This window comes from Dialister invisus DSM 15470, assembly GCF_000160055.1.
Classification (GTDB): Bacteria; Bacillota; Negativicutes; order Veillonellales; family Dialisteraceae; genus Dialister; species Dialister invisus.
Map to the genome: position 1 here is coordinate 830001 of NZ_GG698602.1, position 57671 is coordinate 887671.

Consider the following 57671-nt stretch of genomic DNA (forward strand, 5'->3'; position numbering starts at 1 on the left):
TTTTGTCTTGCCTTGCTTACTCAAATTCTTTGCGGTTTCCTTTTTTTCTTGAAACTCGCACATCGGCTTTTTTCTCGCTGTACTGTTCAGTTTTCAAAGAACCATCGCTCTAAGCGACTTCATTACTTTAGCACGGCCATTTCCTTCTGTCAAGCATTCTTTTGAATCCTTTTGAAAAAATGGAACCGGACGCCGCAAGAATATGTCCCTGTCAGCAAAATGAATTATAGCAAGTCTTTTTTCTTTCGTCAAACACTCATTTTTCCAATTTCATTATTTCTTTCTCTGCTGCCCGCATGGATTTTCCTCTGCTTTCATAAAAGCGATAAAAAGGTTCTATTTCTTTATTCATTTCATCAGATTAAGAATACGCTTATAAGGTAAACAAGGCTCCTTATTCCAACGAACATATATTGTGTATTCACTTAGGTTATATTTTTACATAAAAGGACTGTCTTTTTTATGTGTACACGGTGTATTTCCATTTTTTCGCGACTTCTTTTTCCATATCGTTTATAATAGGAGCAAGGAGGTATTTTATGAAAAAGATATTATTTACTCTTGCCGCTGTGATAATTACCGCAGGAACAGCTTATGCCAGCTGGCAGGAAGGCTCCACTTCCAGCCTGGCGGTTTCCGGAGGTGAAGCGGCCATCCAGATTAATCTTTCTGCAGAGCAGCGTCTCGGCATTAATCTGAACGCGGTAAATGACGGAAAGGCGGATGCTGTTTTTTCAACAGCGATCAATGAATCCAATCTGATTCTTTCCGATCTCCCTGTCGCGTTGTATGGAGAAAACGGAAGGAAAGATGCTTCTGTCTCCATAACTCAATTTGTGCAAACGGATAACGGAAAGCGTTTTTATGTCTTCCAGACGGGCGACATTAAAGGGCTCCGCATTGTATCCTACCAAAAGGGGGAATTTACTCTTGCCTTCGACGGTTCTTCCCTTACGGGAGAAGAGGGCGACGGAACACTGGAGATCACAAAGAAGGATCTTCTTCTCCATGTTGATCCGCCGGCAGGCAGCAGCCATTCATCGGCAGGCGGTCCAGTTTATGTCCTTACTTTTAATAAGGCAACCGGTATGTTTACTGCCGCAATGCGTTAATCGGCATTATAAAAGGATATGTCTCCGGGATGTCCCCAAGGCATATCCTTTTCAATTTACTTTTTCGCTTTTGATGTTTTTCCCGTTTTTTCTTCTTTGGCTGTTTTTTGCTTTTCCGCCTGTTCTGCATCTTTCGCCTTTCTCTTCTTCGCTTTTTTCCGTTTCTTTTCCTTCTTCCTTTTCAATAGTTCTTTCTCCTCGGTATTATCGGCTGCATCGCTTCCTTCAGTCATTTCTTCAGCAGCTTCTTCTGCCGCTTCCATTTCCGCCAATTTCCCCGATTCACCGTCAGCAGCTTCCTGCTTTGCAAGAATATCATTATCCGTCTCCACGGACACATCGCTTTCACTCATAGCAGGCAGAGTAACGATGAAGGTGGCCCCTTCTCCTTCTGTGCTGGAAATAGTGAGACTGCCTTTATGTTTCTCTACAATATGCTTGCAGATGGCAAGTCCCAGTCCGCTGCCGCCGGTGAATTTATTTCTGCTCTCCTCTGCCCTGTAAAAGCGTTCAAAAATACGGTTCTGTTTATCTACGGGGATACCGATTCCCGTATCGGAAACGGTCATGACCATTTCTCCGTTTTCCGCCGCCAGTTTCACCGTTACATGGCCGCCTTCATGATTATATTTCACCGCATTATCCAAAAGATTCATCGCCAGCTCGGATAAAAGAGCGGCATTCCCGTAGACATGGACAGGCTTCATGTCCAGCTCGACAACTATATTCTTCTTATCAGCCTGCGGTTTGATGAGTTCGGCGGCATAGCGGACAAGTCCCGCAACTTCTACGGGCTTCCATTTGATCGTGGTTTCTGTTTCTTCCACTTTTGACAAGTGCATGATAGTGTCAATCAAGGACATCATCCGATGGGATTCATCCAAAATTCGTCTGCCGAAAACTTTCAAATCCTCTTCACTTTGGTACATACCGCTGGAGATAATTTCCGCGAACCCGCTGATAGATGTCAAAGGTGTTTTTAATTCATGGGAAACGTTCGCCGAAAATTCCCGGCGCATGCGTTCCGCCATGTAATTTGCCGTCATATCGCTGAGAACAAGGAGCAGCCCTTCTTCCCCATCAGTCAGTTCCGTTTTTGCCGTAGTCATCCGGAATGGATTCCCAAAGAGCGTCATCGTATACTCGCGGGAACGTTCAGAACGATAGGCACGTCCGACAGCGCGAAGAAAATCTTCATCATGATAGAGAAAGGAAATGCGGCGGAAGCGCTTGTCTTTTTCCACATGAAATATTTCTTTTACCCGCTCATTATAATCGACAATCTCTTTCCGGCTGTTCAAAAGAATAATCCCATCAGAAATAGTATCCAAAATGGTACGGGTCGTATTTCTTTCTTCTTCAATATCTTCCAAATAGTTTTCTATTTCATCATGCTGTTCTTCCACCTTGTTGATGAGGGGCATAAGTTCTTCATATTCATCAGGCAGCCTGCCTATCTCTTTTCCCGCCATAATGTCCTGTATGATATTTCCCAGGCCGCGGATGGGACTCAGGATACGATTTGTTTCATGTTCCGCCGCAGCAAGGCATCCCACGGAAAAAACAAGAAGGAAAAGGATGACTTCAGGAATAAAATCAGACGCAACAAAAAAAGAAATTGTTTTTGATTTGGAAAAACGAAGAATGGTATCATCGGCCGTACGGTACGCTACATAACTTTTCGGATGCTCATCAGACGATTTATGAACGACTTCCCCGGATCCCTCCCGGATCGCCTGCCGGACTTCGGGCATCTCGAGATAGTTCCTTCCAAGAGTTTCATCGGTATCGTAAAGGATGCTCCCTTTATCCGTAAGCCATACGATATGGATGTCCTTATTATTTCCATCATAAATAGCATCAAGGTATGCCTTGCTTTCAGGAGCCTTCTCCATAGATACCGCGGCGGCGGCCGTCTGCGCCACACGCGCCAGTTCACGGTCCGCCTGTTCCTGCATGCTTTGATAATGGAGGATAATTGCCAGTAAAAATGCGAGTGCTACTGAAATAACACCCATCATTAAAAGACTTTTATGTATTCTTGCTCTCATAAACTGCACCTGCTTTAAATTATTATTTATGTACCTTTCATGTTGTTATTATACTACCAATTCCGTCTGTTCACGGCAAGAATAGAAATCCCCTGTATAATAAATAGAGGAAAAGAGGTTATTTTATGAAAATACAAATTCCTGACGACTTTGATCCGGAAAAAATCATACGGAGCGGACAATGTTTTCGTGCCTCCGCACAGCCCGACGGTTCCTTCCATTTCATCACAGGGAAAAACACGTTGTCTCTGTCCCCGCTTGGAACGGATACCTGGGAAGCGGACTGCACCCCTTACGTATGGAAGCGGGTGTGGGCTCCTTATTTTGATTTATCTGTTTCTTATAAGTCGCTCAGACGCTCCATCCCCGCAAAAGATCATTTTCTTAGGGCTGCGGCCGGATATGGAAAAGGTATCCGCATCTTGCGGCAGGATCCTTTTGAAATGCTCATCACCTTTATCATCTCCCAAAGGAAATCCATTCCCGCTATACGGAGTTCCGTGGACAAACTTTGTCTTGCCGCAGGAAAGGAAATTACAAAAAACGGGCGGACTTTTTACACATTTCCCTCCCCGTCAGCACTCGGGAAATTATCTGTCAATGAATTGAAAAACTGTTCTCTCGGGTACCGGGCCGCCTATATTCATGCCACAGCCCGCATGATTGCGAGAGAAAAGATCAGCTTCACCGAAATGGAAACATTGTCTGATAAGGAACTCACGGAAAAACTTCTTCTGTTTCCCGGAGCAGGCATCAAAGTGGTAAATTGTATTTCCCTATTCGCTTACCACCGCACGGCAGCCGCACCTGTAGATGTGTGGATCGGGCGGGTCATTCAGAAACATTATGGCGGAGTCAGCCCGTTCCCATCTTATGGCCATGCAGCAGGCATTTTTCAGCAGTATATGTTCTTCTATGCGCAGGCAAAGAAATTAAAATAGAAAAAAAGACGAACATTTCTGTCCGTCATTTACAGCAGGCATCATTTAAAGCGGACACCTGCTTTTTTTAATTGTTTGAAGATGTACTTTATCGTGTGATAGAGCGTCTCCCCGTCTTCAGCGGTAATCCGCTTTTCGTCATAAAGATCTAAATCCCGATAGTAACAGCTGAGTTTCCCGCTTAGGTCTTCTAATGTCTCTCCGTCATCACAGCGGCTAAATTCACCGGAGCCTCCCCGAAAAACCTCTTCCGCCATTTCCCGTTCTTCTTCACGATACTTTTCCAATTCTTTCCGAAGCGCCTCATTTTCTGCTTCCGTTCTGCGCAGCCGTTCCTGCAAACCATCTGCTAAGCCTTCCATCGTCTTAATCATTTCCTTGGCTGCCGCCAGTGCCGTGTCTTTCATGTAATCCTCCTTTACATATCTTCTGCGATGGCATCCCATCGTTCATAAAGTTTTGCCAGCTTTTCTTCCGCGTCCTTATACTCTTCCGTAATGGCGGCATAATTTTCAGGCTCGCTATTCATACGGAAAGTATACATTTTCACGGTCGCTTCCTGCCGTGCAATTTCCATTTCCACCTGCTCCAGCTTTTTTGCTGCCGCTATGGAAATTTCCCTCTTTTCTGCCTTTTTCGGTTCCGCCTTGGATACTGTCATTTTGGCAGGCGTCTTGGCAGTCTTTGCATTTCCCCTGTCCTTTTCAAATTCTTCCAGGTCTTTTTTCTTTTCTTTATAGTAAGTGTAGTTGCCAAGGTACTCAGTAAGCCTGCCATTGTCCAGTTCCAGTGTGCGCGTCACAACTTTATCAAGAAAATACCGGTCATGAGAAACGATCAGACAGGTTCCGCCGAAAGCCTGTATGGCTTCTTCCATGATTTCCCTCGTAGGAATATCCAGATGATTTGTCGGTTCATCAAGGATGAGAAAGTTCGGCCGTTTCAGAAAGAGACATAACAAGGACAGCCTCGCCTTTTCACCGCCGGAAAGAAGAGATATTTTTTTGAAAACATCTTCTCCCCGAAAAAGGAACATGCCCAGTACATTTCTTGCTTCCGCTTCGCCATAATTGAAAAGATCCCGCACCTCATCAATAACGGTTCGATCCGGTGAAAGCCACTCCTGCTCCTGGGAGTAGTAACCCACCTGTACATGGCTGCCCATGTGGATAAGCGTTTTCTCTCCCGCCAGTTCCCCTGTAATCATTTTCAGGAGGGTCGTCTTCCCCGCACCGTTCGGTCCGATAAGTCCTACCGTCTCCCCTTTTTTTATATGCATTTCTATATCTTTAAATAAAGGAGTCCCATTATATCCTGCCGTACCATGAAGGATATCAAGAACCTTATCCGCACAGTCATCAGGCGGTGTGAAATGAAAACGAAGTGTGGCCTGCCGGTTCGGTTTTTCCAGCCGTTCCAAGCGGTTCAGCTGCAACTGCCGTCCCCGTGCCTGTTTTGATTTGATCCCCGCTTTGTATCTTCTTATGTATTCTTCCGTTTCACGGATATGCTCCTGCTGCTTTTCATACGCTTTTTCATAAGCTACCGTTTCCCGTGTCTTCGTATCCATATACCGCGTATAGCCGCCGCGGTAAGAATGAATGCGGTGATTCTCCAGATCGATAATGCCTGTCGCCGCAGCATCAAGAAAGTAACGGTCATGAGAAATCATAAGCACGCCTCCTTTATAGGAGCGAAGATAATCCTCCAGCCATTCCAGCATGCCCATGTCCAAATGGTTTGTCGGTTCGTCAAGAAGAAGGAAATCCGGATGACGCACGAAAGCAGCCGCCAAATTAATCCTGACCTTCTGACCGCCGGAAAAAGAATGAATATCCCGATCCCAGTCCTCTTCCGTAAAACCGAGACCCGTTAAAATTTTTTTCGTGGCAGATTCATAATCATAACCGCCGAGAAATTCAAAACGGGCTTCCGTTTTTCCATATTCCAAAACAAGATCAGCGTCATCTTTATGAAATTCCAATTCGGCTGCCAGCCGTTCCATTCTGTCTTTATAAAAGAGAACGTCTTTCCATGCTTCTTCCATTTCATCACGTATCGTTTCACCGGCATAATCGAAATCCTGGCGAAGGTAGCCGATTACTGCACCATCACTGGCTTTTATCGTTCCCCGGTCAGCCTCTTCCCTTCCCATGATACATTTCAGGAGTGTCGTTTTCCCTGCGCCGTTCGCCCCTACAAGCCCAATATGTTCGCCGCTTTTCAATTCGAAAGAAACATTTTCAAAAACGCTGTTAATGCCAAAATATTTAGTTAAACCATTGACTCTAAGTACTGCCATATTTCCCTTATCTTCCTATAAAAGCGGTTCATCTGTCCAGTATTTCCGCTTTTATGATGATGACTATTTCCGACTCCTCCACGGATCGGCTCTTGCTCTGGAAAAGTTTTCCCAGTAAGGGGATATCTCCCAGAATAGGAACTTTCCTAAAGGTTTTATTTTCTTCCTTATCTATCAGACCCCCGATAGTAAGCATATCGCCCGACCGGAGACGGACCAGCGTATTTGCCTGGCGGGTAATGATACGGTAAGCCCGCATTTCAGGCACAAGGTACGGCGTGGAAACCTCAGCATTCACATTTGCGGTGATTTCCCCGTCCGCACTGATTCGCGGCGTGTAGGTAAGCTTGATGCCTGCGTCGCGGTATTCCGTGGTCGTTGTCCGAACGCCGTTATCCACGTGCTCCACGATAACCGGAATTTTATTTCCTATAAGTATTTCCGCTTCCCGCCCGTTCATGGTGACCACATTCGGCCGGGCAAGGATTCTCGCTTTGCCTGTAGAAACAAGAGCATTCAGGTTAGCCCTGAAAAAAGCGGTGTAGGGATGCCCTGCCACGGATCTGCCGTAGGAAATACCTGCGTAGCCTTCAGGAATCTTCACATTCCATCCGTTATGTTCGATATTCCGCATCCGCGGATTTCCATTTTTATCATACTTTATATTTCCCGCATCATCGGTGACATACCGCTGTTCATTCCAGCTTTCCCTGCGATACTCGCCGCTGCCGGTAAGAGCTTTAAAATCCCAGTCGATCCCAAGTTCTTTGGAATGGGATCGGTTCACGGCAATAACTTCCGCCTCTACTTTTACCTGTTTTTCAGGAACATCCAGAGAGCGGAGAACCGCAGCGGTTTCCATGATTTCCAAAGGTGTTCCGCTCAGAATGACCGCGTTTGCCGTCTGGTTATATGCTACATGGACGCTGTCAGAAAGCTGGCGAAGCCCTTCCGCCACTTCTTTCGCTTCCGCATAAGACAATTTATAGGATTTCGTTGCTCTTCCCCCATTTTTCATAGCGGATTCACCAACGACGATAAGCGTGCTTCCTTCTTCCCGCGCTATGAGCCCCTGGGAAACCAGCATGGCATGGAGCGCTTCTTTCGGCGTGACATGATCTAAATCAGCCGTCACACTTCCTGTAACTGTACCGCCGAAGACAATATTTTTCCCTGTAAGTTCCGCCAGACTCCGGAGGACCTCCTGGATAGGCGCATTCTTTACATGAAGACTGAAATCGGAAGGTTCTTTTTCTTCCGTAACAGCATGTTTCGTTAAATAACTTTTTGCCTTTTCCTCTTTTCGTCCTTCCATGGATTGGCGGAGTGTCGCTTCCATCGTTTCGTGAGCACTCGTTTCCAGTTTCATCTCCGGCATTCTGTTTTCCGCATTGACAAAAAAAGGGAAACAGAAAAACAGAGTGCCTACGAATAAAAAGGCGGTATGTCTCAAGGCAGTTCCAAAAAAAGATTCCCTGCTGCCGATGATAACTGGACTGTTTTTTCTCCGATTGAAACGACTGACCATATATCCACCCGATCCCCTTTCCGAACTGTAACTGATTCTCCATTCACGGCAAGCATGGCCCGCCGGTTCCCTCCATACTCCATGACTCCCTGTAAAACCGGGGCGAGATGGATAGTCCCCGTTGTCCCTTCTGCTGCCGGCATCTGCGGCGCTTCTTCATTCTCCCTCTTTGAATCATAAGACCGCACCGCATAAAACGGATCTTTCAACGGTTTTCCCCGCAAATAAAGAGCCGCGTCATATTTTTTAACGCCGCCCGATATTTTTCCAAATTTCATTTCACTTTCATTTACAGCAGCAGGAGTTGTACCGTTTGCCTCTTCAGGAATAACGGTTGACGCTTTACCGACACCAAGAATGCCCCACACCGTTAAAACGGCCGCCACTGCCCCTGTCACCGGGACTATCCATTTCCTGCGCGCCCCCTCCATAACCTCATGCCTCTTTCATATATTTTTGTAAATACTTGCAGAGAATTTTCTTGTAATCCTCCACCCCCGGCTGGTCGTATGTATTGATATCCGCCATAGCACCTTCATAGGCGGTAGCAAGGAAAAAGAAGTACATCAGCATTCCTATATGGAATTCTGTCAGCTTTTCAATTTCTATCGCGCAGCTCATCCTTTCTTCCTGTGCCAGAGCCTCCTGATTAGACCGGGCAGCGGCATTAAGCAGCATCCCCAAATCCACCATTCCGCCTGCGCGGCCGTCATCACAAAAGAAATCCGCTTTATCGGGAAGATTTCTCACGGAAATAAACTGTACAATTTTATTCTTCTTCCCCTGCTGGTGTTCCTGCGTAAGGGAATGCATATCTGTCGTACCTACACAGGCAACCGGAATGCGGCCGTTGTAAATGATATTCCCATGGGTATCAAATTTTTTCCCCAAAGACTCTCCCAGCAACTGGGCATACCACCAGCCTAACGCACGGAGGCCTGCACCATAAGGCATAATGACCTCTGCTGCCACTCCATACTCTTTCATGGCGATAAACTTGACCGCAGCCAGCATAAGTGCCGGGTTATCCGAAATTTTCCCCCGGCAATGCTCTTCCACAAATCTCGCACCGTCAAGAAAAGCCCTTATATCCAGACCGACCAACTTCCCCCAGACCAAACCGACTTGGGAAAAGACACTGAAACGGCCGCCGATACCTTCAGGCACGGCAAACTGTTCCCATCCTTCCCGTTCGGCCAATTCATGGAGCTTACCGGTATTTCTGTCAGTGACTGTAATAAAAGAAAGCTCGCAAAAATCGGATAATTCCCGTCTCAATACATGGAAAGCCGCCATCGGTTCCACAGTTGTCCCCGACTTGGAAATTATCAGGAGCAGCACTCTCAATTTACGGCCGCAGCGGTCCCGTTCCCTTCGAAGCTGGCGGACGAGATCCATAAGCGCTGCCGGGTCGGCATTCTGTCCCGCAAAGAATACCTGCGGGTACCCGTTTCTTTCCCTGCGGGAACGCATATTCCAGTACGGACCATAAAAAATATCAAAAATCGCCTGATTTCCCAGATAAGATCCTCCTATCCCGATAGAAATCAGAACATCCTGTTCTTTCCCGATTCCGTCCAGCCGTTCCAGCCGCAGCCGCTCTTCTGCTGTCATGAGAACGTTTTCATCTAAAATATAAGGAAGGCGGGAAAAAAGAACCGCTTTGCCTCCCGGGCCTTTTCCCGTTTCTCTTATCCGCTGTACACGCTTTTCCGCATTGGAAATAACTGCTTCATAATTTTGCAGATCTTCCGCATTTACATTCCATTTACTGCCAAAAATATATTGTAAATCGACATCTAAATGTTTGTCTAAAGAAAATTTCATTCCAGCCCCTATAGCGATGACCCCAATCAGAATCTAAAATCTTTCGGCATGATCATAAATGTTGTTTTCTTTTCCACCGTGTCATACCGGATCCATCCATAGAATGAATGCATATCCCGGTAGTAAGTATAATAGCGGTGATCCACATTACCATTTTTCGCATCAATCGTCCAGGAAACGCTTACAGCATCTTTGGGTGTAAGTTCGAGTCTGAATCCTATATCAATCGGTTTCGTCGTACTGAACGTATCATAAAGATACGGCGTATATCCCGTGATCGCACGATTTGTATAATTGATCCATCCGGAAACCGCTCTGTATCCTCCCATAAGCCCCACGGAATAGTATTTATTTTCACGTATCTCATTTTGGTATCCGTAGTAATCTTTGGCAATCCCTGCTCTCCAGTTAAAAGTCAGAAACCTGCCCAGCTTTATGGGATCACCGGAAATATACACGTCGAAGCCTTTATAACTGCCCTTACGGTTACCGCCTGCCCTTTCCTCATCCCAATAACCGATCTCTCCGTTTATACCTGCATAGAAGGGCGATTTAAACAGGTAATACCGATTAGACTTAAACTCAAGGGACGGTCGCTTTTTAATCCATAAACCGCCCTCATCATTGATGGAACTTTCTTCTTCAGCATAATGGAAATTGAACCACCCGAAAGGTGTGCTGTAGCTAAAACCGACATCCGGCTTGTATCCTGATTTCGTGTACCATTCATTGCGGATATAAAAATACAGATCGTCATTATGCGCTACAGGTAATTCAAGCCCATTATGCCATCCCCATCCGTTATCGCTGTCATACTTCGGGCGGGGAAGGAGCGACCACGGGCTGGTCGCATTGTCATTTTTCAAAGAAGCCCTGTACTGGGGAAAAGAAATAAGGGTTGTATTCTTCACCTTTAATTTCACATCATAAGCCGTGTAATGATCTCCCGGATAAATTTCGATGGTATCTGCTTCAATCCGATAGTCAGGTACTTTGGCGACAGCATGCTTCGTCGTGAAGTAGCCTCTATCCGCGACCATTTTATTGTCCTTACGATAATAAGTCCCTTTATCCCCTTTAAAATAGTAAAGGCCTGAATCCCAGCCTGAAAAGTCATAGAACTTTCCTATGGATGCGGCACCGTCATATTCCGCCCACTGTGCCGTCATATCAGTAGTGGGATTTTTCCAGTGTACTTCTCCCGGAATAACATACTGCTGGGTAACCGTATTTCCATAGACATATTCTGTAGTGTACTGATCCATCATCTGGCGCATATCAATACGCCCCTCCGCCATAACATCTCCTGTAGAATGGTTATAACGGATATAGTCCGCAGTAAAAGTTAAAGGATGTTCAGGAGAAATCCCGGTATCTTTTGCCTTCTTCCCTTTTTTTGCTGCCGAAGACGGGGAATCGGATTCTACCGGTTCCTTTGTTTTTGCATTGTTCCGATTTACAAGAACTTCCGCAGGACGAATCGGGCGCACTACGCCCTTATGATCCTCATCGACGACGAACCCTTCTTCATAAGTTATATCGCCTGCCGCCGAAACATATCCTTCCGGACCCGTTCCCAGAAAAAGGGCACACCCTAAAATCAATGCCCTTTTTAATTTCGATTTATTCATTTCTTACAATAACTACTGATGCATTTTCTTCTCCTTCATCAGCAGCCTTTTCCGCTGTCCCGGAAACATCCGCTTTTGTCTCTTCCGCATCAGATTTTACTGTTTTTGTCTTGGTATCTATTTCATCTCCGTCCTCATTGACGAACTTCAATTTATTCCGCATATTTTCCACAGTATTCACAGAAGAACCGGCATCAGAGGCCATTGTACTCCCTGCCTCTCCGGCAACAGCCGACTTGGCCACTCTCTTGCGAAGTACCATGTTCGGTGCGCCGGAAGCGGTAACAAGACCTTTCGTGGTAACATCTTTCTGCGTTTGTATATACAATTCAGATCCTGCAGGAAGTTCCACATCTTTGCCTTTAACAAAAAAACCGCCTACCAGGCCGACCGGCCCCAGCGCCAATGCGCCGATAGTAGAAGCGCCTACGGCAGCAGCTTCCATCTTCAGCTTATCTTTTGCTTCCGGTCCGAGAACGGTCGGAATCGGTTCATCATCCAAAGAAAATACCTGATCAAATGAAATATCCAGTTTACCGCTGCGTCCAAAGCTCTTCGGCCGGGATACTTTCGTCACCACGCCGCTTCCTCTGGAACCGCGGGGCAGCACAAGAATGTCACCAACCTTCACATCTTCCTGCACGGTAAATTCTACAGGGTCACCCACAAGGTTTGTTTTGCTGCTGATATTATCATTTAAAGAAATCTTGAATACCGTCTTTTCAGGAAGAACAACATCCTTCATTTCCGAATGTTGATCTCCATAAATAGCTTTTTCCAATTCCGCGGTACGCTTATCCAATGCGCCTGATTTCACGCTGCCGAAAACGCTTTTTTCCATATCACCGATACGGCCGGCAAGCGGTTCCCGCTTAATTTCATCAGTCAGGTAGTACTCCAGGGCATTCGTCCGGGAAGAGATGGACGGTGCAGCATCATTACCGCTGTTTACCACATCAGCATAAAGATTTCCGACCCGGTCATCAAGACCCACGCCTGTCGAACTGCCTGTGCCATAAATTAAATTATCGGCGGAAGTAATCCGTTCGGTAAGGGAGCCGCTGCGCGTTTCCCCATAAAGGACATCTTCCACCCGTTCCATACGTCCGTTCAGGGTCGTCGGTTCGGCTGCTGCTTCCGGAAATACGAGTAACAAAGAAATACCTGCTGCAAGAATAGATTTTTTCATGCTGAGTCCTCCGATTAAACTCTTACATCAATAACGGCGGAAACACCTACGCCCTGTACACGGCTGAAACTGGTCGGGTTCTTACTATCCATAGGAATTAGACCTTTGATGCGGAAAAGCTTGTTATTCCAGCTGATTTCAAGCTGGCCTACCGCTTCCACCTTTTCCACCTGGTCCGCATCGCCGATAACCTGTGCTGCTCCGATATATCCTCTGTTACCGATACTGACGATAGGAACAACCTTTGTAGCATAGTTCGTACCTGCGCCTTCTTTCATCATAACAGAATTGATGGCACTGTTCAGCGATTCACCATACTTATCCACAAGGAACCCTATACCGCCTACTTTCACAATACCGCCGAGAATACTGCCCAATCCGGATGCAGAAACCCCGGAAAACACACCTGTACCAATCATGGCAGCCGCCATAAGGGCGACTCCAACTCTTTTTATATGCATAATCAATTCCTCCTTCATACAAAATGCATCAAAAACGATGCCTGTATTTTGATTCCATTACCCCTATAATACTTATTTTATTATAAGTTAAAAGAAGTCTCTGCGCAAACAGAAACCTCTTGTCATCCTCTTCTTTCTTTATTTCATCTTATCAGGTAGCGGATAAGCCTTCCGCTTTCCTTGCCGCTTTTGTTCCCGGCTGATGCATGACTTTCGGAGCTTTCAACTTATTATATGCCTGAATCATCATCGCACATTCCACACGCTTCTTTTGAATTTCACAGGTAATCCCGTAAGGCTTATGAATATCCCCGGCATAAGCTTCATTATTTGCATGGCAGCCGCCGGAGCAGAAGAATTTCGCCCAGCAGTCCACACATTCAGGCTTGCTGAACACATGGTTCACACGGAAATCGCGCATCATCTTCATGTTCTTAAGTCCCTCAAAAACATTGCCGATCACATATCCTTCACGACCGACAAACTGGTGGCACGGGTAAATATCTCCATTGGGCACGACCGCCAGATATTCATGCCCCGCTCCACATCCGCGAAGACGCTTCGGCAGGCAGGGGCCTCTCCAAAGATCCATATTGAAATGGAAGAAAAAAAAGGGATTTCCTTCCTCTTCACGCTTGATGAAAAACTTCGCCAATTTATCATATTCATCCTTCACCCGAGGCAGATCCGACTCTTTGATGGAATAATCCGCCGTGTCATCGCCGACAACCGGTTCCATAGAAACCGCGGGAAATCCATGATTGAGCATATCTTCCACATCAGTAGTGAAATCCAGATTCTGCCTGGTGAAAGTACCGCGGACATAGTATTCTTCTCCATTGCGATGCTTGATGCAGTACTGGAGATTTTTCATAATGCGATCATAAGTACCTTCATTATTCACACCGGGACGCATGGAGTCATGCATTTCCTTACGGCCGTCCAGTGACAGGATCAGGCTGATATGGTTATCCGTCAGATACTTCACCTTCTCCTTATCCAGAAGCATTCCGTTCGTCGTAAGAGACATCTTGATTTTTTTATTGTGTTTCTTCTCCTGCTGGCGAACATAGGTCACCGTCTGCTGCACCACATGCCAGTTCATGAGCGGTTCACCGCCGAAAAAGTCCAGCTCGCAATGTTCACGGTGTCCGCTGTGGGCAATCAGAAAATCAACAGCCCGGCGCGCCACATCGAAGCTCATGAGCATACGCCACTGTCCATATCCTCCCTGTCCGGCAAAGCAGTACTTGCAGCGGAGATTGCAGTCGTGGGCGATATTGATACACAGCGCCTTGACAATCGGTTTATCTTCGATCGCCATTTCATAATTCTTGTCCATAGGCGCATAAAGAGACTGAGCCCTGATGAGTTCATCCAAATCATCCATGACTTCATTCAGCTCTTCAGCACCGTATTCTTTTTCGAGAGCGGACAAAGTTTCTTCTCTGCCTTCTCCTTTATAAAACTCCAGAACCCTGTATGTCACATCATCAACGACATGGACAATGCCGCTGTTCACATCCATGACGATATTCATATCATTTTGACGGAAACGATGAATCATGGGCTTTACATTATAATCCATGAATTTTTCTGAGCCCCCAAAAGAAATATTTCCCTACAACAATTGAAAAACTCCCGACCATAAGATCGGGAGCATGGCCGTTCCTTACGCTTCTTCAGCTTCTTCCTGTTCCGTACAGAGCAGGTTGCCGATAGTGCAGCTGGTCTTGCATGCAGACTGACAGGAAGTCTGGCATTCGCTGCAGCCTTCAAATTTGATGGAGTCCTGCAGAGAAGAGCTGTTAATCGTAACGATGTGTTTAGACATAATGTCACCTCCCGAAACAACCTTTACTTTGATTATAATAGCACAGAAAATGCGGAAAGCACAATATATAACTTCGATTTCCCTTAAAAAAGCGACCAAATTCCGTAGATGGCACCTGCAGGCAGGAGCATTGCCGCAAGAACTGCGCCTAAACATCCGTCTTTTCTCCCGTTCACCATGAGCCATTCATCAGCAATTTGTTTCATTTCGCGGAATTCTCTGTCCATTTCCTTAATGAGTTTCCACAGCTCCCGGCAATCGGCTTCGGACATCTCTTTAGAGTCATCCGTCTTTACACCTCTTTCTTCTTTCGACGGCATGTTTTTCTTCGCCGCTTCTTCCGCTTCCTTCATTTCATCAAGAATATGATCCCGCCAGTCTCCCGATTTTTCTTCTTCCTTTTCGGGAACAATTTCCTTCGGCTCTTCCTCCGCAATATCCACTGCTTTCGCTGCCCCTTGATCCACAGCTTTCAGGAGCACTTTTTTCAGCTTGTCCAAATCTTCCGAATATTTATGGACAGCCGCATCCCAAAGAGCGGAATCGATACGCTGTCGAAAATCGTAAAGTGAGCCCCGTGTCGCCTGATCCAAAAGAAACTTCGTCTGGTCCATATCAAAAAAGATATCTCCTACGTCTTCTTTATTTTGAAATTTCTTTTTTCCCATTTTCACGCAGTACATAAACGTACCGATATGCGCCCGCAAAAGGCCGATCGGACTGGCGGATTCATTACTTCTGTCAAAAAAGCCCATGGTCAGCTCCTCATTTGAATTATTTTTTATTATAAAGGATTCCCCGAAATACCGCAAAAGAAAAAGACTCTCCGCTCCGGAAAGTCCCTCAAAAAATGGAGCGGGTGAAGGGAATCGAACCCTCGTAACCAGCTTGGAAGGCTGGCGCTCTACCATTGAGCTACACCCGCATGTGGTCGGAGCAGCAGGATTTGAACCTGCGACCCCTTGGTCCCGAACCAAGTGCGCTACCAAACTGCGCTATGCCCCGGCAACGTAGTTTATTATAGCCATATTTTTCTTTCCTGTCAATGCGCTTCGGAAAGAAATCCGCCAAAGTGCTTCCTCTGATTGCCGCAGTCTTTTTATCCTTTTCATTTATGCTATTCTGCCGGCATAGCATTTTGTTTCATCAGCCTTTCGGAAATATGCTTTCCTTCTTCCGTCATGGCAAGACCTGCAAGGCTGGTTTCACGAAGGGACACAGGCATAAGGCGCCCGATTCTTCCCATAGCGTCAATCACATCATCAGGAGGGATGACGGAACGGATCCCCATCATTGCCATTTCCACCGCCACAAGGGCATGTACCGCATGGAATCCGTTTCTTTTCACGCAGGGAACCTCCACAAGACCCGCCACAGGATCACAGGCAAGCCCCAAAATATTTTTCATCGCCAGCGCCATAGCGTTCCCCATTTCCTCTGTCGTACCATGGAGTAAATCCACTGCCGCAGCCGCAGCCATCGCCGCCGCTGTGCCGCATTCCGCCTGGCAGCCGCCAACTGCCCCCGAAATCGAAGCATTCTCCGCAGTAATCCGTCCGATGGCTCCCGCTGTAAATAACGCGCAGGTCACATCATTGAGAGTAGAATTTTCTTCTTCCGCCACTGCCGCCAAAACAGCCGGTACAATCCCGCAGGATCCTGCTGTCGGACACGCCACGATACGGAACATTTTAGCATTTGCTTCCGCTGTTGCTATAGCATAAGCACAGGCACGGCGGCATACAGGACTCAAAAAACGGCTTTCCCGCATGAAAATGGCATTGGCATCACCACCCACAAGTCCGCTGGCAGATTTTTTCGTATCCGCCAGTCCGCGCTGGATAGACTGACGGAAAACGGGAATGGTCTTTTTCATCTTTTCCCATACTTCATCAAAGTCTTTTCCGCTTTCTTCCGACTCCAGCCGGCATGCAATAACACCGGGAGAGCAATGGTTTTCTTCTGCCAACGCAAAAAGTTCCTTTACGGAATGATATGTTTTCATAATACCCTGCCTTAAATAATATCCAGTGTCATAACACTGTTGATATTTTTATTTCCTTCTTTGATCCTGCAAATAACAGATTCGGGAACCTTTTGGTCGGAATGGATGATCATCACCGCTTCCGTTCCTTTCCCTTTGCGGAATACGCGCATATTGGAAATATTCACATGTTCTTCTGCAAGAATCTTCCCTACATCGGCAACAATACCGGGCACGTCATTATGATTGGTGAGGAGTGTATACTCCTCACCCGTGATTTCCACAGGGAACCCGTCAATTTCCGTAATCATGACACGGCCGCCGCCTAAGGACCGCCCTACCACTGTCGCCATTCTTCCACTTTTCCCCTTCATTTTGATTTCCGCCACATTGGGATGTCCCATATCCAGGGAAGATGCCTGAAAGGAAACGGAAAGCCCCCGTTCCTCCGCGGTAGTAATCGCATCACGGATCGTGCCGCTGTCGGGCGCATAGCCCATAAGACCCGCCACGAGCGCCTTATCCGTACCGTGCCCCTTTCCTGTGGTTGCAAAAGAACCGTACAGCGTAATCTCCGCTGAAACCGGTTCGTCATTTAATATTTCCCGTGCTATTTTTCCAATACGCGCGGCGCCTGCCGTATGTGAGCTGGAAGGACCGATCATGACCGGTCCTATAATATCAAATATCCCCATCTTCCACCTGTCGTTTTAAAATCTTATTATTCTATACGTCATTAAAGCATTTTAATCATCCGTATTCAACAAGGATAACCAAAATGCTTTTCCATGCATATAATTTCTTATATTCTTACATCCAATGGGACAAGTCAAACTCCTCGCCGATGGTTGCCTTGATGCAGGCACGGGCGATGTACATCCCCATAAGGGTCAGCGAAGATCTGCGGAGCAGACTGGTGTCCCATACTTCCTGCATACTTGCCAGGTCGGGAGAAATCTTTTCCAGGATGTATGATAATTCCTTTCTGTCATAATCCACCGGACGGGAATGGAGAACTTTCAGAAGGTAAGTCTTGTCTTCCTCTTTGGTAATCCCCATATCAGCACAAAAATCCGCAAAGAGGGAATCATCCACCACCGCCGGTTTATAGTATGAATTGTACAGACTGGGGACAAGAGCATCTTCAGGCCAGTCGGATTTCACGGAAGAAAGTTCGCTCTTCATGGCGCCGCGGTAAGCAAAAACAAGAGGGTATGAATCATGAAGCACCCTGCCAAAAGAGATTTCTCTGTTTTCCAAAGAGACACAGCGAATATATTCCATCTGCTGATAACCGCTGTATTCATCAGGCAGCTCCTTAAGAAACGGAGTAATATACTTTCTCGTGTACTTACGGAAGGCCTCCATATCCACATTATCCGTATTCCTTGAATAATGAAAAAGAAGAAGGAGCGACAACGCATTGAATTGTGTTTCTTCCATGCGGGGCATCGCTTTCAGCGCATCATAGGCAAGGGTTGTCCTCGTTTCGGAACGGCGGCCCCTGGCCACATCCGCAAATGCATCGGTCACCATGGAAAGAACCGTATCGTTCGGCATCAGCACATACGTACGCTGGGCGTTCTGTAACGCTTCCTGTACCATGATATGTGTCAGACTGTCTGCCATATCTTCAGGATCCATATCCATATTACGGATTAAGTGTCCAGTTACCATCCTTGTATCTTGTTCCACGACAGAAGAAACCGCGCCGTACCGGTTCAGGAAATGCCGGACAAACCGTTCTTCCAGAGATTGGAGTGTCGGTGTGCCTTCCAAAATCTCAGGAGCTTTTTCCGCGGTAAAGGCAGATACCTTCCCGGAAGGCATTTTAGCAGGCGGCAGCGTTTTTTCCAGTTCACCCCGGTCGAAAACACGGGTAGCGCCATCAGCACCCATAGCGGCATCAGCCTTTTTTACAATTTCCTTTACAGGCAAAATCTGTGTAGTCTCACCGGCGGATTTTCCGGCACCAGCTGATTTTTTCCTCAAAGGAAATTCTGCGGTCGTCTCAGGCACTGCCTGCCGGACCGGCACCTTTTTACGGCGGGGACGCACGGGAATTTCCGCGGTCACTTCCGCTTTCACCCCGGCGTGCCGCGATTTACCGCCAACGCCGTACACTATAAACCGGCATACAATAAAAAACAGGATAGCAACTGCAGCTACCACCATATAAGGCACAATAAACATGAGTACTCCTTACACATTATAAAATACGCTTAAATTTTATCATATTTCTATAGGCCGTTCAATGATATGACAAGCACCGCCTGTTATAATAAGAATAAAGGAGACACCATGGACACAACGATTACACTGCCGGCGGGAGGGAAACTGCATGCATCACGTTCCCACCTTTGTCTGGCTTTTGAAAAAACACGTTTTTCCCTTTCCACTGCCATTTACGGCGGCGGTTTTAAAGAAATCAATTATGCAGTCAACCAGAAACTGGAAACCTTTTATCCATCGGAAGATCGATTTCCCGGAGGGTCTGTCCCTGAATTTTTACGTCTTTCCATTTTGGAAAACGGATATGATCCGGCAAAGGCCTGCGCCCTTCTTACAGCGGCAAAGATGGAATGGCGTTCCGTGAAAACATTTTCCCATAAGGAGCTTCTTCTTGACGCAGTTACTACGGGCGGTGCGGAAAAAACGGCGGCCCGCGCAGGTTCTCCGCCGCTCTATACAGAAAAAGACGGTCACTTCTTTCCTGTAGGTACGATCAATATCATGATCAGTCTGAATATTTCCCTTCCTTCCGCCATCATGACGCGGGCCATCATAACGATCACTGAAGGGAAGACGGCAGCCCTGCAGGATCTGGGTATCGCCGATGTGAATAACGGCCTGCCTGCTACTGGAACGGGAACGGACGGCATCACGCTCATCACCGATCCGGATGCCCCGCGTTATACGGACGCAGGCACTTTCTCCGTCCTCGGTTCGCTTCTCGCTTCCGCAGCGTATGAAACAGTCCGCGAATGTCTGGAGCTCTATGACAAGCCATGGAACCGGGATGATTCTCTCGCTACGCCGCCCGCCGTCGATTTGTCCCGCTTAAGGAATAAAGAATGCGGTCATTAGACAAATATTTCCCCTTTTGTTATGATGGGACATATATTTGATGATAAAAGGAGTTGGTTAAGGCTATGCCATATGACGAGCGATCGATCAATGAACTGTATGAATCCGCGGAAATTACCCCCATGGGAATCCAGTTGGAAGTGAACGCGGAAATATTCACCACGATTTACAATCTGCTTTCCAATATGAGAAGTGAAGAAGGAATCCAACAGGAGGATGAAAAACGCCTTCTCCATTTATGGCGGAAAACGGTTCGCGCCATGGCCAAGGTGGAACTCCGCAAAGGTCATGGGATTTCTATGGAAAAACAGATTGAAATGCTCAAAGAGGCATATGCCATCGAAACGAAGTACACGGCAGACCAGCTTTTTTCTTCCGTGAGCTCCTCCAAACTGACAAAAGAAGAGTTGGAAGAAGTCCGACGTTTTTCCGCCGAAGAGATGAATACCCTTTTCAACTCGGTTATCTGGCCTGCCATGATAAAGGGCAAAACAGGGGCGCAGGAGAATCCGACAGCCTTCATTATCGCAGGCCAGCCAGGTTCCGGAAAGACACGGATGTCCTCCGTGATCATCGATGACTACGACGGCGACATTATCCAGTCCATGAGTGACAACTTCCGCGGGTTTCATCCCCGGGCAAAAGAAGTTTTTCAGAAATACGGACGCTATTGTACCTATTTTTCCACAAAGGAAGGGAAATATCTTTCTGACTTAGCCATGCGGAAAGCAGCAGAAGAGAAGTATCACATTCTCCAGGAAGGCTCTCTTGATGACTCCGCCCACACCATGGCGCTCATCAGTTATCTGAAAGAAAAAGGATATACTATCTGCGTACTTCTCCGTGCCTGCCCGAAGAAAGACAGCTGGAAAGCCATCCACCAGCTTTACCTGCAGCAGCGGTTAAAAGCGCCGGGCCTGTCCAGACTCATTTCAAAAGAACAGCATGATAAGGCCTGTCTCTCTTTCCTGTCAGCCACCAATGATTTGATTGACCAAAACCTCATGGACCGGCTCATTATCAAAAGTCCGAAAGGCCTTCTGTATGACAGCGATGATATGCCGACAGAGCGGGTAAGCGACGTCCTGTCCAAACGTATCGGCAAGTAAAATGGGAGCGGGGAAACCTGCTCTTTTTTATGAAAGGAATGTATGAATTCTTCCGCCAAAAATCTATTATTGGAAAAAGCACGCTCCCTCCTGCTGGACGCCGTAGGATGCATGTCCTGCCCTATCGCCCCCCAGCTTTCCGAAAAACTGGAAAAAGCGGGTCCCGTTCCTTTCGCGCCGGCGGAGATAGAAAAGCGGCTGGCGCCTGAAGAAATTCTCGCGGATACGAAGTCCATCGCTGTCATTCTCTTCCCTTACCGGTACCCCGAGGAAAAGAATGCAAATATCGCCCTTTATGCACGAGCCAAAGATTATCACCACGTTGTCCGCGCGTATCTTGCAAAAATTATCGGATATATGGAAGAGCAGTATCCCAATGAAAAATTCCATGCGATTACCGATACATCCCCCATGGCAGACCGCTGGCTCGCTTACCAGGCAGGACTCGGTTTTTTCGGCAGGAACCACTGCCTCATACATCCGAAGTACGGTTCTTACTTTACCATCGGAGCCATACTGACCACTTTGGCACTTCCTCCGGACACCCCGCTTGCAATGAACTGCGGCAGCTGCACCCGCTGTTTCGCGGCATGCCCCGGAAAAGCGCTTTCCCACGAACGGTTCAATCCGTGGCGATGCAAATCGTACCTCACGCAAAAGAAAGAAGTCTTAAATGAAGAAGAAAAAAATATTCTTCGTAAGACGCCGCTTATCTTCGGATGTGATGAGTGCCAGAAATGCTGTCCCTTTAATGAAAATGCAGCATACTCTCCCCTTCCGGAAACGGGTGCAGACCGGATCCCCCGTCTGGAAAGAGAAACACTGGAACAGATTTCAAACCGCCGATTTACAAAAGAATATGGAGAATATGCTTTTTCCTGGCGGGGCAGGCCCGTCTTACTCCGAAATATGGATATCATCGATAAAAAATAAATCACCTTCTTCACTGTATCGTGAATCGGGTGATTTATTTTTTATTGCGTTTTATATATTTCAGAAAGAAAACAGGTTAATCTGTTCTTCTTCCGGCATACCGTGGAGGATTCCCATTTCATCCATAGTATCGATAATGCTCTGGCTTACCTTGCCTCGCTTTTTCAAATCTTCTTTCGACGTAAAGGGATGTTCCCTGCGGGCTTCAACAATTTCCTTTGCTACCGTATTTCCCAAAGCGGGAATGCAATTGAACGGAGGGCGGAGTGCGCCGTCTTCCATGAGAAATTCAGAAGCGGATGATTTATTCAAGTCGATAGGCAGGAACTTCAAACCGCGAAGATACATTTCCGCCGCTGCCTCAATAACTGTGGCACTCCCTTTTTCCACCGCCGTTGGGTGAGGTAGCGAATTAATCCGCGCCAGCTCTGCCGACTGGGACGCCAGTCCTCTTAAAATAACCGCCGCATTGAATGCGCCTTCCGCCCGAATAGTGAAGTAAGCCGCATAGTAAGCAAGAGGTTCATACACCTTGAACCAGGCGATACGGAACGCCATCATAACGTAAGCCACCGCATGGGCTCTTGGGAAAAGGTAGGAAATTTTCAGGCATGAGTCAATGAACCACTGCGGTACCCGGGCATCTTCCAATTCTTTCCGGTTGTTGGAATTTCCTTTTTCCAGCCCCTTACCCTTACGCACGTTTTCCATGACTTTGAAAGCAGTCAGCGGTTTTACATGATGTTCAATCAGGTAGTTCATGATATCATCGCGCGTGGAAATCGCTTCTTCCAGTTTGACCTTGCCTGACGTAATCAAATCCCGCGCATTATTCAGCCACACGTTCGTCCCGTGAGAAAAGCCGGAAATGCGGACAAGCTCGGAGAAATTTTTGGGCCGCGTATCCTCCAGCATACCGCGGACAAAAGGTGTGCCGAATTCGGGAAGGCCAATCGCCCCCACGGTAATCCCCTTGTCCCCCACCGCCGCTTTCAACTGTTCCGACGTAATGCCGAGAGCATCCGGCGAGCTGAAAAGGGACAGCGTTTTTTCATCATTGAAAGGAATGTGAAGCGGATCGATGCCCGTGATATCCTGAAGCATACGTATGACTTTCGGATCATCGTGGCCCAGAATATCCAGTTTCAGCATGCGTCCTGAAATAGAATGGTAATCAAAATGGGTGGTGATGGTACCCGGAATTTTTTCTCCCGTTTCATCTTTCAGCCATCTTTTATTGGCGGCATATTGGAGTGGCGTGAAATTGTGGATATCCATATCCCGGGGACAGACCATGATACCGGCGGGATGCTGCCCTGTGGTCCGTTTTACCCCTGCCACGCCGGCAGATAATTTTTCTATAAAAATATCATTGAATGTCAGCCCGCGGTTTTCCGCGTACCGTTTGACGAATCCGAAAGCTGTCTTATCCTGGATCCCCGCAATCGTTCCTGCGCGGAATACATTATCCCGCCCGAAGAGTTCTTCGGTGTACTTATGGGCCACCGCCTGGTCGTCGCCGGAGGAAAAATTCAGATCGATATCAGGCACTTTGTCTCCGTCAAATCCCAGGAAAACGGCAAACGGGATATTGTGCCCATCCTTATTTAATTCCGTGCCGCAGTTCGGGCATTTCTTATCTGCCAGATCAAAACCGCCGCCGACGGAACCGTCAGTAAAGAATTGGTTCCAGTGGCAATGGGGGCACACATAGTGGGGCGGAAGCGGATTCACTTCCGTGATGCCTGCCAGTGTCGCCACAAAAGAAGACCCGACAGAACCCCGGGATCCCACCAGGTAGCCGCGGTCGTTAGAATGCTTGACGAGTTTATGGGCGATGTAGTATAGGACGCCATAGCCGTGATTAATGATCGGTGTCAGCTCCAAATCAAGCCTGTCCCGGATGATTTCCGGCAGCGGTTCTCCATAAAGCTCCACCGCTTTCTCATAGCACATGGCTTTCAGCTTATCATCGGCACCGGCAATTTTCGGATTGTACGATTTCCATTCTTCCGCCAGCGGTTCAATGACCTCGCACTGCTCCGCCACTCGGCGGGTATTCGTGATGACGATCTCCTCCGCTTTTTCTTTCGGCAGATAGCTGAATTCCTCCAGCATTTCCTCCGTCGTCCGAAGGTATACCGGCGGATGGGATTCTATTTTCCCCGGTTTTTCCCAGTTGGACAAAAGGATATCTCTGTCCCGCGCGTATTCGGCAAAAAGGTAGTGGGCATCAGATGTGGCGCATACAGGAATCCCCGCTTTTTCTCCTATTTCAATAACTTTCTTGTTCAGCTCCTGCAAATCTTTTTTCGTCGTGATGGCAGCATACTTATCTTCATACAGCAGGAATTCATTGTTTCCCAGCGGCTGCACTTCCAGATAATCATAGAATTTCGCCAGACGGATCAGTTCTTCATCGCTGTCTCCGTTCAAAACGGCACGGAAAAATTCACCCATGACACAGGCGGAACCATACATCAGTCCGTCCCTGAATTCCTCAAGGAGCGGACGGGGCAGAAGAGGACGCTTGCGGTAGTATTTCAGATGGGACAGCGTCACAAGACGGTACAAATTGCGGAGCCCCGTGATATTTTTTGCCAGCAGGATAATATGGCTGTACTGCTGCCGGTCACTGTCAATATCTTCAGGCACTTCATCGATCAGATAACCTTCCATGCCGTAGATGACTTTTTGCCCGTATTTTGCCGCCAATGTTTGTATTTGGGGAAATGCCTGAATGACGCCGTGATCCGTAATCGCCACGGCAGGATGCTTCCACTTTGCCGCCGTCCTGATGATCTCTTCATTATCGATGAGTCCGTCCAAACTCATTTTCGTATGAAGATGGAGTTCCACACGCGGTGTTTCGGCCATATCCTCATGGTTGATTTCTTTCTCTTTCCCTTGTTCCATCTGGGAAATATTCAGCACAAGGCCGCCGGTAAATTTATCAAGCTGCACATTCCCCCTGACTTTTACTGTCATATTCTTTTTTACACCGGTCAGCTTTTGTGCGTCTTCCTTCTTTTCAAAAAACTTTTTGCAAAGGATTCCGTCCGTCTCATCAGCCAGCTTCATGGTAAACAGACACCTGTTTTCACGGAGTTCTCGGCACTCACAGCCAATGACAGTTCCCTGTACGACGATACCGCCCTGTTCTTCCCGGATCGTACTGATATCCGATATTTTCCCTTTAATATGTGATCTGCCTAAAAGGATGCCGTCCGTTCTCTTCTCTCCGGAAGCGGATAATTGGAAAGCGGAAGCAGGAAGCACGCTCGCTAAAGACGGCAATTCGCTCGAAAAAGAAATGCCTGCCGTTTGAGAAAGTGCAGGCCTGTCTTCCACCGGCGGAGCTGCAGCCATAGCTGCCTGCACATCACGGATAGAAGGCAGCTTGAAAACAGGTTCAGAATCAGCCTCCCCTTCCGGCGAATCTTCTGTCCTATGCATATCCATACCGCCATCCGGATTTCCAGCACCATACATCTCACTGAATTCTTCTTCCGGAAGAGACGCATCACCTATAGTCATTAAAAGGGGACAGACTTCTTCCGTCACATCATCCCCATTCAAATAAATATTCCTCAAACAGCGGATTTCATCGCTCATGGCTTTCAATACCTGAAGAGCCGCGTTTCTGTCATCGGCCTGAATGTACCAAGCCTGGCATTCTGTATCCACTTCCATTAAAGTAATGACTGAACCTTTCTGCTTTGATTTCAGCCGATACTTTCCCATCGTAATCCCTCCAATATGCAGCAGAACGCCTCAGTTCCCCAAAGGGATTATGACGGCTTTCTGCTCTTCTTTATTCTCTTTATCTCTTTTGTTCTTTTCCGTTGTTTTCCTGCCGGCATCCTGCCGTTCCTTCGCTTTCTTTTCAGCGTCAGCCTTCTTTTCGGCTTCTGCTTTTTTCGGATCTTTATTGTATGTAATCACAGTATCTACGGGATCATAGTATGACGGGAAACTTCTTTCGTAAACACGTCCGTCCGCCCAGCGGGCATACTGGAGGATTTCCGCATCATATCCTTCATGTCCGTATTCTACCGTCTTTTCTTCCGTCTGCACGGGATCCACCTTTTCCTGCGTATTGAATCCTATCGCGCCCGAATACTCAAGCAGAACGCGGGATTCCTCCGGTTTATCCTCCCTGGTGCCGATGATCCAGCATGTCACCGCGCCCGGTTCATACTTCGTATATACGTAAACCGGATTTTTAAAATTATTTATAAATTGAAAATCCAGGTCCCCATAAGAAACAGTAGCATCCTGTCCTATGGGCACATACGATGCCGGTGAAAAATGAGGACTCCGTTCTGTCACTTCCATTCCCGAAAGAAGCACCGCATTAAAAAGAGTCGTACTCACCTGGCACACGCCGCCGCCATAACCGGGCTGCGGCTTTCCATTCACAATGACAGGCGCTTCCAAGTATCCCTTGTCCGGAGACCGTTCTCCTGTAGCATCGTTATAGGAAAATACGGTACCCGGATCCACTACAGACCCTCTGATAGCTTCCGCCGCTAATTCGATATTTCTGCTTCTGTTGGGACTTTCCCCAAAATTCGTCGTATAAACACCGAGAACCGTATTAAAATTTTTCAACCGCTCCTTTGTCAGCATCGGCATCTTTTCTTCCGTCACGGGAATTTCCACAGCATCCGTATCTTCACTGACAAGGGCATTTCCTACGATTTCCACAAGTTTCGGCCGATCAAAAACAAGATAAGGTACGCCCTCAGTAAATTCCACTGTCCCGTCATCTTTTATGACAGGCATAGCCTCTTTCGGCGTCTGCCCATACTTCACGGCAAGTTCATCCACTTTCGTGCAAAGCGTTTCCCTGTCATAAAGCGGAACCACCCCTACTACATCACCGTAAATGACTGCTTTCCAGCGGGTGATCCAGTCAGAAAGCAGATTTTCCGTTTTCCCCAACCGCAAAAGCTCATCTGCCCTGCTTTTATCAAAATGCACGTTTAAATCCTTATATGACCACTCTTCATGAACCGCGCCATGGTTAAGTGCCAGTTTTTTTGCGGCAAGCTCTTCATTCTTTTCCCGAAAAAACTCCTCCAGCCGGACTTTCCCCATGCCGCCTACCGCGGTACCGTTCAGGCGAACGCCGGGAATAACCGTATCTTTCCCCGCCCAGACAAAAGGAGCTGCTCCGGCAAGAACAGCAGCCGACACAAAAATACCCCAGAAAACTTTTACAGCTTTATACATATCCGCCTCTCTCATTTACGCATACAATAACGCAGCAGCAACTCTTTTACCGTTTGCGCGCTTCCTTCACGAATTCCCCAATGATACTCAAATATATTCAGCAGCATCCATTCCGCATCTTCTTCAGAAACAAAGCGGGCATCCTTCTCCAGATTTTTCCACGCCCATTGGTTCGTCACCCCTGCCGCTTTCTGTATCTGCGGCAAGGGTGCATGGTTCCGCTGCATTTCTTTCAGTATTTTTATTTTTCTGAATTTAGCGGAAATAAACCCCAGATTTTTAATTGTTTCCGACACATCCGTAAACACATGATCGGTATTCTCCATAACGGCAGACGCATTTTTGGCAATCAGGGCATCAGTAAACTTAAAAATCCCCTGATCCATATACTCAGGCAAAGCGTATTCCAGAAGCTTTTTCGAAATACCGGTCCTGTTTCCTGCCATTAATACGATTTTATCACATTCTGTTTGAAGAAAAGGGCGGGAAATCGTCTCCCAGGAACCGATAACTTCTTCCATATACGCCCGTGCTTCCGGCTCCACCCGCTTCCCGCAGTCCATGAGCATCCGCGCCATGACGGACGCGCCCTCCCGCGGCGCTAAAAGACTGCATTCTTCACTCCCGCAGACAGAAAGTAACGTTTTAGAGGCCTTCGTTCTTTTATCTAAAGCGCCGTCTACCGTAAAAATCGCCAATATATCGGGTGTCAACTCTTTCAGTATATTTATGAAACCGTTAAATTCATTTTCTTCCTTTTTATCTTTCGGCGGCCTTTTTATAAAAAAAGGATTCTCCATGACCACTGCCGTCTTTACGGCAAAGAGGGACTGCCCTTCCAGATAACTCCTGTAAAGGTCATAATTCCCCGGAGAATCAAGCACCGTCACCTCGGGTATTTCTCCATGAAAATAATCACGGATGATTTCCTCTCTCCGCAATCCGATAGTAACCGAGTCATTACCGTATAAAATTTTGCAATTGGATAAGATTTGTTTTACTGCCATTATTTCCGTCCCATCTTTCCTGCAATAACCGCCATCCGTCTTTTTCCCATATCAATTCCGCCATCCCTTCGTTCTCCGTATATGCTACGGGACAATTGCAGAGATAAAAAACATCTTTGTCCTCACCGGCGAATCGCCCGCCGCCGCCATATACTGCCGCTTCAGGTCTTAATCTGCCCAGTTCCTTTTCCGATACGCCGCGGCGGAAACCGTTCGATCCTCCCACCCATGCAGTGTGTGGGGAATCTCCTTCACTGAAATTCTTATTTCCTGCAAAGTATACATCCCACGAACCTTTTCCCACACGAAGGGCACTTCCGTTTGTTATGACTGTCAATCCGTTTTTTAAGCGCAGGCGCGACGGCGATAGGTTTCTGACTGTTCCTTTGAAATCTTTTATAAGGAAAGGTGCAAGCGTTTCCGCTTTTCCTCCGACCGCCCATATCTCTTTTATTCTTGTATCCATTTCAAACGGGACAGGCTTCTTCACCTCTTCCAGATTGAGAAGAAGCACGTCTATATCAAAAATTCCATGGTACCCCAAGATTGAATCCAATTCGCGTCCGCTTGCCGCCGAAGGAATCCCGCTGCTTTTATAATACACGATCTTCGCGTCACCGGAGATAAGTACCGTCCCCGTATCTACTCCCAAATCAGGCGCCAGCAGAACGGTCTCCCGGCGCGCCGCCCATTCTGCCAACAAAAGAATCGCCCCTGCAAAAATGATACCGGCAAGAAGATATTGCCCTTTCCGTTCCCATTTTCTTTTGAAACAGAAAACCGCCACTCCTATATAATACAAAATCCCTTCGGCAAGGGAAAGACTGCCCGCTTCAAAAGACGCTTCCGGCAGTGAAGAAATAAATCCATTCAACCGCAGCGCCGCCCAGAGGAAGTAATCGGCAAACTGCAGGATTCCTCCTGCCAGAGGCATCAAAAGAAAAGAAGAGAGCGCCGCCAAAAGTCCCCCAATGATCACCCATTCCAAAAGCGGCACAACGATCAGGTTGGCAGGTATGAAATATAGCGGGAAGCTATGAAAATTATACAAAATAATGGGAAGCACGAGGATTTGGGCCGCCGTAGAAAGAGCACAGCCTTCACAGATCCGGGGCGGAATTTTTCCTAATAGGGCAAGCGCATGCCGAAGCGGTTCATAAAAAAGCAGTATTCCTGCCGACGCGCAGACGGAAAGCTGGAAGCTGATATCAAAAAGGAAATAGGGGTTCCACAAGAGCATCCCCGCCACTGCCGCTCCCAGAAGATTGAGCGCCGTCCTCCCCCGTTCCAGAAGGACACCGATCACGGCAAGAATTCCCATGAGGGACGCGCGGATCACAGGAGGCACAAAGCCTGACATAGCGGCATACACGAGCACAAGAAGCACAGCGGGAACCACCGTTACCTTCATGGAAAGTCCCAGCCACTTCCCAAGGAAATATAAAAAACCGAAAAGCAGCGCGATGTGAGAACCGGAAACGGACAAGATGTGAATAATGCCGGTCACTGAAAAAGAATGGATGATGTCTTTGGGAATTTCTGAATAGTGTCCGCCGAAAAGAAGTGTCATCAGAACAGGAAGGCGTACAGGATCCATGTAGGAAGCAAAAAAACATGCCAACCGTTCCCTCATCGTTTCCGCCCAGCGCGTCACCCTATACTCCCCGGTTTCTCCTACAGGGCGGATACGGCTGTTCTCCTTGCTGTAAATTCGTCCTAAGAGATGCCCGCTTTCGTAGCGCTTTTCCAGATCGATTTTCCCCGGATTCTTATATAAACGGAGGGGCCGCAGCTTTCCTTCCGCTTCCAGTGCAGTTCCGACAGGATATTTATTCTCAACGGCAAAGTCATACAGGTACACTGTTCCTGAAATGCTTTTTTCTTCTCCATCGGCATAACGGATTTTCCTCAGATCAATAAGATACCGGGTATATCCGTCCTCCCCTTTGTACACAAGAGGTTCCTCTGCAACGATGCCGCAGAAGGTTCCTTCACTGCCCACAATGTACTGTGACTGCTGTCTCCATATTTCTTCTGCCATTTCCATACGGACCGCACCGGCAGCACATAAAAAAAGAGCGCCGCATACCCACACAACACCTGTTTTCCCGAAAACTCTCCCTGAAAGGATACCCATCAAAGACAAAAATAAAAAGAGTCCTCCCCCAAAAAGAGAAAACTCAAAAAAAGACGCAAAAAATATCCCTGCAGCCAAAAAGGAAGCACACCAAAGAAATATATATTTCCGTTTCATAAGGTAATCCGCTCTGACACTTTGGCGTACTTCCCCTCCCCGATGGTGGGTACCTCTTTCAATTCCTCTTTTGAGCGGAACCCGCCATGTTCGTTTCTGTATTCAATAATTTTATCTGCCGTCTTGGCTCCAATGCCGGGAAGTGTTTCCAGCTCCGTTCCCGAGGCATGATTAATATTCACCAAACCGGCTGCGGCGGGAGTCGTCCGTTCCGGATTGAGAGGAATATAGACCCTCATAGCATCTTCAACGGGTTCTGCCATATTGACGCCTTCCATATCCGCATAAGGAAGAACGTTTCCGGCAGCCTGCACCGCGTCATACACGCGGCTCCCCCGCTGCAGTTCATAGACACCCGGTTCTTTCACGGCGCCTACGACATATACGAGGACACGGCTTTCTTCATTTGCGTTTCCGCTTTCCGTTATTTCCGCAACCACGGAATCTTCTCCGGAGCGTTTCCCATCATCACTCCACACAAAAAATCCGACAAGAGCCGGTATGATAAAGGCAAGGGCGCAAAGAAGCACCTGCTTTCTGTTCATACTTCCCATCGTCGGACTCCGTTTCCTTCTTACACCATGAATAATACAGATAAACGTATTCCAAAAAGCTGAAATCTTTTATTTCTGTTCTTCCCTGGCAGCTGCCGTGTTGGAATCAATCAAGCTCTGGCGGTTCTTCTTCAAGGTATCCAGCATGTTTTCCATATTCGTTTCCACGTATTTCAAAACATCAGTCGCGTAGGTAACGGAACTGCTGCGCAATTCCTCGGCGGAATGGTTGGCGGAAGTCACCACTTCATTGGCCCTTTCCTGTGCCTGTTTTACCAATTCGCTCTCTTCGGTAATCCTTGCGATGTAATCTTTCGCCTGAGCAATGGTGTCATCCGCTTTTTTCTCTGCATCCAGAAGAATTCTTTCCTTATCGGCGACGATACGGCGGGCACTTTCCAATTCATTGGGAAGCGACTGGTTAATCGCGTCAATCAGTCGTTCGATTTCATCTTTGTCTACCATTTTCTTGTTGGAGAACGGTACTTCGGTTGCGCTGTCAATAACATTTTCAAGTTCTTCAAGCAATTTTCTTGTATCCATTTTACAACCTCATTTCTTAAGTAACTTTAATTTTTTCTCTATCATAGCTTCCACATAAGGGGGAACCATCTGTGACACATCACCGTTAAAATATGCCAATTCCCTCACACCGGTGGAGGACAGGTATGAATATCGTCCGTCTGTCATGAAAAAAGCGGTTTCCAACGTAGGATCAATCTTCTTAATCATGAGCGCCCGCTGAAATTCATATTCGAAATCACTGAACGCCCGCAGGCCACGAATAATAAGATGGCAGTTTTTACTGGCAGCATACACATTGAGCAACCCCGTCGATGTATCTACTTCTACATTGGGGATATCCTTCGTCGTTTCACGAAGCATATCCAGCCGTTCTTCAATAGAAAAAAGGGACGCTTTTTTAGATGGATTCACAAACACCGTGACAATTAATTTATCTACAAGTACGGCGCTTCTCTTAATGATGTCCAAATGGCCATAAGTAACGGGATCATAACTGCCCGGACAAATAGCGATTTTCATGAACCTTCTCCCTCAGAACCCCGGCAAAGGAGGTAAGTAACAACCATATTTCCCACTTTCTTTTCTTTCCATACCGAACATTTCTCCCCCAAACGGGTCATATCCGGCGGTTCTTCTATAGAATGCTCTGCAATAATAATAGCATTCTCAGCAGGAATCCTGCAAGCGAAAATCAAAGCAAGAATTTGATCAATATAGCCCTTCCCGTAAGGAGGATCCATAAACAAATAATCATACCTGTTCCCTGCAAGCTTTGCCAAAGAACGGCTGACATCGCCGGGTAAAACATCCGCCCTGTTTTCCACATGGCATTTCACCGCATTCTCACGGATAAGCTTACATGTCGCCTTATCCAAAAATGTCGCATGTGCCGCGCCCCGGCTCAAAGCTTCCAGCCCCATCGCGCCGGTTCCTGCAAAAATATCAAGCACACGGGTATCTTTCATTCCCACATTGGCAAGCACATTGAATATACTTTCACGTACCCGCCCGAGCGTAGGCCGGGTCATCCCTTTCCCCACAGGCGACAGCAAGGCTGTCCCTTTCGCGCTTCCTCCAATGATTCTCATTTTTCATTCCGTTTCAAGGATGATGTTCTTATTTCCCATCAGTTTTCAAAAAATATACTGCTTGAAATACCAATTGGAAATTTATTAAATTATACCACAATGTGGCAAACGGCTCATATATTTATACTATGATTCCCCGCCCGGTTTTTATCAGGGCTCCAGATACGTCTCAATTTCCGCCTTTTTCGCACGGGTCATCAAATTTTCCAAGGCTTCCTGCGCCGTGTGTTCCCCTTCCAGAAGGCGGCACACTTCTTCAGTAATCGGCATATCGATATGTTCGCGCCTTGCGATTTCATTCACAAGGAAAGCCGTGCGCATTCCTTCCACCACCATGTGGGTTCCTTCGCAGATTTCTTTTGCGGTCTTTCCTTTCCCCAACATAAGGCCCGCCCTGTGATTGCGGCTGTGGGTACTGGTACATGTAGCAACAAGGTCGCCCATTCCCGATAAGCCGAAAAAAGTTTCCCGGCGGGCGCCGAAATGCACACCAAATCTTGCCATTTCCACAAGCCCCCGTGTCATAAGCGCAGCACGACAATTATCGCCAAGGCCTATTCCGTCCTGCACACCGCAGGCAAGAGCTACGATATTTTTCAATGCGCCGCCGTATTCTACGCCGCGGATATCATCACTGCGGTATACACGGAACACGGGCCGCATGAAAACATCCTGCACAATCTGTACAGCTTCCGGCACTTCTGATGCCGCCACGGTTGCCGCCGGAAGACCGAAACCCACTTCTTCCGCATGATTCGGTCCGGATAAAACAACAATCCGGTCCGTTACGGAAGAAAACTTTTCTGAAATGATTTCCGATAAACGATGGCCCGCTTCATCGGCAAGACCTTTAGAAGCACATACTGCAACAGCATTTTTCTTCATAAAAGGCGCCATAGCTTCCGCCGTTATTTCTACCGCTTTAGACGGAGTAGACAACACCACGCAGTCCGCACCGGATACAGCTTTTTCCAGATCACTCGTAATTTTTACATGGACCGGAATGCGGACCCCCGGCAAATATTCTTTATTCTCTCTTGTTTCCTTCAATTCCCGTGCCGCTTCTTCCCTGCGGCAGTACAGTTCCAAATCATCATGGCGGGCGGCAAGCGATGTAACCATCGCCGTCCCCCATCCGCCGGAACCGATCATGGCTATTTTCACTGCGATTCCTTCTTTCCCTGTATAATCGGTTTTTCTTCTCCCCGCAAAAGTCTTTCGATATTTTCCTTATGTTTTACCACAACAATGAGAGCCGCCGCCAGACTGAATACCACATACTCCCAAGGTTCTCCCAAAACCCAAATAACAATCGGTACCACCGGTGCACCCGCGATTGAGGCGAGCGAAACGATTTTCTTCCATCGAAAAACAATGAGCCAGACAATAAATGATGCAATCGTCGCCGGCGCACAGATATACGCAAAGGCTCCCACACCGCAGGCTACCCCTTTGCCGCTCTTAAACTTAAGGAAAATGGACCAGTCATTCCCAATAATTGCGAAAAGCGCACATAAGAGAACCGTTGTCGGTTCGGGCATTCCCAGATGAACAGCAATAACCCCTTTCATGAAATCACAGAAAAACACCGCCAGACCCGCTTTCATTCCAAGTGTACGGTACGCGTTTGTTGCTCCGATATTTCTGCTTCCCGTCTTCTTCAAATCGACGCCGTAGAAGATCCGCCCGATAAGATATCCTGACGGAACCGCACCGATAAGATAGGCAAAAAGTACGATTACAACCGTTTCCATCATAATTCGTCACCGTCTTTCTTGCTCCGCAGCACGATACGGATTGGTGTCCCCTCAAAAGAAAAGGCTGCGCGAAGGCGGTTTTCTATAAAACGGACATAAGAAAAATGAATCAGGTTCGCGTCATTCACAAACATGACGAAAGTCGGCGGACGGATCCCCACCTGCGTCATATAATAAATTTTCGCCACACGGCCGGCATGGGCAGGAGGCGGATTCACAATTTTCGCATCATCCAGCAAATCATTCAGAACTGCCGTAGACACCCGCATGGACTGCTGCTCCGCCACATTGTAAATCATATCGCCGAGGCGCTGGATGCGCTGCTTTGTCAGAGCCGATCCAAAAAGCATGGGGATATAAGGAGCAAAAGGAAGGCCGTCACGTACCTGCCTTTCCAATTCCACCATGGTATTCGTCTCTTTGGGAATCATATCCCACTTATTCACCATAAGGATAAGTCCTTTGCCAGCCTCATGGATATACCCGATAATCTTTTTATCCTGTTCCGTAAGCATATCGTTCGCATCAAGGACAAAAATCGCCACATCGCAATTATCAATTGCACGAATCGAACGGATAACACTGTACTTTTCCAGAGGTTCGTCAATCTTTCCTTTCTTACGCATCCCTGCCGTATCTACAAGAATGAAAGTCTTCCCTTTGTATTTCCATACGGAATCCACAGCGTCACGAGTAGTTCCCATTTCATCAGCCACAAGAGAACGCTCATAGCCGAGAAGAGAATTGATCAGCGTCGATTTCCCTACATTCGGACGCCCCACGATCGCCGTGCGGATGATATCGGGAGAATCATATTCCTCACGAGGCGGAAATCCTTCCGAAATCTTATCCAGCAAATCACCGAATCCCAGATGGTTTACAGCGGATACCGGCATGGGATCGCCGATTCCCAGGGAATAAAACTCATACGTATCCATTTTCTGATTTTCACTGTCCACTTTATTCACGCAGAGTACCACGGGCTTTCCCGTACGCCTAAGCATTCCTGCAATCGTCTGATCATCCTCCTGCACACCGACACGGGCATCGACGACAAAAAGAATCACATCTGCCTCTTCCATGGCAAGCTGCGCCTGCTGGCGGATACCATCGGATATCTGATCCGCTTCATCACGAAACTCAATACCGCCCGTGTCAATCATGGTAAACTCACGATCCAGCCAGCGCACGTCACAGTAAATACGATCCCGCGTCACACCGGGGATATCTTCAACAATTGATACACGCTTCTGGGCAAGGCCGTTAATAATCGTAGATTTTCCCACATTCGGGCGTCCTACTATAGCAACAAGAGGCTTGCTCATCTTATCCTCCACTTTTACATAACTTGTTTCGGGCATAACTTCCCATTTAATACTATTCTAAAAATTGTATGCCCAACCATAGATACTGTCAAGTATTGTCAAGTCAAAGCAGCTTTCTGCTGAAATAAATACCACTACAAAGGAATGAATATTTTTTATAAAGAGTATTTCCTATACGTATTTCTATAATACGTCATGCATCAGAAAAGACTGCCTAAAAAATTTTTTAATCTTTTTAACTCACCCCTTTACATCGATATTTTTCTATGTTATAGTATGCATAGAAAGTTTTAGATACTTAAGAGTTTATAAAAAAGGAGATTTATCATGAAATTATCAAAGAAACTTTTAAAAGCGCTTGTTGAACAGGTAAACATGGAATTTGCATCCGGCTACCTCTATCGTTCCATGTCCCACGACATGAAAAACCTGGCACTGAACGGCTATGCAAAATGGCTGGACAAACAGTATGAAGAAGAAAGAGAACACGCCCTGAAACTCATTGCTTACATTGAAGACAGAGACGGTACCGTCGACTTCCTTCCGATTGAAGGCGTCAAGAAACACTACGACAATCCGCTGGATGTCGCTAAAGACTCTCTGGCTCACGAAGAAGCTGTTTCCGCTTCCATCCGCAGCCTTGTTAAACTTGCCCGCGAAGAAGGCGATCTGGAAACCGAAATTTTCCTCCAGTGGTACGTCACCGAACAGATTGAAGAAGAAGTCAACGCCCGCGACAACATCACGGGATTCGAAAAAGCACAGGAAGGCGCCGCTCTCCTCTACATGTTCGATAACCACCTGGGCAACAGATAATACTTTACTGAAAATTGAATAAAACAAAAAAGAGCTGTGAAAGGGACGATCCCGATTCGCAGCTCTTTTATTACTCATAAAACCGTCACAAAAGGAGCTGCAAAAAGAAACTCATCTTTTCACAACTCCTTTTCTTCATTCATCAGTCTGTTTTATTCCACATCAACGGCATCAGGACGGCCTGCATCATCCAGTCCCAGATATTCCACGCCTTTCACATGTCCGTCATAGGACAGGGTCACGAGGTACTGAAGCACCTTGCCGTCGAAAATCTCATCGTCCATCATCACCGCCATCACGAAGCTGTCAGGACGATAGGCGCGGGTAGTGTCTTCCTGTTCCGGATCATAAAGGAAAACAAATTCCTCCCCATCGTATTCCGCACTGCCGTATACACGCTTCAGTTCGGAAACATAATACTTGTCCACGCCGTCAACAATCATGTTCTTTTCATTTAAAAATTCCATTATTATCACCTCTTTGCCCATTATAACAAAAACCGGCCTGCCTTTTACAGGACTTTTTATTCGTCAGGACTTACAGATTTCCTTATAACGAAAAAAGTAAGGAAATAAAAGGCAAGTAAAGATACTCAATCAATCCGTAGAGTGCAGCACCGGCAGCGAGTCCCACAACAGCCCCGTTGATTCGGATGCCTTCCAGTTCCTTGTGGACTTTCGCTTCAATAAATTCATTCAGGTCGCTATCTTTGAATTTCTTCAGGATATCTGCGGTGACGGAAGAAATATGGGGATATTCTTTTTCCAAAATATTTCCTCCCAAAGCTCTGGCGCTCTCATCAATGCCGGCACGGAGTTCTTTGTTTTCCGCCACGCTTCGGAGAGCATTGTGGAGCATAGTTCGCAATTTCGGGACGAAACATTTTTCAAATTGATCTCCTGCCGCCCATTTTTCATAAAGACTGTTGTATAGGGCATCTGCTTTTTCTTCCACAGAAACAGATTGATAGAGTTCTTCCGCAAAATGGGCAAGGGCTTTTTCCGCTTCTTCTGTTTTCAGGAAGGCTTCTACAGCAGCATTCCATTCTTTCAGGAGTGTTTTGTGAAAAGGGTGGATATCCACGCGCCACAGTTCGATTCGTTCTGACAGCGCCGCAAGGAAAGCTTCCGCCATGTCTTCATAGTCTACGGTATTTGTAAACTTTGCAAAGCTATAAACGAGCCTTTCCAAAAATCCGCGCTCCCGATTTTCTCCCAATTTTTCCAGTTTGTCTGTGATCATCTGCTTCATTTGGTTCGATTTGACGGCACGCTGTGCTTCTTCAAGGAGCTTATCCAGAAGCTGCTCCACATAGTTTCCTTCCAGCGCTTTTTTTCTGAGATAAGCAGCAAGGTTGCCTTTTGCGTTGTCCACGCCTTGCCTGATCCAGCAGGACAAGTCTTTCTTATGGTCTTCCATGAATCCCAGAAGAAGTTCGCCGCCGCTCCGGGCAAGGTCGATTTCGATGTCTTTCACAGAGCCTTCTGCTTCTTTTTCAATGAATTGAATGAGGGAAAAATTTTTCAGCAAGTCAGTAAAAGTTTCTTTCCCCACCAGTTTTCCTTCCACCGTTTCCTGAAGCCGCCGGAGAACGGCTTCCCTGTTAGCAGGAATAAGCGGTTTAAAAAGAGGAAGATGAAGTCTGTTCCGGAAAAGGGCTTCTACGGCAAACCAGTCGGCAAAACAGCCGATGAGACAGGACTGGGCAAGGAAGTAAAAAAGGCCTGCCAAAGGATTTTCACAGAAACAGTGAACTCCTACGGCGATTACGAAAAGAATGGCTGATGCCAGGAAGATGCGGTCCGCCGTTTTATATCTTTTCATCAGAAAATCCCTCCCGCCCATACCGCAAGATAGAAGAGCAGTCCTGCCATACCGCCGATGATGGTACCGTTAATCCGGATAGCCTGCACTTCATTTTCGACACTGTTCTTTGCCATGCTTGCCATCTTTCTGCCGTCGTAAGGAGAGAGCGCTTTGGTGACACCGCCGGCAATTTTTTCATGGAGCCAGCCGACGTGGCGCCTGCATTGTTTTAAGAGGAATTTATCGTTTCTTTCCTTTTTTTCAGGATTCCCCAACTCATTTTTTACAAGGTCCAGTATTTTTCCTGCCAGAAATTTTTCCGCATTTTCCTGATGGCTGTCCCAAAGGTTTTCAAAGAAGTCTTTCCTGTTTTCCAAAAGACTTGCAAGATTAGCGGACACCCATGTATTGATTTCCTCCTGCAGTTTTTTATCTTCTGTAAGCCGTTTAAGAAAGCTGTCATAGCTCTTTCCAAGGGCGCACCTTACTTCGCTTCCGGGATCAACGATGGAATCCGCCAGATTCCACACCTGCTCCTGAATAAGGCGGATATTTTCCGTTTCTTCTCTTTCAACAAAGCTCTCCAGCAAACCGCGGAACCACCCCCTGTCCCTGTACTTCGCCCAGGCGCTTTGATAGAGCCGTCTTACTTCTGTCTGGGTAAAGCGGTTCTGAAGGAATCCTTTCGCTTCTTTCGCAAGTACTTGGGCAAGTACCTGTTTTCCTTCATAGTTTTTCAATGTGTAAAGAGCAAAAGCGATACGGTCTGCCCAATTTTCTTTTTGAATAGCACTTTTCCCTTCCCGAAGAAGCAGATTCCAGAGCTTGCCTTTATCCACGGCAAGAATGCCACAGCGGCAGGCAGATTCCAGTAAAGGCAGGAGAAGTTCTTCCTGTTTTTCAATTTGGGCAAGAATAAGCTCACAGCTTAAATTCTTTTCCAAAAAATCTTCCAGCAGTTCTTCTGTAAACAGTTCTTTCCCTACCATGTCCCGCGCCATGTCCACGATTTGGTCCCGCCGTCTGGCAATGATGTCAGTGCGGCAGGAAATCCCCAGCGGTTTTCCGAAAAGGGAAGATACGGCAAAAAGGTCGGCAATTCCTCCTACGGAAGCAGCAAAGGCCATATGGAAAAGTCCGCCGCCAAGCAAGCCGGTTTCTTTAAATGGCGCCGCAAGCAGGCAGATTAATACAGTACCCGCCAAAAGTCCGTCAGCTTTCTTTTTTCTGTCCATGGTTTTCCTTCCTGTTTTTTTACATTATATCCCACCGTCCATGGAAATAAAAATAGGAACGCTGTTACACGTTCCCGATGACAATAATTATTTGCCCGCTTCTTCCAAAGCACGCTGCGCCGCATCGAAAAACTGCTTATAGGAAAGGGTAGCACCGGAGATGCCATCGACTTTATTCAACTCCTGTTTCTGCAGCAGCGCTTCCGCATAAGTTTTATTTGCTTTCAATGCAAGCTGGGCTTTGTTGTAATAAACCTTATTTTCTATTTTTCCGTTTGTTTTTCCATAATCCTCCCCTTTCCGTTTTCCGTCTTTCAGGAAGCCGTCAAAAGTAGCTGCCGTGATTTTATGGTCTTTCACCGTAATGGAAATAATGGAATACTCTCCTTCTCCATTTGCGGCGCTCTTTCCTTCAAAGGTACCGTCTTTCGCCTTGGAAAGGAGCCCTTTCGTGTCCACTTTCGGCGGTTTATATTGGGTCAGCCCCGATTTTGTGCTGCCTTCGGACGCAGGCGCTTCTTTGGTATCACCGCAGCCGCTGAGCAGCGTCGCTGCCACCAGGCCGGCTGCAGCCGCAGCGCCATATTTCTTTAAATTTTTCATGCTTTTTCTTCTTCTCCTCCTTCACGCATATGTCCATGCTCGATGATAACGATCCGTTTTGCCGCTTTGCCGACATGGTCGGAATGGGTAACGGTAATGATGGTATGCCCTTCTTCATTGAGTTCACGGAAAAGGTTCATGACCAGTTTTTCATTTTTCTCATCCAGATTTCCTGTCGGTTCATCGGCAAGAATGAGGACCGGATAATTGATCAAAGCTCTTGCGATACACACGCGCTGCTGTTCGCCGCCGGAAAGCTCGCTCGGCAGGTGACCCGCCCTGTCTTCAAGACCGACACGGGCCAGGGCTTCCATGGCTTCTTTCTTGTCGGGAATGCTGTGATAGTATTGGGCGACCATCAAATTTTCCACAGCCGTCAGATAGGGAATCAGATGGAACTGCTGAAACACCATGCCGATTTTATCACGCCGGATCTGTGTCAGTTCGTTTTTGGACACTTCATTCAGATTGATTCCGTCAAGGATGACTTCCCCCGAAGTGTGTTTATCCATACAGCCGATGATATTCATCAGCGTGGTTTTTCCTGAACCGGACGGCCCCATGACGGCGAGCCAGTCTCCTTTTTCCACGGTCAGGTTGATATGTTCCAGTGCAGGAACACGCCCGCCGTAGAGCATGCCCACATCGGTTAATTTTAAAAGACTCATCATACGCTCCTTATTCACCACGCAGGACGATGGCCGGCTCCACTTTTACAGCGGTTCGTACAGGCAGCATCGTCGCCACAGCTGTCACTACAATGGAAAGAATAATCGTCATAATCGCAATGGGAAATGAAACTTCAAGACTCCTGCCAAAAACATTGACTCCGACGGCAAGAGCAAAAAGATATCCGCATCCTGTGCCGATTATTCCGCCGATAAAGCCGAGCATACAGCTTTCTCCGAAAAACTCTCCTGCTATATTTCTGTTCGTTGCCCCAAGGGCTTTCTTCAAACCGATTTCACGGCGCCGTTCAGAAACGACTTCGGTCATCGTCGTTCCCACACAGACAAGCGTCAGAAGAAGAACAACTACCGTAACGAGCAGAACAAGGGCCTGCAGTTTGCCGAGGACGGTCTGTTCCGATGCGGCAATCTGCTTTACTGTCTGCGGATGGACATCGGGTGTTTCGGCCGCCATACGGGCCGCAAGAGCTTCCAGGTCTCCTGAATTCGCCACAACACTCACCTGTACCATACTCAGAAGATTCGGCTTTCCCAGAAAATCCCAAAGGCTCTTAATATCCACATAGGCAAATTGTTCTTCTTTGCCTCCGGTGCGGACAATGCCCGAAACAGTATATGTTTCTTCCTTCGTTCCGTCGCCAAGCGCTACGATAACCTGCGACCCCGGTTTCGCCTGAAAGCGTTCGGACAGCTCATAGCCAAGGAGTATTTCTTTGGAATTTTCTTTCGGCATTTCTCCATTGATCTGCCAGTAGGGGCTTGCCTTTCTGATCTCATTGAAATCAGTGCCGCCGGTAAGTACGGGTGACTCATTAATCTTCAAACGTTCATAAAGGAAAGGCGCCGCACCGATTATTTCTTTGTCTTTCAGCATATCATAAACGGGAGCGACAGCCGCCTCCTCCATGGTTGCTTTCCCGTTGGCGGGAAGCAGGAGGAGATTTGCACCGTATGCGCGGAATTCACGCCCCATCTGCTCGGGTACTTCTTTATATACCGTGATCATGCCCGAAATAATTGTCGCACCGATAGCCACCGCCAAAAGGGCAATAAACATTCTCAGCTTTCTCCGCAGAAGCGCATTTGTCACCATGACCAGGTACATATGTAATCGTTTTATATTCATAGGAATCACCTGCCATGGAGAACAATTGCCGGACGGAGCCTGAGAATCGAACGAATCGCAGGCAGACTGCCAAGCAGGATCATAAGAATCAGAAGCACGATGAGAATCGGAATGACAATCAGGTTCACCGCAATACCCGATCCGAAAACGGCATGACCGATAATCTGCGCAAAGCCGATCCCTACAAAATAGCCTAAGATACCACCCGCCAGACCTGCCATAAAAATTTCTGACAGGACTAGGATGATTACCGAAACATCCGTTGCGCCGAGGGCCTTCAGCAGCCCCAGTTCCCTGCTTCTTTCCATGATATTTGCGCTGACCAGGTTAGAAACCCCCATGGTGGCAGAAAGCAGGGAAAGGACAGTGATGAGAAGCATAAGAAGCTGTGTCTTATCCAGAATACGCCCTTCCGATTCGGCAATCTGCCGGACAGGACGGGCCACGGAACCGTGGATGACCTCTTCGATCTGATAAGCGATGGAGCTTACATATGAAGTACAATACCAGATTTCATATTCTTTGATAGAAAGGCTTTTCGGATTGGCAGCGGCACGGCGGGCCAATTCGTTTTCGGGTGTCGTCATGGCGCTGACAGTGACGGTATCCACCTTTCCTTCCAGACCGAGAGCTTTCTGCACAGCCGGAAGATACGCGATAATTTCACCGTCTTCTTCACCGCCGCCGGTAAGAATGCCTGAAACGGTAAATGAACCTTTTGTTCCATCCTTATTAGTATAGTAAAGGGTGTCTCCCTTTTTTACATGCAGGGAAGCCGCCAGATCCTTCCCCACAAGAACGGAATTTTCTTCTTTTTCTTCAGGCCATTCTCCATCTACCTGCCACCAGGACTTGAGATATTGCTCTCCTGTAACGAAAACTTCACCGGTGGGAAGATCCATCTTATGATCAAACCATGTGCCTGAAACAGGAACAGATACACCGTTGTCCAACGTGACATGGCCGTTCAGATGGGGAGACAGGGCGACAATGTTATTTGTCCAAAAGATAGTCTTGATTTGCCCCAGGTCAGATTCTTTCAAGTATTCTTTCGGTGCCGATTCATCGTCCAGCCCGTAAATATCTTTCAGAATGGAGGAATTTTTTGACGTCACCGTGATATTTGCGCCAAAGGCTTTCAGTTCCTGATTCACCTTTTCTCCTACGTCAAACATGACATTCAGCATTGCCGTTGCCAGTGAAATGCCGAGGGCTACGGTAAGCGCCACGAAAAGAAGCTGGCGCCCCTGCCGGAGTATGGCGCCTTTTACCATTTGCCAGAACAATTATATCCTCCTTTCTGCTAACGGAAATACTTCGCCGCGGCATCCAGCTCTTTCTGCTCGATCCGGATCTGTCCGTTCCCTACTCCATATTTTACGGGAATCGGGTTGCAGCCGCCGGGAAGTCCGATTGTTTGCTTATTCATAACCACATCGCAAAGTTTGCAGACGATTTGTCCTTCTCTTTCAATATAGCCTGTCGGCCCGCAGATTTCACAGCAGTCCAGTCCGACTCCGTAAGCGGAGCCGCCTTTCAGCACCACGATGAAACGCACTTGCGTCCCTTTCTTCGTCCGATAGGCAAAACGGTGGAGATGTCCGTCATTCACCTTATTGATATCAATGCTCACCATCTGATCCTTTGCGGTAACGGACACCGCAGGAACCAATTCTTCCTTTTTGTTTGCATAAGCACTGCCCACGCTGGAAAGAATGATCATCACGATGAGCGCGCCTACGGAAGCCTTGCCCCAGCGCTTTTTATGTATATCGTCTGCTACGATTTTCCTATACTGTGCAGGATTGCAGCCTGCCGGCCTCGCCGGGCATTTCTGTGAAAACAATGCGGCAGGAACCGCAAAGACCACGATAAACACAATGAAAATAAACCAGTCCTGGTGATCAATAACCGGTGCCATCACCTTGATCAGGTACCGTGCAGGAAGAATTCCCCTTGCCATCAGAATCTGGACAAGATAAATAATCTGCTGAATTAAAAGCGCCGCCACCTGTATAAGAAATACAGTATACAGCCGTTTGTCGTTCAGCGATTTTGCCGCATGGTAAATGAGCCAGCTCCCCACGACAGCAATAAATAATCCTGTAGCAAATCCGAGCATGCGGATAAGCATTTCCGCAGAAAACGGATTATTCACATTCAGTACGGTGGTCACGGGAATGAGCCATATTTCCATGCCGTAGTACATCGTAAGAGCCAGTACGTTGATAATGACGCCCTTTTTAAAAATGCCAAGCCGCTTCATGAATTTTTCGGATGAACCGAGAAGCACACCTGCCAGAATAAGTTCGCTGATAATGGCGAAAAATGCCATCAATCCCTCAAACCCTTCACGGCTGACCGCATTTCTTGTCCCCTGTTTGGCCGCCATGATGAAGACAGAGCCCCAAAATCCCCAATAAGCAGCTTTTCTGAAAGTTTTGCGAAGATTCCCTCCGTCACAACTGTACAGAATAGCAAGCAGCACTGCCAGCGGCGTCATAAGCGCAGTACCGAATTCCATGGCGGGAATAAGCTGCTGCAGAAACATTTGAAACTGCATCATGAGAATTCCTTTCGAATAATCACAAAAAGAAACGGCTGCAAGTAAATCCCCGGGACAGACCGGATAAAGAAATTTTTCCGCAGCGCAGATATTATATTTCTTTATTGTCCTGCCGCCCGGGGATTTCTTTACAGCATCTTGAAAACATCACTTGGGAAAGACCGTTCCGCCTGCTTTCCTTCTTACATTACCAATTGCGCGGAACGTAGTCGAAAGTCCATTTCATGACGACCGGTTCTTCCCAGAAATGACCGGTAACGCCTGTTTCCTTATCTACATGGAGGCTGTAATTCTGACGTGCCGGGCTGTCAATGGAAAATTCGCATTCATATGTACCTGCGCCAAGAAGCTTCAGGTTTGCGCCGTAGTGCGGGCCGTCATCAGCGCTCATCGGCATGAATACGCCTTCAATAGACTCGCCGGTCTGCACTTTGGTCAGTTTATAGTGGACGGTGAGGTACGGGATCCATTCTCCGATACCGAAGCCGCATTCGTTGCCTTCCGTGGCATGGATATCGGTCTCCATATGGATATCCGCCTTATCCGCTGCCAGCATGGAGCCTTCCGGTTCCATCTGTACAGGCTGGAAATATACGAGGGCCACTTTGAAGTGGTTGACGGTATCTTCCTGTTCATCGCCGATCGGATATTCCTGGAATCCTGCGGAAGCCGTCATGCCTCCCGCCAATAATGCAGCGGCAGCAAGTCCTGCGGTAAAAACTTTTTTGAAACTGTTCATTTTAACACTCTCCTTATAAAAAAATGGAAAAATAATTGTATATAAATGAGGCGCCTGGAGATCAAGCCCCCAATTATAACCCTGCTTAGGATCCTTCTTATTCCTCTGAAGAGTCCGAAAGAAATATTTACGCACGCTTTCTTCCACGGACAATCAGCGTGATACCTGCAGCAATAAGAAGCGCAAGCTGGAGCCCCACAGACTCATAAGTCGGATAAAGGCCAAGCCAGTCAATATTTGGGAACCAGGAAGCGGTAATTACCGTCTGGGGAACAAGCTGGGCTTCCTGCAAAGAGCTGATTCCGCCGCCGGCGAAGCTGACAGCCATAAGGTACATCAGAATACTTGTGATGATAAAGAAAGGACGGAGCGGTATACGGAACAGCCCCAGACGGATAACGGCAAAAATAACAGCAAGAACCGCACATCCGGTCCCGAATCCGAACCAAATCATATCAGTATCCCCTGAAGCGCCGTTAAAAAGCGCCTGGTAGAAAAGAATCACTTCCGCCCCTTCACGGTACACCGCAAGGAACGCCGCCAGCCCGAGAGCCCTCGCTTTTCCTGTGGTAATGGTCGTTTTCATCATACTTTCTATATATTTCTTCCATTCATCGCCTTTTGCCTTTCCGCCCATCCAAAATCCGACGGACAGAAGAACAGCGACAGCAATAAGGGCCGTCACGCCTTCAATAGCTTCTCTTGACGCGCCGCCGGTAAACTTACCGAGGATAACGCTGAAAATATAAGCAGTGATAAAGCTTGCCGCCACAGCAGCAATGGAATAGTTGTAAACGGTGCCGAGGTATTTTTTATTTCCCGACTTCGCCAGATACGCCATAATCGCTACAAGAACGAGAATCGCTTCCATCCCTTCGCGAAGCATGATCAGGAATGCCGGCCAGAAAGAAGTCCACCGCCCGCCGCCTGCCCCTTTGCTGTCAAGAGACTCGATATCATTTTTCATCATAGAAAGAAGTTTATCGGCTTCTCCGCGAACCGCATCTTTACCCCTATTTTCACGAATCGCTTTTTTCAGCTCGCTGTACTGATATTCCGTCAGGTTGGCGTTCTTCGAAGAAATAGTCGTCCTGATTGCTTTTTCCAGCCCGTCATTTTCGTAAACCCCATAGTAAGAATCATTGATTATTTTTTTCGCGCCTTCTAAATCGCCGTTATTATATTGTTCGACGCCCTTATTGATCATCTGCTCCACATGGGCATAGACCTGCATCCAGTTCTGTGCCGCTTCGGCAGGCAGTGCCGCAGTCAGCAAGAGAAACAGCGCTGCTGCGATACTATATAAAAATTTCATCGTTCTTTTTTTCATCTGCTCCTCCCTCTTTAATCACATCATCCGCCGATTTCCCGGATGAACTATGTATTCCTGTCAATTTGATCTTTCATCTTTTCCGGCGGCAGATTGAACGGTATACGGATCAATTTGATACATTCCATGGGCTGTCCTTTCGAGTCGAGCGCCGGTTTGAACGTCCAGCGGCGGCAGAACGCCATCGCCAGCTCATCCACACCGCGCCGCCCTGAAGTAACCGCCACCTTTGTCTTCTTTACCTTCCCATCTTCTCCGATCGTCGTAAACACACGGACAACGCCTTTAAATGTATACATTCCTTCCGGCGGATAAGAATCCACGATGATTTTCGGCGGCTGACCCATCGTATGCGTACTGCCGTCACCTTTTTTCTTCACCACGATAGTACTTGATATTTTTTTCTTCGGATCTTTTTTTGCGTCTTCAATTTGTTGCTGGAATTTCTTCACCGCATCTTTTTCATTTTCCGCAACGATCGGTTCAGTATCCGCCTTTTCTTCGGGAACGTCGGCTTCCGTCTCTTCCAAAGGTTCCGGTTCCGTATCGGGAGGCGGGTTTTCCCGTTCCTCCATAACTTTCACGATATCCGTTTCCGCTGCCGGCTCATTAGAAATATCCGCCGCTTTTATATTTTCCAGCCCTTTGCCGGGAAGTGCCTCTCCTACAAGAGAACCTCCCTCCGCACCATCTTCATAGCCGGGATCTTTCGTTTCTTCCCCCTCACCGCTTTGCGGTGCATCTTCCAATTCAATGGTTGTTCCCACTTCCGACGCGACTTCCTCCGCCGATCCGTCCAGCAGCGGCCTTACCAATATCAGTCCGCCAAAGACGGCACCATGGAGACCAAGCGCCAGAAGAATAACGACAAGCCAGTTCGTACGATAATGCATAACTACCTCTTCCCCGATTCTGCTGCCAGGGAGACATGGCGCGCTCCCGCGGCCTTCAACGAATCAAGCACACTTGTAATATCCGCATAATTCGTATCCCTGTCCCCGCGGATGACGAATATGGTCTCCGGCTTTTCCGCAAGCGTTTTCTTTACCCTTTCGGAAATACCAGCCGTCGGTTTTGCATCCATATCATAAAAGACATGGCCCGCCTTATTCACCGTGACAGAAACCACTGTCGGCTTCGTTTCCGATCGCGCCGCCTGCGCTGCAGGCAAATTAACAGGAAGCGTATTCAGATGAACCATATAAATCGTGCTCACCATGAAAAATACCAGCAGGAAGAGCATGATATCAATCATCGGGATAATGATGACCTCCGGCTGCGAGAGCAGATGGAAATTCCGCTTCCCCCTCATCAGATGCCTCTCCTTCTGCCCTCCGAAGAGATGATGGCGTCCGCTTTTTCTATAACGGTCAAAATATCATCCATCTTTTGCGCAAAAACGGTATGGACAACAAGAGCGAAAATAGCGACACAAAGACCTGCCGCCGTTGCGATAAGCGCTTCGCCAATCCCCCCGGTGATAGCCATCGGCTGGCCCGCCTGTAAATTGAAAATCTGGAAAGAACTGATCATACCCGCAATCGTTCCCAAAAGCCCCAAAAGGGGGGATAACGTGACAATCATAGATAAATAATTTAAATGGGCTCGAAGTTCGGCGGCGGCCGTACTGTACGCCGTATCCAATGCCAGCCGCAAATCCTTTCCTTCCGCCGCGGCACGAATGCCTTCCTGCGCCACAAAAGCAGCCGCATTGTCTTCCTGCGCCGCATCGGCATAAGCGTCATTCCAACTTTTATTTAAAAGCATATCAGGCAGGTTATCCACAAAGATTCCCAGATTTTTTCCTGCCCGGTGATAAAACATGCCCCGCTCGATCATAATGACTGCCGTGCATATAGAGCAGAGCAGCAGCGCGTACATAACGGGGCCGCCCGACTTAAATACGTCAATAACTTCCATGACACTCTCCTTCATATTCATGCCGTATGAGAGCCCGCCGATCCGCGTCTTTCGTAAGTATACGGACACGGTCGCTGATTCCCTCCGTCACGTAGGCCTGTAAATCTTCCGTGATAAAAATACCTTCCAGCCGGGGAATCCGTTCCAGCCACTCCCGCACCTTATCAAGACCGCCGGCGATACACGCCGCGCCGCTGACCGGGAGCATTTCCCCATTTCTTTTGTAAATAAGCGTGGCGCTGATAAGCGGTATTTTCTTTTTGATTTGGAAAATATGGCTTTGCATCAATCCGTCTTTCAAAAGAAACCGGCGGTAATCACCTGACGTTTCTACGGTATCCTCGCTGCCGAGCGCGACTGTTGCGATGAGCGTACTCCTTTGTCGGGGATGCTGGATGCCAAGACGCCATGCAGAACCGTCCGGCTTGTTTCCCACGACGCAGATATCTCCGCCTGCGTCAATCATCATGGAGCATTCTCCCATGTGTTCCGCAAGAGCTGCCGCCTGATGAAGGGCATACTCTTTTGCGATACCGCCCAGGTCGAGAGACATTCCTTTCTCTTTCAAAAATACGGATCGCTCACCGATTTCTATATGCTTGTAATCAATGAGGACCTTTGCCTTCTCTATCTCTTCCTCAGAGGGAATCCTTTCGTTTTCCCCGCCGATATTCCATAAAGAAGTAAGCGCGCCGACAGTAGGATCAAAAATACCTCCGGTGAACGCCGCTTCACGCAAAGAACAGCGGCAGACATCCCTGCAAAGAGAAGAAACCATCACGGGTTTTACCCCGGCGGCTGCGGAAATACGGGATACATCGCTGTCACTTCGGAAACGGCTGCAAAGATTTTCCACATTCCGGAAATATGCCCGCACCGCTTTGGACACCTCTCCCTGCGGCCTTCCATAAGACGTTATACGAAGAAACGTGCCCATCGCTTTTCCTATGTCCGTGCATATCTCTTCTTTTTGATTCACCATGTCTTCCTATTTTCCATATATGTTCCACATATAAATTATAACTACTCCAATATATTATATTAGGAATGCCAAATATATTGTGGTATATTATAAGAGTAACCACTTATCACTCCTCTGTCAATATTTCTTCAAACATCAGCGTTAAAATTTCAATTGATCAATCGGATTCAGGTTCACTTCGATCATATACGATATAAACTTATGTTTTTCATAACTGCCATGCATAGTTCTCTTCTGAAAAACAGTCGGCAGGCCTTGTAAAATAAATAAGGCCGCCTTACAAAGAAACTGATTTGCATGCCCGGAAAACCATCTTATAAGCCAGCGTATATTTTTATATTTCATTTAAACAGGCATCAGATACTCCATGAAACCACGAAAACTTATCGCACCTCTGACAATCTTTTTTATTTTTCTCTCCGGCTTCTTTCTCCAGACAATAAATTTTTTAGAGGTAAAGACCGATGCTGTCTCGAGTGCCACAAAATCGGATTATGAAAGCGGAGGCTATGACCATTTTTTACAGAAATTCCAGCTTCCGCCCGCAGCAAATAACTATGAAATCCTTTCTCTCCATGAAAAAGAAGCGGTTTATACCGTTTTGGTGAACACGGAAAAGGAAGGCGGCGCCTCCGCTTCGGAGTACATGAGCGCAAAAGTAACGATCCACCCGAAAATGATTATTCCCTATGACAAAGAAGATGCGGCATATACCGCCCATGCGGAAGAGATTGCCGCACTTTTTAAAGAGAAAGGTTATGCCGTGGAAACACGTCCTTATGACACTCTTATGTTCCGCTCCCTTGTCCACAGCGGCCACTTCGATTTAGTTCTTCTGGAAAAGAGAACATCAACATGAAGAAATTCAATTCCCTTCTTGCCCGTTTCATGCTTGTGCTTCTCGCCCTTCACGGACTCATGGGGGCGTTTACACTTCTCCGCATGACAACGTTCAACTGGAAACCCCTTTCTTATACCCTTCTTGCGGCCCTCCTTCTTCATGGCATACTGGGTATCCTCTTATCAAAAGATGCTGTGCGTGAAGGAATGCGGACCGGACGGTGGTACTTAAAAGAAAATGCGTCTTTTTGGCTGATCCGCCTGTCAGGGTTTGTCATCCTTCTTTCCGTCTGGTTTCATATAACCGCGTATACCACAACGGTAAACGGCGTATTTTTCCTTCGTGAATTCACGACTCTCCGTTTCTTTTCACAAATCATTTTCATCTCCGCCATTCTTATTCATCTTCTGTGCGCCACGAAACCCTGGATGATCAAGCGGGGCCTTTTGAAATACGAAGAACGGACAGCCGATTATATTCTTGTGTATTCCATATTTTCCGTACTGTTTCTTTTCGCTTTGATTTCCTATTTCATTTACTGGAATTTTTAGGGGGCTTTATGGACAGAGTTGTCATCATCGGCTCAGGCGCAGCCGGTTTATCCGCCGCCATCCGTCTGGCTGAGGAAAATGTGCCTTCCTTCATCGTGGAAGAAATGCCCCCGTGGCGCGCCCAGTCAAACATGGCGGAAGGCGGTATCAATGCAGCGCTTGACACCATGGGGCAACATGATGAACCGGCTCTCCATGAAGAGGAAACATACAAAGCGGGACGCTTTGTAGCCTGCCGTGAAGCCGTTCACCGCCTGACTCACAGTGCCCCCAAAATCGTGAACACCCTCTTTGCATGGGGTATGTCTCTCAACCTAAACGAAGACGGAACGATCCAGCAGCGCCCTTTTGGCGGGCAGACAAAAAAAAGAACCGCTTTCGCTTCTGCCAGTACGGGAAAACAGCTGATGTACACTCTCGCTACAAGAGCGCGTTTTTTTGAAGCCGGACGCATGATCAGGCACATCACAGGCTTCCGTTTTCTCAAGCTCATGATGGAAAACGGACAGGCAAAAGGCGTCCTCGTTAATGAATTACAAAAGAACAGGGTTTCCTATATTCCCGCTTCTGCCGTCATCATTGCATCAGGCGGCCTGAACGGCCTTTTCGGAAATGCCACGGGCTCCGTCCTCAATACAGGAAATGTGACCGCCTCTCTTTTTGCAGACGGTCTTCCTGCAGCTAACATGGAGATGATCCAGTACCATCCCACCACCACCAGACTCCACGGGAAAAATATGCTTATCACAGAAGCGGTCCGCGGCGAAGGCGGAAGACTTTACGTGGAACAGGACGGGAAAAAATTCTACTTCATGGAAGTGAAATATCCTGCATTGGGCAACCTTATGCCCCGTGACGTCATTGCCCGGGAGGAATGGCAGTGGATCAAGCAGGGCGTCCAGCCTTATCTGGACATGAGAGATATCCCCAAGGAAGTAAGCGTTTATAAACTGGCCGGAGTCCTTGAAGCATGCCATGATTTTCTCGCCCTTGATCCTTTAAGAGAACCGATCCCCGTTTCACCGGGTATCCATTACTTCATGGGCGGCCTTTATGTCGACGTGAACCACCGCACCCCCATCGCCAACCTTTACGCGGCAGGTGAGGCGGCCTGCCAGTACCACGGCGCCAACCGTCTGGGAGGAAATTCTCTTTTAGGCGCCATGTATGGAGGACGGACAGCCGCTGATTCCGCCATGGAAGATCTGTCGGGGCAGACCTCTTCTTTCCGTCCTGATGAAGAAATAATGACCCCCGCGTATTGGACAAAAGATAAAAAAGAAGGGCTCCATATTCCCGCCGCGCGAAAAGCGCTGAATCGAATTTTACAAAAATCTCTCGGCATCGAACGCGATGAAAAAGGACTGCTCCTCGGCCTCTCTGAAGTACAGGAACTTCGCGCGGCTGCCGGCGGGCTCTATGACGAAAGCGCTACCATTGATGAAAACGATGCTTTCCCGAAATCCCTTCTCCTTGCGGAAGCGATTTTGAAAAGCGCGCTGAACCGAAAAGAAAGCCGCGGCGCCCACACGAGAAGCGATTATCCCGATGAACAGGAATCATACCGAAAAACGACCGTAGCCGTTTATAAAAATGGCGGAATCCATATTTCATTAGCAGCGATAGAAGGGGATCCCGATGGACATTAAAATCATCATCAAACGGCAAAAAGACAGCCGATCCACCCCTTATACCCAAGAATTCATCTATACAGGAGACGGCAGGCTCACGGTAGCCGATTTTTTATCCGAACTGAATGCCCGCATGCCGCTTCTTACCGCTGACGGAAAAGAAACAGAAAAAATCAATTACGCCTCCAGCTGTCAGGAAAAGAAATGCGGCGCCTGTGCCATGCTCATCAACGGACTTCCCCGTCTGGCATGCTCCCTCTTCCTCTGCAATATCGTGAAGAAAGGAAAAATAGAACTGGCGCCCCTTTCCAAATTCCCCGTCATCAGCGACCTTCGCGTAGATCGGGAAAAAATTTTTGCCCGGCTGAAAGAAATGCAGGTCTGGCTTTCTGAAAAAGACCGCGATGCGAAAAAGGGCGACCGCTCCCTTCAATATGATGCGGGACAATGCCTGATGTGCGGCTGCTGTCTTGAGATCTGCCCGAACTACACGCCGGAAAGCACCTTCAGCGGCGCCGCGTCCATGATCCATGCTTTTAAAATACTGGAACAGAACAAAGAGGATATCCATCTCCAAAAGCTGAAAGAAAACTATGAAAAATACTTTTTTGCAGGGTGCAGCCAATCTCTGTCCTGTGTGAAAATCTGTCCCCTCGGCCTGCCTCTCGACCGTATCCAGAGCCGCGCTAACCATCACCTGCGGGAAACAAAAAAATGAAAAAATTTCTTTTCTTCCTTATCTTTCCTTTTATCCTTGCAGCATGTGCTCCTTTTCAGGACAACACCCCCGAAAGCCATTCCTTTTTTGCGATGGGCACCTACATGAAAATCACCGCCTATGGGAAAAACAGCGAAACCGTTTTCCTCCATGCAGAAAAAGAAATACGCCGTCTTGATACACTCCTTTCCGCAGAAAATCCGGACAGCGAAATCTCCCGGCTCTCAAAGGAAGGAAAACTGATCCCCTCAGAAGACACTGCCCGCCTGATCAGCCTTGCCGAATCATGGAACAGGTCAACCGGCGGTACTTTTGACATTTCCCTCGCGCCCATCTCCAAACTGTGGGGATTCCCCCATGGCCCCTATCATGTGCCGGCGGAAACCGAGCGCACGGAAGCACTTGATAAAACAGGCATGAAATATATTTCCCATAACGAAGAAACAGGAGAATATTTTCTGAAAAAAGGATGTGCCCTCGACCTAGGCGGTATGGCAAAAGGAACAGCTGCTGAAAAAGCGGCAGATATTTTAAAAGCTGCCGGTATTAAAAACGCCCTTCTTGATTTAGGAGGAAATATCAAAGTCATCGGTACGAAACCCGGCGGCAGACCATGGCACATCGCCCTGCGCCACCCTGATGACACGGATAAAACAGCAGGGACGCTTTCCGTCTCCGACACGTCCATTGTCACCTCCGGCGACTACGAGCGGTACTTCATGGCAAAGGGCCGGCGGTACCATCACATTTTTGATCCCCATACAGGACAACCCGTACAAAACGGGCTCCGTGCGGTGACCGTCATCTGCAAAGACAGTGAAAAAGCGGATATTCTTTCCACCGCTCTCTTCGTTATGGGCGAAAAAAAAGCCGCCCTGTTCTGGAAAGAACACCGCGGTGAATTTCAAATGATCCTATTCAGAAATGACAATACCCTGATGATCACTCCCGATTTACAAAAAATATTTACTTCTGAACTTCCTGTCGTTCTTATTCCCTGACAAGCCATGATAAAAAAAGACCTTTACCTCATTATGTGCCTCCTCCTGGCAGCGGCCCTCCTCTTCATAGGAAAAGAAACCCTTATGCACGATGCGGGTTCCGTCACCGCCACAGTAGACGGCACCCCATACGGTTCGTGGCCGCTGGATAAAAATGATACCATCCGCATCGGTACACCTTACGGACAAAATGAGTTCACCATCAAAAACGGAACCGTAATAATGACATCTGCCGACTGCCCCCATAAGGACTGCCTCCGGCAAGGAGCAATCCATACCGCCGATTCCGCCATCATCTGCCTTCCTCATCATTTAGTCATTGAAATACAATCCGCTGCAGATAAAAAAATTGACGGCACCGTTCGCTGAAGGAGATCATCCATGACAAAAAAAGTGAGTGTCATCGGCCTGTTTACAGCCATGGCACTTTTACTCAGCTGCATAGAAAACCTGCTTCCCTTCCGGACAGGCATTCCCGGCATTAAATTAGGCATAGCCAACCTCATTATTGTCATTGCCTTTTATTTCCTGCCGTTCGGAGAAGTCCTCTCCATATCCCTGCTCCGGGTATTCTTCCTTTCCATTTTCAGCGGCAGCCCCTTCACCGCCGTTTTCAGCCTTACAGGCGCGACAGCAAGCTTTCTTGCCATGTATATTTCTTACCGCAGAAATTCTTTCTCTCCCGCCGGAATCAGCATCATCGGCGGCGTGACACACAATCTGGCACAGCTCCTGATCTCCGCTCTTCTGTTAAACACCCCCGCGTTCCTGTGGTACAGTCCTGTCCTGCTTCTATCCGGCACCGTCACAGGACTGATAAACGGACTGATTGCCACAAAAATCATCCATACCGTAAAAGGGATGAAATGGTAAATATAAAAACATAGTTTATCATTCGATATAAATAAAAAAGCCCGTCTTATTCGACAGGCTCTGACTTCGTGGCGGAGAGAGGGGGATTCGAACCCCCGTGCCGGTATTCGCCGGCAACATGATTTCCAATCATGCACCTTAAACCGCTCGGACACCTCTCCATCTCTTTATGGCGGTTTTCAGTCCGCTTTTATATCAGCCGCTGACTGACTTATTTATTATATGGATTACACGACTGTATGTCAAGAGAGTTTTCTATTCCTGCATGCATCAAATTCTATAGTAATCAAACAGCTCTGCATAATCTCAGCACGGGCTTCTGTTTTCTTCCCGCTTCCAGCCTTTCCCCACACGTCCGCCCTGGACCTCCTGCACATCAAAAACGGAAAGGAAAGCCGCGCTGTCGATGCCTTTCACGACGCCTTTCATCTTTGTCACTTCCAGTCTTGAAATCACCACATAGAGAATGTCTTTGTCATCTTTCAGAAATCCTCCCTGTCCATGAAGGCGGGTGACAGAGTGATGCATATCGTTTACGATGGCCGAGGCGACTTCATCGTACTTCGTGGTAATAATGAATACGCCTTTTGACGAATCAAGCCCCGTGGAAACGGCATCCATCATGCGGGAACAGATAAAGTAAGCAATAAGAGAATACATGGCGCTGTTCCATGTAAAAACAAAACCGGCGCTTCCCAAAATGAAGAAATTGAAGAATAAAATAATCTCGCCTACGGAAAAAGCGGAACGGCTGTCCAGATAAATAGCAACAATTTCTGTCCCGTCGAGGGATCCCCCGTTTTTAATGACAAGTCCTATGCCCAAACCGATGATGATCCCCCCGAAAATGGTAGATAAGAACGGATCTGTCGTTACCGGTTCCATTTGCTCAAAGATATGGCTCCAGAAGGAAAGCACGATGATGGCAAACATGGAAGACACCGCCAGGCGCAGGCCAAGCTGTTTATAACCAAGAATAAAGAATGGGATATTCAGCAACACGATGAGTACGCTGAAGGGAATCCCTGCCAGCTCGGAAAGAAGCAAAGACATACCGGTCACACCGCCGTCAATGATGTTGTTCGGTACAAGAAACAGATTCAGCCCCGCTGAATAAATCATCGCACCGATAGTCAGACCGGCAGCGCGGCGGATTTGTCTCATCATATTGATTTGGCGTCCAAAAATAACCAAGAGAAACCCCTTTTCAGAAAAAAAGCACCGCAGCGGAAAACTGCGGCGAGCATATATGGCGGAAGGGATGGGATTCGAACCCATGAACCTCTCACGAAGTTAACGGTTTTCAAGACCGCCTCCTTCAACCGCTCGGACACCCTTCCATAACGTTTTTATTTTAGCGGAACACACTGCCCTTGTCAATGAAACCGGGCGGCGGCCCATTTTCCATAAAGAACTTTCTGCTTTTTGAAACAAATATAACTGCTCATCTGTATCTTGCCGCTCATCCGTTGTATACTATGTCTTATAGATAATATATTTTAGGGAAAGTGACCGTTATGATATTTCTCCAAATTTTATGGAATGACATTCTGCCGCTTATCGTATTTCTTGCTGCAGGCTGGTTTATGGATTCCAAATTCAAGCTGGATCTGAATACTTACGCCAAGCTGGTGACCCGGGTAGTTCTCCCTGCCTTTATTTTTTACAGCATGTATTTGTACCGTCCCGATGCGGCGACAGCAATTCTTCTTCCAGCCGGCATCGCGCTCCTCCTCGCCGACAGCGCGGCAGCCTATCTCATCGCAAAGGCACTTGGATTTACGGGTGATGAAAAAAACACATTCCGTGCTCTTTCTACACTCTCCAATGCGGGACAGATCGGCATCGCCCTCATCCTCATGATATTTTCCCACCCGCCATATGCATCAGACGGAGCTGCACCATACCTTGATGAGGCCCGCGGCGCAATCGTCCTTCTCCTGATCTTGATGAATATCGCCATCAATACGGTCGGTGCCTCGCTTCTGGGGGCGAAAGGAAATTCTTTGTCCAGTACTGTAAAATTTATTATTTCCATGCCCGCTGTTTACGCGATTTTCGCGGCAGCAGCCGTCCGCACGGGCGGAATCGCTTTGGAACAAACCTTTCTGTGGCCTGTGCTTTCCCATTTCACAGGCGCTTTCATCATTCTTACGACGATTACCGCCGGCGCGCAGCTTCACCGTACGCCTATCGGCAGACCGGATTTATTTACCATCGGTACATCGATAAATAAACTCTTCCTGTCTCCGCTGATTGCCTTTGCCATCATTATGTTGGCCGGCGTTTTTACCCCTGTAACGGCACAGGTTTTCTTCATTTATGCCGCTGTCCCCTCTTCTTTTTCGCTTATCCTTTTTGCAGTCGATTACAACTGCTGTCCCCACAGAGTGGCCAAATCCATCCTGTACAGCTCTGCTTTCGGCCTTGTAACGCTCACATGCGCTATCCGGCTGGCACAGTATTTATTTCCTGCAGGAGTTTAATATGGCATTTCTGCAAATCAT

General features: G+C 47.6%; 56 protein-coding genes and 4 tRNA genes (1 of these 60 only partly in view). 15 read left to right on the forward strand and 45 right to left on the reverse strand.

Annotation, left to right across the window (positions count from 1 at the left end; translation table 11 throughout):
* Positions 1–539 precede the first annotated feature (539 nt).
* Positions 540–1112, forward strand: coding sequence for a hypothetical protein (locus GCWU000321_RS04030; RefSeq protein WP_007069817.1), 573 nt, complete (start codon positions 540–542; stop codon positions 1110–1112).
* 56 nt (positions 1113–1168) lie between these two features.
* Here GCWU000321_RS04030 and GCWU000321_RS04035 read toward each other — a convergent pair whose 3' ends face one another.
* Positions 1169–3163, reverse strand: a complete 1995-nt coding sequence (locus GCWU000321_RS04035) for a sensor histidine kinase (protein ID WP_007069818.1) — start codon at positions 3161–3163, stop codon at positions 1169–1171.
* 125 nt (positions 3164–3288) lie between these two features.
* On the opposite strand from GCWU000321_RS04035, the gene GCWU000321_RS04040 reads away from it, so the two are divergent.
* Positions 3289–4104, forward strand: coding sequence for a DNA-3-methyladenine glycosylase family protein (locus GCWU000321_RS04040; RefSeq protein WP_007069819.1), 816 nt, complete (start codon positions 3289–3291; stop codon positions 4102–4104).
* Positions 4105–4145: 41 nt separating this feature from the next.
* Here GCWU000321_RS04040 and GCWU000321_RS04045 read toward each other — a convergent pair whose 3' ends face one another.
* From GCWU000321_RS04045 to GCWU000321_RS04120, 16 genes are all read right to left on the reverse strand, one after another.
* Positions 4146–4511: a hypothetical protein gene (locus tag GCWU000321_RS04045; protein ID WP_007069820.1), complete on the reverse strand. Its 366-nt coding sequence runs from the start codon at positions 4509–4511 to the stop codon at positions 4146–4148.
* A gap of 11 nt (positions 4512–4522) precedes the next feature.
* Entirely contained in the window at positions 4523–6406 is a 1884-nt protein-coding gene (locus GCWU000321_RS04050; protein WP_007069821.1) for an ABC-F family ATP-binding cassette domain-containing protein, read from the reverse strand.
* Positions 6407–6434: 28 nt separating this feature from the next.
* A complete protein-coding gene (locus GCWU000321_RS04055; protein WP_007069822.1) occupies positions 6435–7784 on the reverse strand; it encodes a type II secretion system protein GspD in 1350 nt (449 codons plus the stop codon).
* A 71-nt stretch (positions 7785–7855) separates the two neighbouring features.
* Positions 7856–8365 carry a hypothetical protein gene (locus GCWU000321_RS04060; RefSeq protein ID WP_007069823.1) on the reverse strand — a complete coding sequence of 170 codons (510 nt, stop codon included), beginning with the start codon at positions 8363–8365 and terminating at the stop codon, positions 7856–7858.
* Between the two features lie 4 nt (positions 8366–8369).
* Entirely contained in the window at positions 8370–9761 is a 1392-nt protein-coding gene (locus tag GCWU000321_RS04065; RefSeq protein WP_007069824.1) for a glucose-6-phosphate isomerase, read from the reverse strand.
* 26 nt (positions 9762–9787) lie between these two features.
* Entirely contained in the window at positions 9788–11392 is a 1605-nt protein-coding gene (locus GCWU000321_RS04070; RefSeq protein ID WP_007069825.1) for an LPS-assembly protein LptD, read from the reverse strand.
* Positions 11385–12581, reverse strand: coding sequence for a hypothetical protein (locus GCWU000321_RS04075; protein WP_007069826.1), 1197 nt, complete (start codon positions 12579–12581; stop codon positions 11385–11387). The genes GCWU000321_RS04070 and GCWU000321_RS04075 overlap by 8 nt, the downstream gene beginning before the upstream one ends.
* A gap of 14 nt (positions 12582–12595) precedes the next feature.
* Positions 12596–13042 (reverse strand): hypothetical protein, encoded by a 447-nt coding sequence (locus GCWU000321_RS04080; RefSeq protein WP_050754517.1) that lies wholly within the window; start codon positions 13040–13042, stop codon positions 12596–12598.
* Between the two features lie 151 nt (positions 13043–13193).
* Positions 13194–14630, reverse strand: coding sequence for a thioether cross-link-forming SCIFF peptide maturase (gene scfB / locus GCWU000321_RS04085; RefSeq protein ID WP_007069828.1), 1437 nt, complete (start codon positions 14628–14630; stop codon positions 13194–13196).
* A gap of 84 nt (positions 14631–14714) precedes the next feature.
* Positions 14715–14876 carry a six-cysteine ranthipeptide SCIFF gene (gene scfA, locus GCWU000321_RS04090; RefSeq protein WP_007069829.1) on the reverse strand — a complete coding sequence of 54 codons (162 nt, stop codon included), beginning with the start codon at positions 14874–14876 and terminating at the stop codon, positions 14715–14717.
* 83 nt (positions 14877–14959) lie between these two features.
* Positions 14960–15631, reverse strand: coding sequence for a hypothetical protein (locus GCWU000321_RS09350; RefSeq protein WP_071585482.1), 672 nt, complete (start codon positions 15629–15631; stop codon positions 14960–14962).
* A gap of 96 nt (positions 15632–15727) precedes the next feature.
* Positions 15728–15801: transfer RNA gene (locus tag GCWU000321_RS04100), tRNA-Gly, on the reverse strand.
* Positions 15802–15804: 3 nt separating this feature from the next.
* A tRNA-Pro gene (locus GCWU000321_RS04105) sits at positions 15805–15881 on the reverse strand.
* 112 nt (positions 15882–15993) lie between these two features.
* Complete coding sequence (sdaAA, locus tag GCWU000321_RS04110; protein ID WP_007069830.1) at positions 15994–16881, reverse strand: L-serine ammonia-lyase, iron-sulfur-dependent, subunit alpha; 888 nt, start codon at positions 16879–16881, stop codon at positions 15994–15996.
* Between the two features lie 11 nt (positions 16882–16892).
* A complete protein-coding gene (gene sdaAB / locus GCWU000321_RS04115) occupies positions 16893–17555 on the reverse strand; it encodes an L-serine ammonia-lyase, iron-sulfur-dependent subunit beta (RefSeq protein WP_007069831.1) in 663 nt (220 codons plus the stop codon).
* 115 nt (positions 17556–17670) lie between these two features.
* Complete coding sequence (locus GCWU000321_RS04120) at positions 17671–19053, reverse strand: LPO_1073/Vpar_1526 family protein (RefSeq protein WP_007069832.1); 1383 nt, start codon at positions 19051–19053, stop codon at positions 17671–17673.
* A gap of 108 nt (positions 19054–19161) precedes the next feature.
* On the opposite strand from GCWU000321_RS04120, the gene GCWU000321_RS04125 reads away from it, so the two are divergent.
* The 3 genes from GCWU000321_RS04125 to queG all read left to right on the forward strand — a co-directional run bounded on the left by GCWU000321_RS04125 (position 19162) and on the right by queG (position 21989).
* A complete protein-coding gene (locus GCWU000321_RS04125) occupies positions 19162–19947 on the forward strand; it encodes an adenosylcobinamide amidohydrolase (RefSeq protein ID WP_040381271.1) in 786 nt (261 codons plus the stop codon).
* Between the two features lie 65 nt (positions 19948–20012).
* Entirely contained in the window at positions 20013–21056 is a 1044-nt protein-coding gene (locus GCWU000321_RS04130; protein WP_007069834.1) for a zeta toxin family protein, read from the forward strand.
* Between the two features lie 42 nt (positions 21057–21098).
* Entirely contained in the window at positions 21099–21989 is an 891-nt protein-coding gene (queG, locus tag GCWU000321_RS04135) for a tRNA epoxyqueuosine(34) reductase QueG (RefSeq protein WP_007069835.1), read from the forward strand.
* A 60-nt stretch (positions 21990–22049) separates the two neighbouring features.
* On the opposite strand, the gene GCWU000321_RS04140 is transcribed toward queG, so the two are convergent.
* The 11 genes from GCWU000321_RS04140 to der form a co-directional block, all read right to left on the reverse strand.
* Positions 22050–25733, reverse strand: a complete 3684-nt coding sequence (locus tag GCWU000321_RS04140) for a PolC-type DNA polymerase III (protein WP_007069836.1) — start codon at positions 25731–25733, stop codon at positions 22050–22052.
* Between the two features lie 30 nt (positions 25734–25763).
* Entirely contained in the window at positions 25764–27227 is a 1464-nt protein-coding gene (locus GCWU000321_RS04145; RefSeq protein ID WP_040381273.1) for a VanW family protein, read from the reverse strand.
* Positions 27228–27238: 11 nt separating this feature from the next.
* On the reverse strand, positions 27239–28234 hold the full coding sequence (gene holA / locus GCWU000321_RS04150; protein ID WP_007069838.1) for a DNA polymerase III subunit delta: 996 nt from the start codon (positions 28232–28234) through the stop codon (positions 27239–27241).
* Positions 28188–30488 (reverse strand): ComEC/Rec2 family competence protein, encoded by a 2301-nt coding sequence (locus GCWU000321_RS04155; protein WP_007069839.1) that lies wholly within the window; start codon positions 30486–30488, stop codon positions 28188–28190. Before GCWU000321_RS04155 ends, holA begins: the two co-directional genes overlap by 47 nt.
* Positions 30485–31033 (reverse strand): ComEA family DNA-binding protein, encoded by a 549-nt coding sequence (locus GCWU000321_RS04160; protein ID WP_244835059.1) that lies wholly within the window; start codon positions 31031–31033, stop codon positions 30485–30487. The genes GCWU000321_RS04155 and GCWU000321_RS04160 overlap by 4 nt, the downstream gene beginning before the upstream one ends.
* Positions 31034–31111: 78 nt before the next feature.
* Positions 31112–31585, reverse strand: coding sequence for a hypothetical protein (locus GCWU000321_RS04165; protein ID WP_007069841.1), 474 nt, complete (start codon positions 31583–31585; stop codon positions 31112–31114).
* Between the two features lie 9 nt (positions 31586–31594).
* The gene (gene coaD / locus GCWU000321_RS04170; RefSeq protein ID WP_007069842.1) at positions 31595–32086 is read right to left on the reverse strand and encodes a pantetheine-phosphate adenylyltransferase; all 492 of its coding nucleotides are present in this window, start codon (positions 32084–32086) and stop codon (positions 31595–31597) included.
* The gene (rsmD, locus tag GCWU000321_RS04175) at positions 32083–32655 is read right to left on the reverse strand and encodes a 16S rRNA (guanine(966)-N(2))-methyltransferase RsmD (RefSeq protein WP_007069843.1); all 573 of its coding nucleotides are present in this window, start codon (positions 32653–32655) and stop codon (positions 32083–32085) included. The genes coaD and rsmD overlap by 4 nt, the downstream gene beginning before the upstream one ends.
* Positions 32656–32805: 150 nt before the next feature.
* Complete coding sequence (locus GCWU000321_RS04180) at positions 32806–33819, reverse strand: NAD(P)H-dependent glycerol-3-phosphate dehydrogenase (RefSeq protein WP_007069844.1); 1014 nt, start codon at positions 33817–33819, stop codon at positions 32806–32808.
* A complete protein-coding gene (plsY, locus tag GCWU000321_RS04185) occupies positions 33816–34412 on the reverse strand; it encodes a glycerol-3-phosphate 1-O-acyltransferase PlsY (RefSeq protein WP_007069845.1) in 597 nt (198 codons plus the stop codon). Before plsY ends, GCWU000321_RS04180 begins: the two co-directional genes overlap by 4 nt.
* Positions 34409–35737, reverse strand: a complete 1329-nt coding sequence (der, locus tag GCWU000321_RS04190; protein WP_040381275.1) for a ribosome biogenesis GTPase Der — start codon at positions 35735–35737, stop codon at positions 34409–34411. Before der ends, plsY begins: the two co-directional genes overlap by 4 nt.
* A 327-nt stretch (positions 35738–36064) precedes the next feature.
* Here der and GCWU000321_RS04195 point away from each other — a divergent pair, with 327 nt between their 5' ends.
* Positions 36065–36553, forward strand: coding sequence for a ferritin (locus tag GCWU000321_RS04195; RefSeq protein WP_007069847.1), 489 nt, complete (start codon positions 36065–36067; stop codon positions 36551–36553).
* 152 nt (positions 36554–36705) lie between these two features.
* Here the strand turns inward: GCWU000321_RS04195 and GCWU000321_RS04200 are convergent, their stop codons facing one another.
* The 14 genes from GCWU000321_RS04200 to GCWU000321_RS04265 all read right to left on the reverse strand — a co-directional run bounded on the left by GCWU000321_RS04200 (position 36706) and on the right by GCWU000321_RS04265 (position 49549).
* Positions 36706–37020 (reverse strand): hypothetical protein, encoded by a 315-nt coding sequence (locus GCWU000321_RS04200; protein ID WP_022027552.1) that lies wholly within the window; start codon positions 37018–37020, stop codon positions 36706–36708.
* 82 nt (positions 37021–37102) lie between these two features.
* Complete coding sequence (locus GCWU000321_RS04205) at positions 37103–38377, reverse strand: DUF445 family protein (protein WP_040381277.1); 1275 nt, start codon at positions 38375–38377, stop codon at positions 37103–37105.
* Positions 38377–39594 carry a DUF445 family protein gene (locus GCWU000321_RS04210; RefSeq protein WP_007069850.1) on the reverse strand — a complete coding sequence of 406 codons (1218 nt, stop codon included), beginning with the start codon at positions 39592–39594 and terminating at the stop codon, positions 38377–38379. The genes GCWU000321_RS04205 and GCWU000321_RS04210 overlap by 1 nt, the downstream gene beginning before the upstream one ends.
* 87 nt (positions 39595–39681) lie before the next feature.
* Positions 39682–40197: an FMN-binding protein gene (locus tag GCWU000321_RS04215; protein WP_007069851.1), complete on the reverse strand. Its 516-nt coding sequence runs from the start codon at positions 40195–40197 to the stop codon at positions 39682–39684.
* Positions 40194–40868: an ABC transporter ATP-binding protein gene (locus GCWU000321_RS04220; RefSeq protein WP_244835061.1), complete on the reverse strand. Its 675-nt coding sequence runs from the start codon at positions 40866–40868 to the stop codon at positions 40194–40196. Before GCWU000321_RS04220 ends, GCWU000321_RS04215 begins: the two co-directional genes overlap by 4 nt.
* Before the next feature lie 7 nt (positions 40869–40875).
* Positions 40876–42012 (reverse strand): ABC transporter permease, encoded by a 1137-nt coding sequence (locus tag GCWU000321_RS04225; protein WP_007069853.1) that lies wholly within the window; start codon positions 42010–42012, stop codon positions 40876–40878.
* Between the two features lie 5 nt (positions 42013–42017).
* The gene (locus tag GCWU000321_RS04230; protein WP_040381281.1) at positions 42018–43298 is read right to left on the reverse strand and encodes an ABC transporter permease; all 1281 of its coding nucleotides are present in this window, start codon (positions 43296–43298) and stop codon (positions 42018–42020) included.
* Between the two features lie 17 nt (positions 43299–43315).
* Positions 43316–44578 carry a DUF2318 domain-containing protein gene (locus tag GCWU000321_RS04235; RefSeq protein ID WP_007069855.1) on the reverse strand — a complete coding sequence of 421 codons (1263 nt, stop codon included), beginning with the start codon at positions 44576–44578 and terminating at the stop codon, positions 43316–43318.
* 187 nt (positions 44579–44765) lie between these two features.
* Complete coding sequence (locus GCWU000321_RS04240) at positions 44766–45317, reverse strand: iron transporter (RefSeq protein WP_040381860.1); 552 nt, start codon at positions 45315–45317, stop codon at positions 44766–44768.
* Between the two features lie 127 nt (positions 45318–45444).
* Positions 45445–46647: an FTR1 family iron permease gene (locus GCWU000321_RS04245; RefSeq protein WP_007069857.1), complete on the reverse strand. Its 1203-nt coding sequence runs from the start codon at positions 46645–46647 to the stop codon at positions 45445–45447.
* 47 nt (positions 46648–46694) lie between these two features.
* Positions 46695–47540, reverse strand: coding sequence for a TonB family protein (locus tag GCWU000321_RS09140; protein WP_007069858.1), 846 nt, complete (start codon positions 47538–47540; stop codon positions 46695–46697).
* A 2-nt stretch (positions 47541–47542) separates the two neighbouring features.
* Complete coding sequence (locus GCWU000321_RS04255) at positions 47543–47959, reverse strand: ExbD/TolR family protein (protein WP_007069859.1); 417 nt, start codon at positions 47957–47959, stop codon at positions 47543–47545.
* Positions 47959–48567 carry a MotA/TolQ/ExbB proton channel family protein gene (locus GCWU000321_RS04260; RefSeq protein ID WP_040381284.1) on the reverse strand — a complete coding sequence of 203 codons (609 nt, stop codon included), beginning with the start codon at positions 48565–48567 and terminating at the stop codon, positions 47959–47961. The genes GCWU000321_RS04255 and GCWU000321_RS04260 overlap by 1 nt, the downstream gene beginning before the upstream one ends.
* A complete protein-coding gene (locus tag GCWU000321_RS04265; RefSeq protein ID WP_007069861.1) occupies positions 48554–49549 on the reverse strand; it encodes an FAD:protein FMN transferase in 996 nt (331 codons plus the stop codon). Before GCWU000321_RS04265 ends, GCWU000321_RS04260 begins: the two co-directional genes overlap by 14 nt.
* Positions 49550–49916: 367 nt before the next feature.
* Between GCWU000321_RS04265 and GCWU000321_RS04275 the strand changes: the two genes are divergently transcribed.
* The 7 genes from GCWU000321_RS04275 to GCWU000321_RS04305 are packed head-to-tail and all read left to right on the forward strand — an operon-like array spanning position 49917 to position 55164.
* Positions 49917–50408 carry a hypothetical protein gene (locus tag GCWU000321_RS04275; RefSeq protein ID WP_007069863.1) on the forward strand — a complete coding sequence of 164 codons (492 nt, stop codon included), beginning with the start codon at positions 49917–49919 and terminating at the stop codon, positions 50406–50408.
* Positions 50405–50941: a hypothetical protein gene (locus GCWU000321_RS04280; protein ID WP_007069864.1), complete on the forward strand. Its 537-nt coding sequence runs from the start codon at positions 50405–50407 to the stop codon at positions 50939–50941. Before GCWU000321_RS04275 ends, GCWU000321_RS04280 begins: the two co-directional genes overlap by 4 nt.
* An 8-nt stretch (positions 50942–50949) precedes the next feature.
* Positions 50950–52590: an FAD-binding protein gene (locus tag GCWU000321_RS04285; RefSeq protein WP_007069865.1), complete on the forward strand. Its 1641-nt coding sequence runs from the start codon at positions 50950–50952 to the stop codon at positions 52588–52590.
* A complete protein-coding gene (locus GCWU000321_RS04290; RefSeq protein ID WP_007069866.1) occupies positions 52580–53290 on the forward strand; it encodes a 2Fe-2S iron-sulfur cluster-binding protein in 711 nt (236 codons plus the stop codon). Before GCWU000321_RS04285 ends, GCWU000321_RS04290 begins: the two co-directional genes overlap by 11 nt.
* A complete protein-coding gene (locus GCWU000321_RS04295) occupies positions 53287–54291 on the forward strand; it encodes an FAD:protein FMN transferase (RefSeq protein WP_007069867.1) in 1005 nt (334 codons plus the stop codon). Before GCWU000321_RS04290 ends, GCWU000321_RS04295 begins: the two co-directional genes overlap by 4 nt.
* 6 nt (positions 54292–54297) lie before the next feature.
* Positions 54298–54660: a NusG domain II-containing protein gene (locus GCWU000321_RS04300; RefSeq protein WP_007069868.1), complete on the forward strand. Its 363-nt coding sequence runs from the start codon at positions 54298–54300 to the stop codon at positions 54658–54660.
* A 12-nt stretch (positions 54661–54672) separates the two neighbouring features.
* The gene (locus tag GCWU000321_RS04305) at positions 54673–55164 is read left to right on the forward strand and encodes a Gx transporter family protein (RefSeq protein WP_007069869.1); all 492 of its coding nucleotides are present in this window, start codon (positions 54673–54675) and stop codon (positions 55162–55164) included.
* Between the two features lie 69 nt (positions 55165–55233).
* Here GCWU000321_RS04305 and GCWU000321_RS04310 read toward each other — a convergent pair.
* The 3 genes from GCWU000321_RS04310 to GCWU000321_RS04320 form a co-directional block, all read right to left on the reverse strand.
* Positions 55234–55325: transfer RNA gene (locus GCWU000321_RS04310), tRNA-Ser, on the reverse strand.
* A gap of 145 nt (positions 55326–55470) precedes the next feature.
* The gene (locus GCWU000321_RS04315; protein WP_083786268.1) at positions 55471–56328 is read right to left on the reverse strand and encodes a YitT family protein; all 858 of its coding nucleotides are present in this window, start codon (positions 56326–56328) and stop codon (positions 55471–55473) included.
* A gap of 86 nt (positions 56329–56414) precedes the next feature.
* Positions 56415–56504, reverse strand: a tRNA-Ser gene (locus tag GCWU000321_RS04320).
* A 177-nt stretch (positions 56505–56681) separates the two neighbouring features.
* Here GCWU000321_RS04320 and GCWU000321_RS04325 point away from each other — a divergent pair.
* The gene (locus GCWU000321_RS04325; RefSeq protein WP_007069871.1) at positions 56682–57650 is read left to right on the forward strand and encodes an AEC family transporter; all 969 of its coding nucleotides are present in this window, start codon (positions 56682–56684) and stop codon (positions 57648–57650) included.
* A 1-nt stretch (position 57651) separates the two neighbouring features.
* A protein-coding gene (locus GCWU000321_RS04330) for an AEC family transporter (protein ID WP_007069872.1) crosses the window boundary here: on the forward strand, positions 57652–57671 show its beginning. The gene runs 955 nt beyond the window's last position; the window shows 20 of its 975 coding nt (coding positions 1–20); it begins with the start codon at positions 57652–57654; its stop codon lies beyond the right edge, outside the window.

Coding starts and splice junctions, on each gene's coding strand:
- GCWU000321_RS04030 (WP_007069817.1), top strand. CDS start 540: ATGAAAAAGATATTATTTACTCTTGCCGCTGTGATAATTACCGCAGGA.
- GCWU000321_RS04035 (WP_007069818.1), bottom strand. CDS start 3,163: ATGAGAGCAAGAATACATAAAAGTCTTTTAATGATGGGTGTTATTTCA.
- GCWU000321_RS04040 (WP_007069819.1), top strand. CDS start 3,289: ATGAAAATACAAATTCCTGACGACTTTGATCCGGAAAAAATCATACGG.
- GCWU000321_RS04045 (WP_007069820.1), bottom strand. CDS start 4,511: ATGAAAGACACGGCACTGGCGGCAGCCAAGGAAATGATTAAGACGATG.
- GCWU000321_RS04050 (WP_007069821.1), bottom strand. CDS start 6,406: ATGGCAGTACTTAGAGTCAATGGTTTAACTAAATATTTTGGCATTAAC.
- GCWU000321_RS04055 (WP_007069822.1), bottom strand. CDS start 7,784: ATGCCGGAGATGAAACTGGAAACGAGTGCTCACGAAACGATGGAAGCG.
- GCWU000321_RS04060 (WP_007069823.1), bottom strand. CDS start 8,365: ATGGAGGGGGCGCGCAGGAAATGGATAGTCCCGGTGACAGGGGCAGTG.
- GCWU000321_RS04065 (WP_007069824.1), bottom strand. CDS start 9,761: ATGAAATTTTCTTTAGACAAACATTTAGATGTCGATTTACAATATATT.
- GCWU000321_RS04070 (WP_007069825.1), bottom strand. CDS start 11,392: ATGAATAAATCGAAATTAAAAAGGGCATTGATTTTAGGGTGTGCCCTT.
- GCWU000321_RS04075 (WP_007069826.1), bottom strand. CDS start 12,581: ATGAAAAAATCTATTCTTGCAGCAGGTATTTCTTTGTTACTCGTATTT.
- GCWU000321_RS04080 (WP_050754517.1), bottom strand. CDS start 13,042: ATGCATATAAAAAGAGTTGGAGTCGCCCTTATGGCGGCTGCCATGATT.
- scfB (WP_007069828.1), bottom strand. CDS start 14,630: ATGGATTATAATGTAAAGCCCATGATTCATCGTTTCCGTCAAAATGAT.
- scfA (WP_007069829.1), bottom strand. CDS start 14,876: ATGTCTAAACACATCGTTACGATTAACAGCTCTTCTCTGCAGGACTCC.
- GCWU000321_RS09350 (WP_071585482.1), bottom strand. CDS start 15,631: ATGGGCTTTTTTGACAGAAGTAATGAATCCGCCAGTCCGATCGGCCTT.
- sdaAA (WP_007069830.1), bottom strand. CDS start 16,881: ATGAAAACATATCATTCCGTAAAGGAACTTTTTGCGTTGGCAGAAGAA.
- sdaAB (WP_007069831.1), bottom strand. CDS start 17,555: ATGGGGATATTTGATATTATAGGACCGGTCATGATCGGTCCTTCCAGC.
- GCWU000321_RS04120 (WP_007069832.1), bottom strand. CDS start 19,053: ATGTTTATTGTGCCTTATATGGTGGTAGCTGCAGTTGCTATCCTGTTT.
- GCWU000321_RS04125 (WP_040381271.1), top strand. CDS start 19,162: ATGGACACAACGATTACACTGCCGGCGGGAGGGAAACTGCATGCATCA.
- GCWU000321_RS04130 (WP_007069834.1), top strand. CDS start 20,013: ATGCCATATGACGAGCGATCGATCAATGAACTGTATGAATCCGCGGAA.
- queG (WP_007069835.1), top strand. CDS start 21,099: ATGAATTCTTCCGCCAAAAATCTATTATTGGAAAAAGCACGCTCCCTC.
- GCWU000321_RS04140 (WP_007069836.1), bottom strand. CDS start 25,733: ATGGGAAAGTATCGGCTGAAATCAAAGCAGAAAGGTTCAGTCATTACT.
- GCWU000321_RS04145 (WP_040381273.1), bottom strand. CDS start 27,227: ATGTATAAAGCTGTAAAAGTTTTCTGGGGTATTTTTGTGTCGGCTGCT.
- holA (WP_007069838.1), bottom strand. CDS start 28,234: ATGGCAGTAAAACAAATCTTATCCAATTGCAAAATTTTATACGGTAAT.
- GCWU000321_RS04155 (WP_007069839.1), bottom strand. CDS start 30,488: ATGAAACGGAAATATATATTTCTTTGGTGTGCTTCCTTTTTGGCTGCA.
- GCWU000321_RS04160 (WP_244835059.1), bottom strand. CDS start 31,033: ATGAACAGAAAGCAGGTGCTTCTTTGCGCCCTTGCCTTTATCATACCG.
- GCWU000321_RS04165 (WP_007069841.1), bottom strand. CDS start 31,585: ATGGATACAAGAAAATTGCTTGAAGAACTTGAAAATGTTATTGACAGC.
- coaD (WP_007069842.1), bottom strand. CDS start 32,086: ATGAAAATCGCTATTTGTCCGGGCAGTTATGATCCCGTTACTTATGGC.
- rsmD (WP_007069843.1), bottom strand. CDS start 32,655: ATGAGAATCATTGGAGGAAGCGCGAAAGGGACAGCCTTGCTGTCGCCT.
- plsY (WP_007069845.1), bottom strand. CDS start 34,412: ATGATGGAAACGGTTGTAATCGTACTTTTTGCCTATCTTATCGGTGCG.
- der (WP_040381275.1), bottom strand. CDS start 35,737: ATGAGCAAGCCTCTTGTTGCTATAGTAGGACGCCCGAATGTGGGAAAA.
- GCWU000321_RS04195 (WP_007069847.1), top strand. CDS start 36,065: ATGAAATTATCAAAGAAACTTTTAAAAGCGCTTGTTGAACAGGTAAAC.
- GCWU000321_RS04200 (WP_022027552.1), bottom strand. CDS start 37,020: ATGGAATTTTTAAATGAAAAGAACATGATTGTTGACGGCGTGGACAAG.
- GCWU000321_RS04205 (WP_040381277.1), bottom strand. CDS start 38,377: ATGAAAAGATATAAAACGGCGGACCGCATCTTCCTGGCATCAGCCATT.
- GCWU000321_RS04210 (WP_007069850.1), bottom strand. CDS start 39,594: ATGGACAGAAAAAAGAAAGCTGACGGACTTTTGGCGGGTACTGTATTA.
- GCWU000321_RS04215 (WP_007069851.1), bottom strand. CDS start 40,197: ATGAAAAATTTAAAGAAATATGGCGCTGCGGCTGCAGCCGGCCTGGTG.
- GCWU000321_RS04220 (WP_244835061.1), bottom strand. CDS start 40,868: ATGATGAGTCTTTTAAAATTAACCGATGTGGGCATGCTCTACGGCGGG.
- GCWU000321_RS04225 (WP_007069853.1), bottom strand. CDS start 42,012: ATGAATATAAAACGATTACATATGTACCTGGTCATGGTGACAAATGCG.
- GCWU000321_RS04235 (WP_007069855.1), bottom strand. CDS start 44,578: ATGATGCAGTTTCAAATGTTTCTGCAGCAGCTTATTCCCGCCATGGAA.
- GCWU000321_RS04240 (WP_040381860.1), bottom strand. CDS start 45,317: ATGAACAGTTTCAAAAAAGTTTTTACCGCAGGACTTGCTGCCGCTGCA.
- GCWU000321_RS04245 (WP_007069857.1), bottom strand. CDS start 46,647: ATGAAAAAAAGAACGATGAAATTTTTATATAGTATCGCAGCAGCGCTG.
- GCWU000321_RS09140 (WP_007069858.1), bottom strand. CDS start 47,540: ATGCATTATCGTACGAACTGGCTTGTCGTTATTCTTCTGGCGCTTGGT.
- GCWU000321_RS04255 (WP_007069859.1), bottom strand. CDS start 47,959: ATGAGGGGGAAGCGGAATTTCCATCTGCTCTCGCAGCCGGAGGTCATC.
- GCWU000321_RS04260 (WP_040381284.1), bottom strand. CDS start 48,567: ATGGAAGTTATTGACGTATTTAAGTCGGGCGGCCCCGTTATGTACGCG.
- GCWU000321_RS04265 (WP_007069861.1), bottom strand. CDS start 49,549: ATGGTGAATCAAAAAGAAGAGATATGCACGGACATAGGAAAAGCGATG.
- GCWU000321_RS04275 (WP_007069863.1), top strand. CDS start 49,917: ATGAAACCACGAAAACTTATCGCACCTCTGACAATCTTTTTTATTTTT.
- GCWU000321_RS04280 (WP_007069864.1), top strand. CDS start 50,405: ATGAAGAAATTCAATTCCCTTCTTGCCCGTTTCATGCTTGTGCTTCTC.
- GCWU000321_RS04285 (WP_007069865.1), top strand. CDS start 50,950: ATGGACAGAGTTGTCATCATCGGCTCAGGCGCAGCCGGTTTATCCGCC.
- GCWU000321_RS04290 (WP_007069866.1), top strand. CDS start 52,580: ATGGACATTAAAATCATCATCAAACGGCAAAAAGACAGCCGATCCACC.
- GCWU000321_RS04295 (WP_007069867.1), top strand. CDS start 53,287: ATGAAAAAATTTCTTTTCTTCCTTATCTTTCCTTTTATCCTTGCAGCA.
- GCWU000321_RS04300 (WP_007069868.1), top strand. CDS start 54,298: ATGATAAAAAAAGACCTTTACCTCATTATGTGCCTCCTCCTGGCAGCG.
- GCWU000321_RS04305 (WP_007069869.1), top strand. CDS start 54,673: ATGACAAAAAAAGTGAGTGTCATCGGCCTGTTTACAGCCATGGCACTT.
- GCWU000321_RS04315 (WP_083786268.1), bottom strand. CDS start 56,328: ATGAGACAAATCCGCCGCGCTGCCGGTCTGACTATCGGTGCGATGATT.
- GCWU000321_RS04325 (WP_007069871.1), top strand. CDS start 56,682: ATGATATTTCTCCAAATTTTATGGAATGACATTCTGCCGCTTATCGTA.